Origin of the sequence: Sphingomonas sp. CFBP 13706, from assembly GCF_014842355.1 — a bacterium.
GTDB lineage: Bacteria > Pseudomonadota > Alphaproteobacteria > Sphingomonadales > Sphingomonadaceae > Sphingomonas > Sphingomonas aerolata.
In genome coordinates, this window is sequence record NZ_JACYVM010000006.1 from 1 (window position 1) to 57064 (window position 57064).

General features: G+C 67.1%; 49 protein-coding genes (1 of these 49 cut by a window edge). 24 read left to right on the plus strand and 25 right to left on the minus strand.

Features of this window, described 5'->3' with window-relative positions; genetic code table 11:
• Positions 1-64 precede the first annotated feature (64 nt).
• The 3 genes from IFS44_RS12500 to IFS44_RS12510 form a co-directional block, all read right to left on the minus strand.
• Positions 65-1363, minus strand: coding sequence for an RluA family pseudouridine synthase (locus tag IFS44_RS12500; protein WP_166747127.1), 1299 nt, complete (start codon positions 1361-1363; stop codon positions 65-67).
• Positions 1360-1734 carry a fluoride efflux transporter CrcB gene (crcB, locus tag IFS44_RS12505; protein WP_031441014.1) on the minus strand — a complete coding sequence of 125 codons (375 nt, stop codon included), beginning with the start codon at positions 1732-1734 and terminating at the stop codon, positions 1360-1362. The genes IFS44_RS12500 and crcB overlap by 4 nt, the downstream gene beginning before the upstream one ends.
• A gap of 87 nt (positions 1735-1821) precedes the next feature.
• Positions 1822-2571 carry a hypothetical protein gene (locus IFS44_RS12510; RefSeq protein WP_192098683.1) on the minus strand — a complete coding sequence of 250 codons (750 nt, stop codon included), beginning with the start codon at positions 2569-2571 and terminating at the stop codon, positions 1822-1824.
• Positions 2572-2679: 108 nt separating this feature from the next.
• On the opposite strand from IFS44_RS12510, the gene IFS44_RS12515 reads away from it, so the two are divergent.
• Positions 2680-2901 carry a hypothetical protein gene (locus tag IFS44_RS12515; RefSeq protein WP_031395999.1) on the plus strand — a complete coding sequence of 74 codons (222 nt, stop codon included), beginning with the start codon at positions 2680-2682 and terminating at the stop codon, positions 2899-2901.
• Positions 2902-2918: 17 nt separating this feature from the next.
• On the opposite strand, the gene IFS44_RS12520 is transcribed toward IFS44_RS12515, so the two are convergent.
• From IFS44_RS12520 to IFS44_RS12530, 3 genes are all read right to left on the minus strand, one after another.
• A complete protein-coding gene (locus IFS44_RS12520) occupies positions 2919-3365 on the minus strand; it encodes a hypothetical protein (RefSeq protein ID WP_192098684.1) in 447 nt (148 codons plus the stop codon).
• A 13-nt stretch (positions 3366-3378) separates the two neighbouring features.
• On the minus strand, positions 3379-3804 hold the full coding sequence (locus tag IFS44_RS12525; protein WP_031395930.1) for an OsmC family protein: 426 nt from the start codon (positions 3802-3804) through the stop codon (positions 3379-3381).
• 88 nt (positions 3805-3892) lie between these two features.
• A complete protein-coding gene (locus IFS44_RS12530) occupies positions 3893-4201 on the minus strand; it encodes a glycine zipper 2TM domain-containing protein (protein WP_037532560.1) in 309 nt (102 codons plus the stop codon).
• Between the two features lie 352 nt (positions 4202-4553).
• Between IFS44_RS12530 and IFS44_RS12535 the strand changes: the two genes are divergently transcribed.
• Complete coding sequence (locus tag IFS44_RS12535) at positions 4554-5195, plus strand: trimeric intracellular cation channel family protein (protein ID WP_056408854.1); 642 nt, start codon at positions 4554-4556, stop codon at positions 5193-5195.
• 7 nt (positions 5196-5202) lie between these two features.
• Here IFS44_RS12535 and IFS44_RS12540 read toward each other — a convergent pair whose 3' ends face one another.
• Together IFS44_RS12540 and sppA are read right to left on the minus strand one after the other, a co-directional pair.
• The gene (locus tag IFS44_RS12540) at positions 5203-5796 is read right to left on the minus strand and encodes a GNAT family N-acetyltransferase (protein WP_042466732.1); all 594 of its coding nucleotides are present in this window, start codon (positions 5794-5796) and stop codon (positions 5203-5205) included.
• Positions 5796-7670 carry a signal peptide peptidase SppA gene (gene sppA / locus IFS44_RS12545; RefSeq protein ID WP_192098685.1) on the minus strand — a complete coding sequence of 625 codons (1875 nt, stop codon included), beginning with the start codon at positions 7668-7670 and terminating at the stop codon, positions 5796-5798. Before sppA ends, IFS44_RS12540 begins: the two co-directional genes overlap by 1 nt.
• A gap of 587 nt (positions 7671-8257) precedes the next feature.
• Between sppA and IFS44_RS12550 the strand changes: the two genes are divergently transcribed.
• The 3 genes from IFS44_RS12550 (at position 8258) to groL (ending at position 11828) form a co-directional block, all read left to right on the plus strand.
• Positions 8258-9664 (plus strand): MATE family efflux transporter, encoded by a 1407-nt coding sequence (locus IFS44_RS12550; RefSeq protein ID WP_320466410.1) that lies wholly within the window; start codon positions 8258-8260, stop codon positions 9662-9664.
• Between the two features lie 126 nt (positions 9665-9790).
• Positions 9791-10078 carry a co-chaperone GroES gene (groES, locus tag IFS44_RS12555; protein WP_031394281.1) on the plus strand — a complete coding sequence of 96 codons (288 nt, stop codon included), beginning with the start codon at positions 9791-9793 and terminating at the stop codon, positions 10076-10078.
• 103 nt (positions 10079-10181) lie between these two features.
• Positions 10182-11828, plus strand: a complete 1647-nt coding sequence (groL, locus tag IFS44_RS12560) for a chaperonin GroEL (protein ID WP_031394280.1) — start codon at positions 10182-10184, stop codon at positions 11826-11828.
• Between the two features lie 198 nt (positions 11829-12026).
• Here groL and IFS44_RS12565 read toward each other — a convergent pair whose 3' ends face one another.
• On the minus strand, positions 12027-13103 hold the full coding sequence (locus tag IFS44_RS12565) for a mannose-1-phosphate guanylyltransferase/mannose-6-phosphate isomerase (RefSeq protein WP_192098686.1): 1077 nt from the start codon (positions 13101-13103) through the stop codon (positions 12027-12029).
• A gap of 161 nt (positions 13104-13264) precedes the next feature.
• Between IFS44_RS12565 and IFS44_RS12570 the strand changes: the two genes are divergently transcribed.
• The 5 genes from IFS44_RS12570 to IFS44_RS12590 are packed head-to-tail and all read left to right on the plus strand — an operon-like array spanning position 13265 to position 20953.
• Positions 13265-14653, plus strand: a complete 1389-nt coding sequence (locus IFS44_RS12570) for a TIGR03013 family XrtA/PEP-CTERM system glycosyltransferase (RefSeq protein ID WP_192098687.1) — start codon at positions 13265-13267, stop codon at positions 14651-14653.
• 7 nt (positions 14654-14660) lie between these two features.
• On the plus strand, positions 14661-16721 hold the full coding sequence (gene prsK, locus IFS44_RS12575) for an XrtA/PEP-CTERM system histidine kinase PrsK (protein WP_192098688.1): 2061 nt from the start codon (positions 14661-14663) through the stop codon (positions 16719-16721).
• Complete coding sequence (gene prsR / locus IFS44_RS12580) at positions 16718-18097, plus strand: PEP-CTERM-box response regulator transcription factor (protein WP_192098689.1); 1380 nt, start codon at positions 16718-16720, stop codon at positions 18095-18097. Before prsK ends, prsR begins: the two co-directional genes overlap by 4 nt.
• Positions 18090-20105, plus strand: coding sequence for a tetratricopeptide repeat protein (locus IFS44_RS12585; RefSeq protein ID WP_192098690.1), 2016 nt, complete (start codon positions 18090-18092; stop codon positions 20103-20105). Before prsR ends, IFS44_RS12585 begins: the two co-directional genes overlap by 8 nt.
• A gap of 38 nt (positions 20106-20143) precedes the next feature.
• On the plus strand, positions 20144-20953 hold the full coding sequence (locus tag IFS44_RS12590; RefSeq protein ID WP_192098691.1) for an ATP-binding protein: 810 nt from the start codon (positions 20144-20146) through the stop codon (positions 20951-20953).
• Between the two features lie 42 nt (positions 20954-20995).
• On the opposite strand, the gene IFS44_RS12595 is transcribed toward IFS44_RS12590, so the two are convergent.
• Together IFS44_RS12595 and IFS44_RS12600 are read right to left on the minus strand one after the other, a co-directional pair.
• The gene (locus IFS44_RS12595) at positions 20996-21250 is read right to left on the minus strand and encodes a hypothetical protein (RefSeq protein ID WP_031393487.1); all 255 of its coding nucleotides are present in this window, start codon (positions 21248-21250) and stop codon (positions 20996-20998) included.
• Between the two features lie 87 nt (positions 21251-21337).
• On the minus strand, positions 21338-23113 hold the full coding sequence (locus tag IFS44_RS12600; RefSeq protein ID WP_192098692.1) for an ABC-F family ATP-binding cassette domain-containing protein: 1776 nt from the start codon (positions 23111-23113) through the stop codon (positions 21338-21340).
• Between the two features lie 110 nt (positions 23114-23223).
• Here IFS44_RS12600 and IFS44_RS12605 point away from each other — a divergent pair, with 110 nt between their 5' ends.
• From IFS44_RS12605 to IFS44_RS12615, 3 genes are all read left to right on the plus strand, one after another.
• Positions 23224-23547: a hypothetical protein gene (locus IFS44_RS12605; protein WP_031440087.1), complete on the plus strand. Its 324-nt coding sequence runs from the start codon at positions 23224-23226 to the stop codon at positions 23545-23547.
• Between the two features lie 34 nt (positions 23548-23581).
• Positions 23582-24247 carry a response regulator transcription factor gene (locus tag IFS44_RS12610; RefSeq protein WP_031393490.1) on the plus strand — a complete coding sequence of 222 codons (666 nt, stop codon included), beginning with the start codon at positions 23582-23584 and terminating at the stop codon, positions 24245-24247.
• 100 nt (positions 24248-24347) lie between these two features.
• Positions 24348-25658 carry a sensor histidine kinase gene (locus IFS44_RS12615; protein WP_031440086.1) on the plus strand — a complete coding sequence of 437 codons (1311 nt, stop codon included), beginning with the start codon at positions 24348-24350 and terminating at the stop codon, positions 25656-25658.
• On the opposite strand, the gene IFS44_RS12620 is transcribed toward IFS44_RS12615, so the two are convergent.
• Positions 25659-26657: an LLM class flavin-dependent oxidoreductase gene (locus tag IFS44_RS12620; protein WP_192098693.1), complete on the minus strand. Its 999-nt coding sequence runs from the start codon at positions 26655-26657 to the stop codon at positions 25659-25661.
• 124 nt (positions 26658-26781) lie between these two features.
• Here IFS44_RS12620 and IFS44_RS12625 point away from each other — a divergent pair, with 124 nt between their 5' ends.
• The 3 genes from IFS44_RS12625 to IFS44_RS12635 are packed head-to-tail and all read left to right on the plus strand — an operon-like array spanning position 26782 to position 28986.
• Positions 26782-27447: a pyrimidine 5'-nucleotidase gene (locus IFS44_RS12625; RefSeq protein ID WP_192098694.1), complete on the plus strand. Its 666-nt coding sequence runs from the start codon at positions 26782-26784 to the stop codon at positions 27445-27447.
• The gene (gene dapD, locus IFS44_RS12630; protein ID WP_037529708.1) at positions 27444-28265 is read left to right on the plus strand and encodes a 2,3,4,5-tetrahydropyridine-2,6-dicarboxylate N-succinyltransferase; all 822 of its coding nucleotides are present in this window, start codon (positions 27444-27446) and stop codon (positions 28263-28265) included. The genes IFS44_RS12625 and dapD overlap by 4 nt, the downstream gene beginning before the upstream one ends.
• Positions 28266-28278: 13 nt before the next feature.
• Positions 28279-28986: a CPBP family intramembrane glutamic endopeptidase gene (locus IFS44_RS12635; protein ID WP_192098695.1), complete on the plus strand. Its 708-nt coding sequence runs from the start codon at positions 28279-28281 to the stop codon at positions 28984-28986.
• On the opposite strand, the gene IFS44_RS12640 is transcribed toward IFS44_RS12635, so the two are convergent.
• The 5 genes from IFS44_RS12640 to IFS44_RS12660 form a co-directional block, all read right to left on the minus strand.
• Complete coding sequence (locus IFS44_RS12640) at positions 28983-29759, minus strand: ABC transporter permease (protein WP_192098696.1); 777 nt, start codon at positions 29757-29759, stop codon at positions 28983-28985. The two genes, IFS44_RS12635 and IFS44_RS12640, sit on opposite strands and share 4 nt — an antisense overlap.
• The gene (locus IFS44_RS12645) at positions 29756-30685 is read right to left on the minus strand and encodes an ABC transporter ATP-binding protein (protein ID WP_031394471.1); all 930 of its coding nucleotides are present in this window, start codon (positions 30683-30685) and stop codon (positions 29756-29758) included. The genes IFS44_RS12640 and IFS44_RS12645 overlap by 4 nt, the downstream gene beginning before the upstream one ends.
• A 169-nt stretch (positions 30686-30854) precedes the next feature.
• Positions 30855-31565 carry a DsbA family protein gene (locus IFS44_RS12650; RefSeq protein WP_192098697.1) on the minus strand — a complete coding sequence of 237 codons (711 nt, stop codon included), beginning with the start codon at positions 31563-31565 and terminating at the stop codon, positions 30855-30857.
• Complete coding sequence (locus IFS44_RS12655) at positions 31562-32917, minus strand: M48 family metalloprotease (RefSeq protein ID WP_192098698.1); 1356 nt, start codon at positions 32915-32917, stop codon at positions 31562-31564. Before IFS44_RS12655 ends, IFS44_RS12650 begins: the two co-directional genes overlap by 4 nt.
• 198 nt (positions 32918-33115) lie before the next feature.
• Positions 33116-36085: an Rne/Rng family ribonuclease gene (locus tag IFS44_RS12660; protein WP_244650273.1), complete on the minus strand. Its 2970-nt coding sequence runs from the start codon at positions 36083-36085 to the stop codon at positions 33116-33118.
• 554 nt (positions 36086-36639) lie between these two features.
• Between IFS44_RS12660 and IFS44_RS12665 the strand changes: the two genes are divergently transcribed.
• Complete coding sequence (locus tag IFS44_RS12665; protein WP_244650275.1) at positions 36640-37881, plus strand: N-acetylmuramoyl-L-alanine amidase family protein; 1242 nt, start codon at positions 36640-36642, stop codon at positions 37879-37881.
• A 137-nt stretch (positions 37882-38018) separates the two neighbouring features.
• Complete coding sequence (locus tag IFS44_RS12670) at positions 38019-39992, plus strand: OPT family oligopeptide transporter (protein ID WP_244650277.1); 1974 nt, start codon at positions 38019-38021, stop codon at positions 39990-39992.
• A gap of 130 nt (positions 39993-40122) precedes the next feature.
• Here the strand turns inward: IFS44_RS12670 and IFS44_RS12675 are convergent, their stop codons facing one another.
• The 3 genes from IFS44_RS12675 to queF all read right to left on the minus strand — a co-directional run bounded on the left by IFS44_RS12675 (position 40123) and on the right by queF (position 44340).
• Positions 40123-41406, minus strand: a complete 1284-nt coding sequence (locus IFS44_RS12675; protein WP_192098699.1) for a glycoside hydrolase family 130 protein — start codon at positions 41404-41406, stop codon at positions 40123-40125.
• Positions 41407-41458: 52 nt separating this feature from the next.
• The gene (locus tag IFS44_RS12680; RefSeq protein WP_192098700.1) at positions 41459-43729 is read right to left on the minus strand and encodes a glycosyltransferase family 4 protein; all 2271 of its coding nucleotides are present in this window, start codon (positions 43727-43729) and stop codon (positions 41459-41461) included.
• 152 nt (positions 43730-43881) lie between these two features.
• Positions 43882-44340, minus strand: a complete 459-nt coding sequence (gene queF, locus IFS44_RS12685) for a preQ(1) synthase (protein WP_037527914.1) — start codon at positions 44338-44340, stop codon at positions 43882-43884.
• Between the two features lie 20 nt (positions 44341-44360).
• Between queF and IFS44_RS12690 the strand changes: the two genes are divergently transcribed.
• A complete protein-coding gene (locus tag IFS44_RS12690) occupies positions 44361-45899 on the plus strand; it encodes a cryptochrome/photolyase family protein (RefSeq protein ID WP_166747107.1) in 1539 nt (512 codons plus the stop codon).
• A gap of 52 nt (positions 45900-45951) precedes the next feature.
• The gene (locus tag IFS44_RS12695) at positions 45952-47112 is read left to right on the plus strand and encodes an alpha-hydroxy-acid oxidizing protein (RefSeq protein WP_192098701.1); all 1161 of its coding nucleotides are present in this window, start codon (positions 45952-45954) and stop codon (positions 47110-47112) included.
• Here IFS44_RS12695 and IFS44_RS12700 read toward each other — a convergent pair.
• Entirely contained in the window at positions 47109-47609 is a 501-nt protein-coding gene (locus IFS44_RS12700; RefSeq protein ID WP_192098702.1) for a DNA-deoxyinosine glycosylase, read from the minus strand. The genes IFS44_RS12695 and IFS44_RS12700 overlap by 4 nt on opposite strands.
• Before the next feature lie 57 nt (positions 47610-47666).
• Between IFS44_RS12700 and IFS44_RS12705 the strand changes: the two genes are divergently transcribed.
• A complete protein-coding gene (locus IFS44_RS12705; RefSeq protein ID WP_192098703.1) occupies positions 47667-49733 on the plus strand; it encodes a S9 family peptidase in 2067 nt (688 codons plus the stop codon).
• Positions 49734-49885: 152 nt separating this feature from the next.
• Here the strand turns inward: IFS44_RS12705 and IFS44_RS12710 are convergent, their stop codons facing one another.
• On the minus strand, positions 49886-50821 hold the full coding sequence (locus tag IFS44_RS12710) for a DUF808 domain-containing protein (protein WP_192098704.1): 936 nt from the start codon (positions 50819-50821) through the stop codon (positions 49886-49888).
• Positions 50822-50970: 149 nt separating this feature from the next.
• Here IFS44_RS12710 and IFS44_RS12715 point away from each other — a divergent pair, with 149 nt between their 5' ends.
• The 3 genes from IFS44_RS12715 (at position 50971) to IFS44_RS12725 (ending at position 55171) form a co-directional block, all read left to right on the plus strand.
• Positions 50971-51981 (plus strand): adenosine deaminase, encoded by a 1011-nt coding sequence (locus IFS44_RS12715; protein ID WP_192098705.1) that lies wholly within the window; start codon positions 50971-50973, stop codon positions 51979-51981.
• Positions 51981-52973, plus strand: coding sequence for a bile acid:sodium symporter family protein (locus IFS44_RS12720; RefSeq protein ID WP_446740858.1), 993 nt, complete (start codon positions 51981-51983; stop codon positions 52971-52973). Before IFS44_RS12715 ends, IFS44_RS12720 begins: the two co-directional genes overlap by 1 nt.
• 71 nt (positions 52974-53044) lie before the next feature.
• Positions 53045-55171 (plus strand): histidine kinase dimerization/phosphoacceptor domain -containing protein, encoded by a 2127-nt coding sequence (locus tag IFS44_RS12725; protein WP_192098706.1) that lies wholly within the window; start codon positions 53045-53047, stop codon positions 55169-55171.
• A 3-nt stretch (positions 55172-55174) separates the two neighbouring features.
• On the opposite strand, the gene IFS44_RS12730 is transcribed toward IFS44_RS12725, so the two are convergent.
• The 3 genes in view from IFS44_RS12730 to IFS44_RS12740 are tightly spaced (each overlapping or abutting the next) and all read right to left on the minus strand, a layout consistent with a single transcriptional unit that may run on beyond the window.
• Entirely contained in the window at positions 55175-55717 is a 543-nt protein-coding gene (locus IFS44_RS12730; protein ID WP_192098707.1) for a biliverdin-producing heme oxygenase, read from the minus strand.
• Complete coding sequence (locus IFS44_RS12735) at positions 55708-55905, minus strand: YbdD/YjiX family protein (RefSeq protein ID WP_107931579.1); 198 nt, start codon at positions 55903-55905, stop codon at positions 55708-55710. Before IFS44_RS12735 ends, IFS44_RS12730 begins: the two co-directional genes overlap by 10 nt.
• Positions 55902-57064, minus strand: the 3' portion of a protein-coding gene (locus tag IFS44_RS12740) for a carbon starvation CstA family protein (RefSeq protein WP_042466965.1). Its footprint extends 892 nt past the window's final position; only the last 1163 of its 2055 coding nucleotides appear in the window; its start codon lies beyond the right edge, outside the window; it ends in the stop codon at positions 55902-55904. The genes IFS44_RS12735 and IFS44_RS12740 overlap by 4 nt, the downstream gene beginning before the upstream one ends.

Sequence of the window (57064 nt, forward strand, 5' to 3'; positions counted from 1 at the left end):
TCTCCAACGGGGCCCCGGCCTTCGCCGGGGTGGTAGAGGATATGGGCGAGACCACCCCGCTAGATCACCGCGACCCCGGCCCACTCCTAGGCCCACTCGGCTTGCCCCCCGGGCGCCCCCGGCCACCAGGCTTGGCACCCTCGACCCGCGGCCCACTCCTGGGCGCGCCGAACTTCGACCCCGCGCCCGTCCGCGAGCCACCCGTCTTCGGCCCCGCAGGCTTGCCCCCCGCGGTCTTCTCCTCGACCACACCGCGCCCGCGACGTTCGCCGCGGCGCTCCTTGCGCACCGACTTCGCATGCGCCCGCGCGCGCGACTTGATCTCCTCGCGCGACGGCGCGGTCTTCTCGTCGAGCACCAGCGCATCGCCGAGCGACTCCTCGAAGCCCAGCTGCTTCAGACTTTCCGCGAAATGCGTCGGCAGGTCGGCGGTCACGTCGATCGACCCGCCATCCGGATGGTCCACCTTGATGCGGCGCGCATGCAGATGCATCTTGCGCGAGATGCCGCCGGTCAGGAACGCCGCCGCGCCGCCATATTTGCCGTCGCCGACGATCGGGTGGCCGATCGCCGCCATGTGGACGCGCAACTGATGCGTGCGGCCGGTGAACGGCTGCAGCTCGACCCAGGCGGCGCGGTTGCCTGCGCGCTCGATCACGCGGTACCGGGTCCGTGCGGGCGCGCCCTCGGCCTCGTCGACATGCATCTTCTCGCCGCCGGTACCCGGCTGCTTGCCGATCGGCAGCTCGATCATGCCGTCCTCGATCGACGGCACGTCGACCACCAGCGCCCAATAGACTTTCCGCGCAGTCCGCCCCGAAAACGCCTTGGCGAAGAACGCCGCCGCGCGGCTCGTCCGCGCCACCAGCAGCGCGCCCGACGTATCCTTGTCGAGCCGGTGGACCAGCTTCGGCCGGCCCTCATTGTCATATTGGAGCGCATCGAGCAGCCCGTCGACATGCTGCGTCGTCTTGGTGCCGCCCTGCGTCGCCAGACCCGGCGGCTTGTTCAGCACGAACGCCTGGAAATCCTTGTGGATGACCATCGCCTGCGCGGCTTCGGTCTCCTCGTCCGACAGGATCACCCGCTCGCGCACGCGCCGCGGCGCGTCCACGTCGGCGGTGGCCTTGTCCGCCTCGGGCGGTGGCACGCGCAGCATCTGGCCGGCCGCGATCCGGTCGCCCGGCGTCGCGCGCGCGCCGTCGACGCGCAGCTGGCCGGTCCGCGCCCACATCGCTACCGTCGTGAAGCTCGTCTCGGGCAGATGCCGCTTGAACCACCGGTCCAGCCGGATGCCGTCATCGTCGAACCCGACGTTGAACTCGCGGAAATTCGTATCGCTATCGTGTTTGCCCGCAGTCATGCGACGGCCCTTACTGCGGAGAGACCCGCGAACAACGCGGCGATCGAACCGATCACCGACACCAGAACATAGCCGAGCGCGAGGCCCGGCGCGCCACGCTCGATCATCGTGACGACGTCGAGCGAGAAGGAGGAAAAGGTCGTGAACCCGCCGAGCACGCCGACGCCGAGCAGCAGCCGCCAGCCCTCGGGCGCCGAATGGCGCGCAAGCACGCCGACGAGCACGCCCATCAGCAGCCCGCCGACGAGATTCACCGCCAGCGTGCCGAACGGATAGCCGGCACCGAGCAGCGCGGTCATCGCGCGCCCGGTCAGATAGCGCGCGCCGGATCCGACCGCGCCACCGACCATGACATAGAGAAGGGGAGACATGCCCGCGCCCTAGCGCGAATCGCGGAAAACGGAAAGCCGCGCTTGACGGGCATGCGCGGCGCTTGCCCGCAGACCTGGTCGCGGTGTTCAGCGCCCGGCGTTGGAGACCAGATCGACGTCGCTGGCCCCGTCCATGCGCGGCGTGACATACACCCTATAGGCATCGCCGCCGCGCAGACCGCCGAGGACGTGCCGGCGGCCGTCGCTGCGGTGGTCGGCCGAATAGCCCGTGTCGGCGGTGCGGGTATAATAGAAGTCCAGCAGCCGCTGCGGCGTCGCCCGACTCGAAAAATGCACGACGCGCAGCCGGCAGCCGGCCTGGTCGGAACCTGCCGCCTCCGACAGTTGCGCATCGGGATAGAGGGGCAGGTCGGCGGGCAGGCGATTCGCCCACAGCGCGGAATAGCCGATCGTCCGCGTGCACGTCGCCGCGTTGGGAAACATCTGCCGCTCGGCCAGCGCGCCCAGCGTCAGCGCCGTATCGGCCGTGCGGCAGGCGGAACAGTCACCGGCAGCGGCGGGCGCGCGCTTCAGCGTGCGCGGATCGACCGTATCGGCGCGGCGGCCCGCTTCCTCGGGTGGCATCGCCCCGCCCATCGGTTCGGGCGGCGGGCGGATCGCGTCGTCGTTCGACGACTGGGTCAGCGTCGGGTCGACCATGATCTGACCCGCGAGTGCGGCGTTCAGCGCCGGGTCGCCCGCATTGCCGATGACAAGTTCCGCCTCCAGGTTCGTCGCGTCCTGCTGATCGACCGCGGGCTCGCCGCACGCGATCAGCGCGAGCGGCAGGGCAAGCGCGAGCGCGGGCAGGCGGATCATGCGGGCGGAACGGGTCATCACCCGCCATCAATGCCGGAGCGCGGATGAAGAAAGCGTTGTCGCGGTACGCTTGGTCGGCCGGCCCGCGATCTTGCCTGCGACCCGTCGAGACGCCATGTCTGGGTCATGCTCAACCTCGTCTCGATCCTCATCGGCCTCGTCACCCTCGCGCTGGGTCTCGTTGCCTTCTTCCCGCTGCTCGGCTGGATGAACTGGCTGGTCATCCCGATCGGCATCGTCGGAGCTGCGGTCGGGGCACTGTCGTCGAGCAATGCCGGGCGCAATCTCAACATCGTGCTGATCATCATCTTCACGCTGCGGCTGATGCTCGGCGGCGGCATCATCTGATCGCAGGAGTCTTGGGGTCAGCGGCAGCGGATCCGGCCGCGATCGACCGACCGGCCGGGCAGCGCGCCGCCGCGCGTATCGACCAGCGTGCCGATCAGCCGTGACTCACCGCGTGCGATGACGTTGCCAAGGACGCCGCCGGCCAGCCCGCCGGTGATCAGCCCGGTCGTCCCGTCGTCGCGGCGGCAATAATAGCGACCGTCGGCGCCGCGATACAGGCGATCCGCCCGGCTCAGCCGGCGCACCGCATAATAGCGGCCATCGCGAAAATACCGGTCCGCGAAATAGCCGCGCTGCCCCGGTTCGGGGCGATCATGATCATAGGCGCGGTATCGCTGCCAGTCGCCGGCGTCGCGTCGTGCGCCGCCGGCGATCGTCTGTGCACCGGCCGCGGCGGCACCAGCGACCCCCTCCTCTAGTCCCGCACCGAGCAGGGCAAGGGCGACGGTCGTGGCGATCCGCATGCCGGCGCGTCGATCAGGCAAGCGTGTGGTCGAGCGTGATGTCGGCGTTCAGCACCTTCGACACCGGGCAGTTCGCTTTGGCATCCGCCGCGATCGTCGCGAACTCGTCGGCCGAGATGCCCTCGACCTTCGCGTTCAGCGTCAGCGCCGACTTGGTGATCTTGAACCCGTCGCCATCCTTGTCGAGCGTCACCTTCGCGCTCGTCTCGAGCGTACCCGCCTCATAACCCTTGGCCGCGAGCGCAAAGCTCAGCGCCATGGTGAAGCAGCTCGCATGCGCGGCGGCGATCAGTTCTTCGGGGTTGGTGCCGGGCTCGTTCTCGAACCGCGTGTTGAAGCCGTAAGGCGAGTCGGACAGGACGCCCGACTGCGTCGAGACATGGCCCTTGCCGCTCTTGCCGAGGCCTTCATAGCTGGCCGAACCGCTGCGTGTCGTCATTTTCGGATCCTTCGAAACATGAAAAAGGGCGCCGCGGTTTCCCGCGACGCCCTCCTTCAACGCATCAGTCCGCAATGCGGTGCGTGGTTTAGCGGCAACGACGATTATTGTTGCTCGTGCCCTTGTCGATCGCGCGACCGGCCAGGCCACCCAGGACCGCGCCGCCGAGCGTGCCGACCGTGCGGTCGCCGCGCGTGTCGACCGTGCGGCCGAGGAGCGCGCCGCCGACGCCGCCGATGATCGTGCCGGTCGTGCCGTTGCTCTTCTTGCAATAGGTCCGGCCGTCGCGACCGCGCCATTCGCGCTTGCCGCGCTGCGCATCCGCAGCCGAGATCGGCACCGCGAGCGTCGGCAGGACGAGGGCGGTCGCGCTGAGTGCCATGATCAACTTACGCATAAAATCTACTCCCGTTTGTAATGATCTGTGTCCGTAACGGCCGGCGTTTACCCCCGGTTGCATGAACCCAAAACAACGTCGCGTTCATCTTCGCTCCGGCCATCCTGGGTCGTGCAGGCACAGCAATCTGTCCCCGTTATCCACAGCAAGTTATCCACAGGCTGTGCACAAAAGGATAAGAACCGGCAAAATTGCGCCCCGCACACGGGCTGTCCGGGCACTTTTCCCCGTTATCCACAAAATATTATCCCCGCCTGTGGATAAGTCTGTCCTCAGCCGGGAAATCGCGCAAAAGGCCGGTCGCGGCTGCACCCTCGCTTGTGCCGCGCGCCACAGCGGCTAGGCCGGGGGGATGCTACCCGCCACGATCCTGTCGCCCGACGTCCTCCCCGCCGCCGCACGCTGGCTCGATCTCGCCGGGCTCGCGGTGTTCGCCGCCTCGGGCGCGCTCGCTGCGGCCAAGCGCGGGCAGACCGTCGTCACCGCGATCTTCTTCGGGCTGATCACCGGGGTCGGCGGGGGCACGGTGCGCGACCTGTTGATCGACGCACCGGTCTTCTGGGTGCACGACGCGCGCGCCGCCAGCATGTGCCTGATCGTCGCGCTGGTGATCTGGATCACGCCCGAACGCTGGTGGCGCGACGAGGCGCTAGGCTGGTTCGATGCGATCGGGCTGGCCGCCTATGCGGTGTTCGGCGCGGCGAAGGCGCTGGGTTACGGCGTGCCGCCCGTGCCCGCGGTGCTGATGGGGGTGATGAGCGCCTGCTTCGGCGGGATCATCCGCGACGTGCTCGCGGGCGAACCCTCGATCCTGATGCGTCCCGAACTCTATGTCACCGCAGCGGCGCTCGCCGCGGCGAGCTATGTCGGGTTGGTGCTGCTGGGCGTGCCGATCGGCTGGTCCGCGGTCGTCGCGGCGAGCGCGGGGTTCAGCCTGCGCGCCGCCGCGATCCGCTTCCACCTCGCGCTGCCCGCCTACCGCGCACGCCGCTAGTCCGCAGTCAGCCGCGCACGACGCCGACCTCGGCAAAGCGGCGCGGCTCGACCGGCGGCACCGCGGCGTCGTTCAGCGCGCATTGCCAATGGCCGACATCGATCCACTGGCCGTTCTTGTACCCGACCGCGCGATAGACGCCCGCGCGGCGGAACCCGACCGATTCGTGCAGCCGGATCGATCCGTCATTGGGCAGCGCGATCACCCCGATCGCCTGGGTGAAGCCTTGCGCGCGCAGCGTGTCGATCAGCGCCTCGTACAGCAGCCGCCCCGCACCCTGGCGCTGCGCCGCATCCGCGACATAGACCGTGGTCTCGACGACGAAGCGATAGGCGGCGCGTTCGCGGAACCGTCCGGCATAGCCGAACGCGATCACCCCGCCCGCATCCCCCACCGTCGCGACCAGCCAGGGATAGAGCCCGTCCGACGCCGCCATCCGCGTCCGCATCTGCCGCGCGTCGGGCGCGTCCGTCTCGAACGAGACCGTCCCCACCAGCACGTGCGGCGCATAGATCGCGGCGATCGCGGCGGCGTCTTCGGGTCGCGCCGCCCGGATCGTGATGGCCCCGGCCGTCCCGATCGCGGGCGACGCGCCCGGCATTACAGGCCGATCCGCGCGAGCAGCAGGTCGAGCAGCCGCGCGTCGCCGCCGTCGCCGGCACTCGGGCCGATGCCGCCGCATTCGAGGCAGCGTGCCTGGATCGAGCCCGAGGTCGCCAGCCGCTTCATGTCGCCGACCGCACGCGCGACCATCTGGCGGCGGTCGAGCGCGATCCGGCCGAACGCGTCGCTGCCGGTCGTGGTGTCGTCGTCGCCCGTGTCGAAACCGGCGGCAAGCTGGGCGAGGACACCCGGCGGCTTTTCGAGATATTCGGCATGGATCTTGGCCGGATCGAGCTTGGCGCGGCGTGCGGCCTCGGCGATCGCGTCCTTCAGCGTGCCGAACCGGTCGACCAGCCCGATCTGGCGTGCGGTGCCGCCGTCCCAGACCCGGCCCTGGCCGATCGCGTCGACCCGCGCCGGGCTCAGCTTGCGCGACGCGGCGACGCGCGCGATGAACTGGCGATAGCCATTTTCGATCCCCGCCTGGATCAGCGTGTCGAACATCGGCGTCGTGCCGGCGGTGATGTCGGGCTGCCCCGACAGCGGCGTCGTCTTCACGCCGTCGGTGGTGACGCCGATCTTGGCGAGCGCGGTCTCGAACGTCGGGATGATCCCGAAGATGCCGATCGACCCGGTGATCGTGCCGGGTTCGGCGAAGATCACGTCGGCAGGCGTCGACACCCAGTATCCGCCCGACGCGGCGAGCCCGCCCATCGACACGACCACCGGCAGGCCCTTCTTCTTGGCTTCGAGGATCGCGAGCCGGATCCGTTCGGACGCGAGCACCGATCCGCCCGGCGAATCGACGCGCACGACCAGCGCCTTGAGGTTCTTCTTGGCGAGGCCGTCGAGCATCGCCTTCTCGATCGTCTTGCCCGCCGCGGTGCCGGGACCGCCTTCGCCGTCGACGATGTCGCCCGCCACGGTCAGCACGCCGATCGCGTCGCCGCCGGTCGGCAGGGGATTGGCCTTGACCCAGGAATCATAGGTGATGGTGTTGAAACTGCCCGCAGGCTTGCTCGTATCGGCGCCCGCGATCGCGGCGACGCGCTTGCCGAACGCGGTACGGTCGCCGAGCTTGTCGACGATCCCCGCGCGCAGGTTCGTGGTCGCGATGTCGCCATTGGCGGCGAGCACCAGGGCGTCGGGACGCGCGAGGAACTGCGCGATCTGCGCCTTGGGGCGGGCCTTGGCGACCGCTTCGCGCCACTGGTCGTACAGCGTGCCGTACAGCGCCTGGCTCGCCGCGCGCGCATCGTCGCTCTGGTCGGTGCGCGTATAGGGCTCGACGAACGACTTGTAGCGGCCGACGCGGTAGACATGCGTCGTGATCCCCAGCTTGTCGATCAGCCCCTTATAGTAAAGCTGGTTACCGCCCGGCCCCATGAACAGCGTGCCGCCCAGCGGATTGACCCAGACCTCGCTCGCATTGGCCGCGAGCCGGTAGCTGCCGTCAGTATAGGCGGTCGCATAGGCGAGCACGGGCTTCTTGGCGGCGCGGACGCGCGCGATCGCATCGCCGATCTCGCCCAGCGCGGCGGGATAGGCCCCGGTAAAGCCGTCGAGGTCTAGCACCAGCGCCTTCACCCGGCCATCGGTCCGTGCGGTATCGATCGCGCGCACCACGTCGCGCAGGCGGAACTGCTTCGGCGTATTCTGTCCCGACAGCGCGGCGAAGGCGGCGGGTTCGGCGGGCTGCTCGACGATCGAGCCGTTCAGGTCGAGCACCAGCGCGCCGTCCTTGATCGCCTTGGTCCCCGGCCGCGCGTTGAGCGCCGCGAAGACCAGACCGAAGAACAGCAGCATCGCGATCAGGACGAGTGCGTCCTTGATCCCGACCAACAGCTTCCATGCGCCGCGTACCAGCTTCACCTGCGTCTCCTCATACCGGCACGGCCGGTTGGTGCGATGCCGGCAACGCCGGTTCACCGTCGACGATAGCCGCGTGTGTCATGCGGGAGCAATACGCTTCTCCGTTTCGAACGGCGGTCACCCCGCCGGTTGCGCCGCTGCCACCGCCCCGCGCGCCCTGGCCCGGCGCGCACGGCCACCCCAATCCCGTCATCCTGACGAAAGTCAGGACCCAGGGCCTAGCAGGACAGCGCCCCGCAACCCTGGATCCTGACCTGCGTCAGGATGACGGACGGGGAAGGGCAAGGCCGCCAACCTCGCCCGCCGCAACCGCCCTCCACACAACCCGCCGCCCCGATCACACCGCACCCCCACCCCAATTCCGTCATTCTGACGAAAGTCAGGATCCAGAGCCAAACAGGACAGCGCCCCGCAACCCTGGGTCCTGACTTCCGTCAGGATGACGGAGGCGGGGCGGATGACGGGGGTGGAGACGCTCAACCCCGATCGTCCCCAAGACGACCACGGCATTGGGCAGCCACCCCCCCGCACACCCCCCGCACAGATCCCAGGTGTCCCGCGCCGTAAATCCCGCTAGGGGCGGCCGGGTGATCGAACCCGTTCCCATCGCCACCGGCCCGGCGCCCGCCGATGCCCGCGCCGAGTTTCGCGCGCTGCTGCGGCTCGCCACGCCGCTGGTCGGGGCGAACCTGATCCAGATGGCGGTGTCCGCGGTCGACGTGATCTTCGTCGCGCGGCTCGGCACGGTCGATCTTGCCGCCGCGACGCTCGGCGTGTTCGTCTTCAACCTGCTGATGTTCGCGCTGATCGGGCTGACCAGCGCGGCGGCGCCGCTGATCGCCGCCGAACTCGGCCGCCGCGCGCATGCGGTGCGCGAGGTCCGGCGCAGCGTGCGGATGGCGCTGTGGCTCGGCATCCTCGGCTCGCTCCCCGTCATCCTGATCCTCACGCAGGGCGAAACGCTGATGCGGCTCGCCGGGCAGGACCCGGAGGTCGCGCGCCGCGCCGGCCGGTTCATGACGATCATCGCCTTTGCGCTGCTGCCCGGCGTGCTCGCGGGCGTCATGCGCACCGCGGCGGCGGCGCTCGGCCGGCCGGGCTGGGCGTTTCTCGTCACCGGGCTGTCGCTGCTCGTCGGGATCGCGGGCAACTGGCTGCTGGTGTTCGGCAATCTCGGCTTCCCCGCGCTCGGGCTGGAGGGCTCGGCGCTCGCCAGCGTCGCCAGCCTCGGCGTGATGATGATTGCCTATGGCGTGATCCTGACGACCGACCGGCGGCTGCGGCGCTTCCACCTGTTCGGCCGCTGGTGGCGGACCGAATGGTCACGCTTTCACGAGATCGTCCGGCTCGGCACGCCGATCATGCTGACCTGGATCTTCGAGGGCGCGCTGTTCGGCGGCGCGGCGCTGCTGATGGGGCTGATCGGCGTCGCGGAGGTCGCGGCGCATGCGATCGCGCTCAACATCGCCGCGGTCGCGTTTCAGGTGCCGTTCGGCGTCGCGCAGGCGGCGACGATCCGCGTCGGCATGGCGTACGGCGCGCAGGACCGGGTCTGGATCACCCGCGCGGGCAATGTCGCGCTGGTCGTCGGGATTGGCTTCATGGCGGCCAGCGCGCTGCTGATCTGGGCGGTGCCGCGGCTGATGATCGGCGTCTATGTCGATCCCGACCTGCCGCAGAACGCGGTCGTCGTCGCGCTCGCGCTGCGGTTCCTCGGCGTGGCCGCGGTGTTCCAGCTCGTCGACGGCGCACAGGCGGTCGCGGCGGGCGTGCTGCGCGGGTTGCAGGATACCCGGACGCCGATGCTGATCGCGCTGTTCGGCTATTGGGTGATCGGTTTCGGCACCGCGATCCTGCTCGGCTTCCGCACGCCGCTTGCGGGCGAGGGGGTGTGGTGGGGGCTGTTCGCAGGGCTCGCGGTGGTGTCGGTGCTGCTGCTGTGGCGCTGGTCGCGGCGTGATCGGCTGGGGCTCGTCCTGACCCGCGGAATGTAACGATTGACGCGATTTTCGTTTGGACGCCCGTTGACGATGCCGGGGACGCGGCACATATGACGGCTGTTGGCACTCGATATCGTCGAGTGCCAGAAATCTGTCACAAACCTAAAGGACATGGATCCCATGAACTTTCGTCCGTTGCACGACCGCGTGCTGGTGAAGCGCCTCGAAGCCGAAGAGAAGACGGCTGGCGGCATCATCATCCCCGACACCGCCAAGGAAAAGCCGCAGGAAGGCGAAGTCGTCGCCATCGGCACCGGGACCCGCGCCGAGAACGGCACGATCACCCCGCTCGACGTCAAGGCTGGCGACAAGATCCTGTTCGGCAAGTGGTCGGGCACCGAGGTCAAGGTCGACGGCGAAGATCTGCTGATCATGAAGGAATCGGACATTCTGGGCATCGTCGGCTGACGCCGACGTGGCCTGGATCGCCCTTTAGGGCTGGTCCGGACCGCGCTCAAAAATACCGTTTTCGTCTCAACATTCACAACATTCGTTTGAAAGGGTAGCTGACATGGCTTCCAAGGACGTAAAATTCGGTCGTGACGCGCGCGAGCGCATCCTCCGCGGCGTCGACATCCTCGCCGACGCGGTCAAGGTGACCCTGGGGCCCAAGGGCCGCAACGTCGTCATCGACAAGAGCTTCGGCGCACCGCGCATCACCAAGGACGGCGTCACCGTCGCCAAGGAGATCGAGCTCAAGGACAAGTTCGAGAACATGGGCGCGCAGATGCTGCGCGAAGTGGCCTCGAAGACCAACGACATCGCCGGTGACGGCACGACCACCGCGACGGTCCTGGCACAGGCCATCGTCCGCGAGGGCATGAAGTCGGTCGCAGCGGGCATGAACCCGATGGATCTGAAGCGCGGCATCGATCTCGCCGTCGTCAAGGTCGTCGAGGACGTCAAGGCGCGTTCGAAGCCGGTCTCGGGTTCGAAGGAAGTGGCGCAGGTCGGGATCATCTCGGCCAATGGCGACCGTGAAGTCGGCGAGAAGATCGCCGAAGCCATGGAGAAGGTCGGCAAGGAAGGCGTGATCACCGTCGAGGAGGCCAAGGGTCTCGAATTCGAGCTCGACGTCGTCGAAGGCATGCAGTTCGACCGCGGCTATCTCTCGCCCTACTTCATCACCAACCCCGAGAAGATGACCGTCGAGCTTCAGGATCCCTACATCCTGATCCACGAGAAGAAGCTGTCGAACCTGCAGGCGATGCTCCCGATCCTGGAAGCCGTCGTTCAGTCGGGTCGTCCGCTCCTGATCATCGCTGAGGACATCGAGGGTGAGGCACTCGCCACGCTCGTCGTCAACAAGCTGCGCGGCGGCCTGAAGGTCGCAGCGGTCAAGGCACCCGGCTTCGGCGATCGTCGCAAGGCGATGCTCGAGGACATCGCGATCCTGACCAAGGGCGAGATGATCTCGGAAGACCTCGGCATCAAGCTCGAGACCGTCACGCTCGGCATGCTCGGCACCGCCAAGCGCGTCACGATCGACAAGGACAACACCGTCATCGTCGACGGTGCCGGCGATCACGAGACGATCAAGGGCCGTACCGAAGCGATCCGTCGCCAGATCGAGAACACCACCAGCGACTATGACAAGGAGAAGCTCCAGGAGCGTCTTGCCAAGCTCGCCGGCGGCGTTGCCGTGATCAAGGTCGGCGGTTCGTCGGAAGTCGAAGTCAAGGAGCGCAAGGACCGCGTCGACGACGCACTGCACGCAACCCGCGCAGCCGTCGAAGAGGGCATCGTCCCCGGTGGTGGTACGGCGCTGCTGTACGCGACCAAGGTCCTCGACGGCCTGACCGGCGCGAACGAGGACCAGACGCGCGGTATCGACATCGTCCGCAAGTCGCTGACCGCTCTGGTTCGCCAGATCGCGCAGAATGCGGGTCATGACGGTGCGGTGGTTTCGGGCAAGCTGCTCGACGGCAACGACTCGAACATCGGCTTCAACGCCGCGACCGACACCTACGAGAACCTGGTTGAAGCCGGCGTGATCGATCCGACCAAGGTCGTCCGCACCGCGCTGCAGAACGCGGCATCGGTCGCAGGCCTGCTGATCACGACCGAAGCGGCCGTGAGCGAAATGGCCGAAGACAAGCCCGCCATGCCCATGGGCGGCGGCGGCGGCATGGGCGGCATGGGCGGCATGGACTTCTGATCTTGGACCGGGGCAGGGCAACCTGCCCCGGACACAGGATCAGAACGGCCGGCGGGCTGGACGGCGAAAGCCCCCAGTCCCGTCCGACGAAAAGGGCCGGCTTTGCTGGCCCTCCGTTCCGACCAAGACGACCCAAAGCAAAAGGGCCGGGGAGCGATCCCCGGCCCTTTGTCCGTCCTCACTATTGGCGAGAAAGCCTCAGCGGTTCTTCATCGCCGCGATCAGCTTCTTCACTTCCTGGCTGCGACCCCGCGGCATGATCAGCACGTCGTTGCCGCTCGCCACGACGATCAGGTCCTCGACCCCAACCAGCGCCACCTTGACGCCGTCGCTGCGCACCAGGCAGTTCTTCGTGTCGATCGCCAGCACGCTGCCGTCGCCATCGCCGCGATGCGCGTTGCCGTCCTCGTCGCGCGCGCTGATCGCATGCAACGCGTCCCAGCTGCCGACGTCGTTCCAGCCCATCGCCACCGGCACCACCGCGACGCGGTCGGCCTTTTCCATCACCGCATAGTCGATCGAATCATCGGGCGACGCGGCAAAGGCCTCGGCGTCGGGATAGACCCGCGTGCCTTCGCGACGGGCGAGCTTCATCGCATCGGTCGTCGCGACCAGGATGCCGGGATCATGCTGCGCAAGGGCAGCGAGATAGGCATCGGCGCGGAACAGGAAGATGCCGCCATTCCAGGCATGATCGCCCGAAGCCAGCATCGCCTCCGCCTTGTCGAGCGGCGGCTTCTCGACGAAGCGCGCGACGCGGTGGACACCCGCGGCCAGCTCCTCGCCGACCTGGATCCAGCCATAGCCGGTTTCAGGCGCGTCGGGGGCGATGCCGAACGTTACCAGCCAGCCCTGCGCGACCATCGGCAGCGCCGCGGCGATCGCGGCGTGGAAGGCGGGCAGGTCGGCGATGACGTGATCGGACGGCATGACGAGCAGCGCGTCGCCGCTGCCGGCACCGGTCTCGCCCGCGGCGATCGCCGCGAGTGCGATCGCGGGCGCGGTGTTGCGGCCCATCGGCTCGAGGATGAGCGCCTGTGCCTCGGCGCCTGCATCCTTCAGCTGCGCTTCGACCAGATCGGCATGCGCGGCGTTGGCGACGACGATCGGCGCCGCGAAGCGTTCGCCCTGTGCGCGGCCTGCGGTCAGCTGCAACATGGTCTGGTCCGCGGTCAGCGCGAGCATCTGCTTGGGCATCTCGGGACGCGACATCGGCCACAGCCGGGTGCCGGAACCGCCGGACAGAATCACGGGTATAATCGTTCGAACTGTCATGCGACCTCCACTCGGGAGACCGTATAACGACCAATCCGGGACTTCCAATCGCAAACCACCCCGCCAGCACGCGGTCTTCAGCCTTTGTTTGCGAATTGGTGCAAAGAGACAGCTAGGTGTCGGGTGCGTTTACAGTCACCCTGTCGGGATCCCGCCGAACGATGATCAGGCTCTTCAAACACTATGTCCCCTATGCGGTGCTGCTGCTCGGCATCGTCGACGCCGTGTTGCTGGTCGTGGCGGGGGAGATCGGCTGGGTCGTCCGTGCGCATCAGATCGGCATGGCGGTCGAGCCGATCCACACGCGCGTGCTCCAGCTCGCGACCTTTGCCGCGGCGTTGCAGATCGCTCTGGTCGCGGTCGGCGCCTATGGCGTCGCCTCCTTCCTGTCGCTGCGGTTCGCCGCCGCGCGGCTCGCGGTCGCCTTCTCGCTCGGCGTGATCTTCCAGTCGCTGATTTTCTTCTTGGTCCCCGCGCTCACCTTTTGGCGGTCGAACCTGCTCTATGCGACGCTGATCGCCGCAGTCCTGCTGGTGACGGTCCGCGCGGTGCTCGGCCGCGCTCTGGGCGGCGACACGTTCAAGCGACGGGTCGTCGTGCTCGGCGCGGGCCATCGTGCCGCACGCATCCTCGCGCTCTCGCAGCAGCCCGGGATCAACTTCGTCGCAGCGGGCTTCGTCGCGATGGGCGAGGCGGAGGCCGTGGTCGACGGTGCGATTCCGCGCGCCGACATCCCGAATCTGGCGGCGCATATCGTCGATCTGAACGCGGGCGAAGTCGTCCTCGCGCTCGAGGAGCGGCGCAATGCCCTCCCGCTCAAGGATCTGCTCCGCGTCCGCACGACCGGCGTTCAGGTCATCGAGATTTCGACCTTTCTCGAACGCGAAACCGGGCGGATCGATCTCAACAGCGTCAATCCGTCCTGGCTGATCTTCTCCGACGGTTTCGCCAGCGGCCGGATGCTGTCGAGCGTGTTCAAGCGCGCGTTCGACATCGTCGCCAGCCTGATCCTGCTCGCGGCCACGCTGCCGGTAATCCTGGTCACCGCGCTTGCGATCAAGCTCGAGTCGCGTGGCCCCGCCTTCTATCGCCAGCGGCGCGTCGGGCTCTACAATCAGGGGTTCGACATCCTGAAGCTCCGCTCGATGCGACAGGATGCCGAGATTGCCGGCAAGGCGGTCTGGGCGGCGGAGGACGATCCCCGCATCACGCGGATCGGTCGTTTCATCCGCAAGGTCCGCATCGACGAACTGCCGCAGACCTGGACCGTGCTCCGCGGCGAGATGAGCTTTGTCGGCCCGCGCCCCGAACGGCCGCAATTCGTCGACGAACTCGAGACCCAGCTGCCTTATTATGCCGAGCGTCACATGGTGAAGCCGGGCATCACGGGCTGGGCGCAGATCAATTATCCTTACGGCGCATCGATCGAGGATGCGCGGCACAAGCTGGAATATGATCTGTATTACGCCAAGAATTATTCGCCCTTTCTCGACATGCTGATCCTTTTGCAGACGCTCCGGGTCGTTCTGTGGCCGACCGGCGCGCGCTGAACGTGGCATGATCGCGCTGCTGATCCTGTGGACGCATGCGCTGGCCGCGCTGCTGTTCGGCGCGCTCGTGTTCAGGCAGGCGCAGCGGCCGGCCGGCGGCTGGTCGAACGCGGCCTTTGTCGGCCCGCTCGTCCTGACGACGCTCTGGGCGCTGGCCGTGTCGGGCATAGACTTTCGCGATGTCAGCACCCGGATCGCCGAGAGCGCGCGCTCCATCGCCTGGCTCGGCTTCATGTTCGCGCTCGTACGCCGGGAACGCACCGGCAATCGTGCGCTGGGTGCGGTCTATGGCACCGTCGTAGCGATCGCGGTGATCGCCGCGCTGCTCGCGGTCGTCGAATTGGTGCCGATGGATGCCGATGCGCAGGCACAGACCGAATCGGCACGGCTCGTGTTCGGGATGATGGTGGCGATCAGCGCGCTGGTGCTGGTCCATCATCTGCATCAGGCAGTACGGGCCTCGCCCGACGCGGCGTGGCACGGCGGGCGTCTGGTCGTGGTCGCGGTCACGATCATGTGGAGCGTCGATCTGCTGCTGGCTGTCAGCGCCTATGTCGCGCCGCGCTGGACGCCTGTGATCGTTGCCGTACGCGGTGTCGCGATGATCGGCATGGCGCTGCTCCTGCTCGTTGCGGTCACCCGTCGCGGCGACTGGACGTTCGCGGTGTCGCGTCGCGTCGCCACCCGGTCGCTCGCCGCGATCGCGGTGATCAGCTATGTCGGGATCACCGCCGTCGCGACCAGCGTTGCCGACGCCTATGGCGGCGATCACGCGCGGCTGATCCAGACCGCGATCATCTGCGGTGCGACCGCTGCGCTGTTCGGGCTGCTGGCCACGTCGTGGCTGCGCGCATGGGCGAAGGTGAAGATCGCCAAGCACCTGTTTCGCCATCGCTATGACTATCGCGCAGAGTGGCAGCGTTTCACCGAGACGCTGGGCGCACCGGGCGACGGCGCCGCGCCGCTCGACGGACGGATCGTGAAGGCGGTGGCGGACCTGACCGACAGCCCGGGCGGTCTCTTGCTCGTCCCCGACGGCCTCGGCATGAGCAGCGCCGCCGCCTGGAACTGGGAGATGGCAACGGCGCCGGCACCAATGTCGGATCGGGCGCTGGCCGAGCGTCTTCGTCTCAGCCCGCGGATCATCGAACTTGACCCCGTACGGCGCGGCACGGCGCCGGCGGAGGAGAGCGCTAGCGTGCCGCACTGGCTCAGCGCATGCCCCGCCGCCTGGGCGATCGTGCCTCTGGTGCATGGCGGTGCACTGGTTGGCGCGATCATTCTCGCCCGTCCGCCGGTCGATCGCGCGCTGGACTGGGAGGATTTCGACCTGTTGCGGGTCGCGGGCCGGCAGGCGGCGAGCTACCTCGCCGAAGACCGTGCGCATGCCGCGCTCGCGGATGCGCAGCGGTTCGACGAATTCAACCGCCGCTTCGCGTTCATCCTGCACGATATCAAGAACCTCGTCAGCCAGTTGACGCTGGTCGCGCGCAACGCCGAGCGTCACGCCGACAATCCGGCGTTCCGCGTCGACATGGTTGCCACTCTTCAGGACTCAGCCGATCGCATGAACGCGCTGCTCGCCCGGCTTTCACAAACGCACGCGGCCCCCAGCGAGCCGTTCCAGCCTGTGGATGTCGCAGCGCTGGTCAACCGCGTCGTCGGCGCGCGTCGCGCACAGCATCCGATCGCGGCACAGGCGACCGGACAGGTGGTCGCCCGTGCGCAGGCGGCACGGCTCGAACAGGTGCTGGGCCACCTGATCCAGAATGCGATCGAAGCGAGCGACCGCGACGCTCCGATCGTCGTCGCGGTTGCGGCGAACGGCGCGACCATCGCGATCGACGTGATCGACCAGGGGTGCGGGATGAGCCCGGGCTTCGTCCGCCATCAGCTGTTCCGGCCGTTCGCCTCGTCCAAGCCGCTGGGGTTCGGGATCGGCGCGTTCGAAGCACTGCAATTGGTCGAGGCGATGGGCGGGTCGCTCGATGTCTTCAGCCGGGAAGGTGAGGGGACGCGGTTCCGCATATCGTTGCCGGCGGCCGATGCGATGGAGGCGGCGGCATGAGCGCATCGGCATCCCCTGTGGAGGCGCGCCCGGTGCTTCTGATCGTCGAGGACGATCTCGGGCTGCAGCGACAGCTGCGCTGGGCGTATGAGGGCTATGAGATCGTCGTCGCCAGCGACCGCGCCACCGCGATCGAAGCGGTTCGTGCGCACGAACCCGCCGTCGTCACGCTCGATCTCGGCCTGCCGCCCGATCCCGACGGCGTCACCGAAGGCTTTGCGACGCTGCGCGAAATCCTCGCGCTGAAACCCGATACCAAGGTGATCATCGCGTCCGGGCACGGCGCCCGCGAAAGCGCGCTGACCGCGATCGCGGAGGGGGCGTGGGATTTCTATGCCAAACCGATCGATATCGACGTGCTCGGGATGATCGTCGCCCGTGCGTTCCACGTCCATGGCCTCGAGGCGGAGAACCGGCGGCTTGCGGCGCGGGTGGCAGCGAGCGGGGCGGGATTTGGCGGCGTGATCGCCGCCTCGCCCGAAATGGCGCTTGTCACGCGGACGCTCGAACGGGTCGCGCCCGCCAATGTGGCGGTGATGCTGCTGGGCGCGAGCGGCACGGGCAAGGAAGTGCTCGCGCGCGGCATCCATAATGCGTCGCCGCGCGCGCGAGGCAGGTTTGTCGCGATCAACTGCGCGGCGATTCCCGAGACGTTGCTCGAAAGCGAGCTGTTCGGCCATGAAAAGGGGGCGTTCACCGGCGCGATCAAGACCACCGAGGGCAAGATCGAGCAGGCGGCGGGTGGCACGCTGTTCCTCGACGAGATCGGCGACGTGCCGCTGACGCTGCAGGTCAAACTGTTGCGGTTCCTGCAGGAACGGGTGATCGAGCGGGTCGGCGGCCGCAAGGCGATCCCGGTCGACACGCGGATCGTCTGCGCGACGCATCAGGATGTCGACGCGATGGTCGCGACGGGACGTTTTCGTGAGGATCTCTATTATCGGCTGGCGGAAATCGTCGTGCGGATCCCTTCGCTGGCCGAGCGCAGCGGCGACGCGGGGCTGCTCGCGCGGCATTTTCTGGCGAAGTACGCCAGGACGATGAATGCCGGCGTGACCGGGCTCGCCCCCGATGCGCGCGCGGCGATCGATGGCTGGAGCTGGCCGGGCAATGTCCGCGAGCTCGAAAACCGGATCAAGCGCGCGGTGATCATGGCCGACGGCAAGCTGATCACCGCTGCGGATCTCGACCTTGGCGGTACCGCCGACACGGCCGATGGGCTGAACCTGCGGGCGGCGCGGGAGGTGGCAGATCGCAAGGCGATCCGTCGCGCGCTGAGCCGTGCCGGGGGCAACATCTCGAGCGCGTCCCGGCTGCTCGGGATCAGCCGGCCGACGCTGTACGATCTGCTGAAAAGCTATGATCTTCATGCGTGACCCGCGATATCCGCTGCTGCGCCGCGGACGCGCACCTCGGCGCCGGCGTGTCTTCACGCGGAGTCATGCCCGTCTGCTGGCGATCGCGCTGCTCGTGCTGGCGGTTGCGGGGACGGCGACGCTGCTGACGCTCCGGCGCGATCCCCCCGATGCGCGAGGCTTGCTCCGCGACGCGCGGATCACGTTGCAGTCGGGCAATTACAGCGCGGCCCGGTCCAATGCACAGGCGGCGATCGCGGCGGCACCGTCGAACGGGCCTGCGCATGTCGTCCTTGCGCGCGCGCTGCTCGAACTAGGCGACGGACTCGCGGCCGAGGCCGAACTGACCCGCGCGCGCGATACCGGCATTGCGATCGCCACGCTCTACCCGTTCCAGGCGCAGGCGCGGCTGCTCCAGAATGATCCGGTCGGCGCGATCGAGGCGGCCGACCGCGCTACACCGCGCCGGGCCGGCTATGCCCGCCGCATCCGCGCCGCGGCGCAGGCACTGCTGGGCAACGGGGCTGCAGCCCGCGCCGATCTCGGTCGCCTGGTGGCGGAGCAGCCTCGCGACGGGCGCAACTGGACCGCGCTGGGTCGCGTGGCGCTGGCTATGGGCGATGTCGGTACCGCCGCGGATGCTGCGACGCGTGCGGTCGTGCTGTTGCCGGATGAGCCCGCGACGCTGACGTTGCAGGGCGAGATTGTCCGCCGGCGGTACGGCCTGGTCGCAGCACTCCCCTGGTTCGAGCGCGCGCTTGCACGCGATGCCTATTATCATCCGGCGCTGATCGAATATGCCGCCACGCTCGGCGATGCCGGGCGGTATCGCGCCACGCTGGCGGCGACGCGACGCGCGCAGCGGGCTCGACCCGGCAGCCCGCAGGCGCTGTATCTCCAGGCGGTGCTCGCGGCGCGCGCGGGCCGGACCGAACTTGCGCGCGGGCTGCTCCAGAAGACCGGTGGGGCGATCGACAGTCTGCCCGGTGCGATCCTGCTCAGCGGTGCGCTCGACTATGCCGAGGGGCGGTTCGAACAGGCCGGCGCGATGTGGCGTGGCCTCGCGCGGCAACAGCCGCTCAACGTCAGCATGCGCCGGCTGTTGGGGGCCGCACTGCTGCGCTCGGGTGATCCGCGCGGCGCGCAGGAGGTGCTGAGGCCGATCGTCACCCGTGCGGACGCCGACAGCTACGCGCTCGTGCTTTTCGCGCGTGCGGCGGCCGCGACCGCAACGACGGACCGGGAGCGCGATGCTGTGGCGCAGGATCTCGATCGCGCCAACCGGGGTGCCACCGGGATGGCGACGGCCTTCGCGATCGACGATCAGGTCGGCACGCTCGACGCCGCGATCCTGCAGGCCCCGGGGGATCCGGGCGCGCTGCTGGCGGCGATCCGTGGCCGGATCCAGGCACATGCGCCGGGTGATGCGCTTGCCCGCGCGCGCAGCCTTGCGCGGGCAAGCCCCGGCGCGCCCGCCGCCCAGTCGACGCTGGGCGACACCTTCGCGGTGGCGGGACGTTACGCGGACGCTGCACCGCTCTATGCGCGCGCCGCGGATCTCAGCTTCGACGAACCGACGATGCTGCGCCTGGTCGATGCTCTGAGCCGGGTCTCGCGACAGCGCCAGGCATCGACCGCGCTGGCCCTGTATTTTTCGCAAAATCCGCAGAGCCTGACCGGCCATCGAATCCTTGGCCATTGGCACGTGATGGCGGGCAACTGGACTGCGGCGATCGAGACGCTCGAGGCGGTGCGCCGGCGGATCGGCAATCGTGACGCGGGGTTGCTTACCGATCTCGCGCGCGCCTATGCCGGGGCGGCGCCGCGTGACGGCGCAGATGCGGCTGCGCTTCGCTATGCGCGCGCCGCCCATGCACTTGCGCCGATGAATGCAGCGGCGACCGACGCCTATGGTATCGCGCTGGCGGGCGTCGGCAAGCTGGACGGTGCGCGGCAGGTGCTGACCAAGGCGGTGGCGCTGGCCCCCGGGGATCGCGCCATCGCCAGCCATCTCGCCCAGCTCCGTTAGACCTTGTCGCACGGCAGCGGTGCCGTCATGACCGCGCGATGACCGACCCGCTCGACAGGATCGCCGCCGCCCTCGAACGCCTCTCGCCGCCGCCGCCGCCAGTAGCGGACTGTCTGGCGTTTCCTGCCTATGTGTGGCGCAACCGGGCGCTTGTCCCGATCCGCGGTTTCGCCCCGCTGCCGCTCGATCTGCTGATCGGCATCGATCGGCAGAAGCACCTGCTGCTGGAGATGGTCCGGCGTGTCGCCCGCGGCCATGCGGCGCATGACGTCCTGCTATGGGGGGCGCGAGGTACCGGTAAATCGGCGCTGGTGAAAAGCGTCGTCGCCGCGGTCCAGGCCGAACAGGGCGATGTCGCGTTGATCGAGATCGCCGACATGACCGCGCTGCCGGACCTGTTTGCGATGCTGGCACCTGTCGATCGCGCGTTCATCGTCTTCGTCGACGATCTCGGCATCGATACTCCGTCCGAGGCGCGTGTGCTGCGATCCGTGCTCGAAGGCGGTGCGGAGCCGCGTCCCGCCAATGTGCGTCTGGCCGTGACGGCGAACCGCCGGCATCTGGCGCCACGCGATATCGCCGGACAGGAAAGTGCCATCAATCCACGCGATTCGATCGACGACCAGCTGGCGCTGGCGGATCGGTTCGGACTCAGTCTGGGATTTCATGCCGTCGATCAGGACGGTTATCTCGCGATCGTCGCGGGCTATGCGGCTCTACACGATCTGCCATTTCAACCCGACGAGGCCCTGACATGGGCAACGCAGCGGGGAAGTCGTTCCGGGCGTGTTGCCTGGCAGTATATCGTTGATCTAGCGGGGCGGTCCCGGCGCGCGATCAGTAAATAACGTAAAAAGGGCCGGCGCCGAAGCGCCGACCCTCAGAACAGCTTAGTTGCTGTCCGAATCGTTGTCGTTGTCGTCCTTGACGATGGCGACAACGCCAATCGCAACGACGCCAGCTGCGATCAGGCCGGCGATCACGCCAGCGCCTGCAGCCTTGTTCTTGCCGGTCGTTGCCGAACCGACGCGTGCCTTCGAAACCGACAGGCTCGACGCAGGGTTGGCAGGTGCAGCAACGGCTGCAACCGACGTGGACATCATAGCGATAGCGAGCGCGCTACCGGTCAGGTTCTTCAGCTTCATAAGACTCTCCAAAACGTACAATGGCGGGATGCTGCAACGCAGTAACATGTGTCAAGTTCCAAATGGTTCGGAACGGTTTAGCTGCCGCTATTCGCCAACCTGCTCAGCCAGTTCCAGCCAGCGGAGTTCCGCAGCCTCCTTTTCCGCGCGCGCCGCCTCGATCGCGGCGGTCAGCCTGGCGAAGGTTGCATTGTCGCGCATGTACAGGTTCGGCGCAGCAAGCTTTGCGGCGTCACTCGCGATCTGGGCGTCGAGCGCCTCGATCCGCTTGGGGAGCAATTCATAATCGCGCTGATCCTTGTAGGTGAGTTTCGCGCGCGGCGCGGGGGCCGGCGGCGCGGTCGCGGCAACCTTCTTCGAGGCCCGCTTGCCGCTGGTCTGGCTCGCACGGCGCCTTTCCCAGTCCTCGTAGCCGCCGGCAACGACATCCACGGTTCCGGACCCGTCGAGCCCGAGCGTGATCGTCACGGTCCGGTCGAGGAAGTCGCGATCATGGCTGACGATCAGGACGGTGCCGTCATAATCGCCAATCACCTCCTGCAACAGGTCGAGCGTTTCGAGGTCGAGATCGTTGGTCGGCTCGTCGAGCACGAGCAGGTTCGACGGCTTGGCGAATTCGCGCGCGAGCAGCAGCCGGGATCGCTCCCCACCCGATAGCGACCCGATCTTGGCGTCGACCATATTTGGGTCGAACAGGAACTCCTTCAGATACCCGTGGATATGCTTCCGGACGCCGAGCACGTCGATCCAGTCTCCTCCATCGGCAACGACTTCGCGCACGGTCTTCTCGGGCGCCATCAGGCTCCGCTGCTGGTCGATCACGACCGCATCGAGCGTCTTGGCGAGCTTGATCGTCCCGCCATCGGGTTCGATCTCGCCGGTCAGCAGCTTCAGCAGCGTCGACTTGCCCGCGCCGTTGCGGCCGACGATGCCGATCCGGTCGCCACGCGTGACGCGCAACGTCAGGTCGCCGATGATCGTCCGGTCGCCATACGCCTTGGTGACGTGCTTCGCGTCGATCACGACCTTCGACTTGGTGTCATCGCTGCTGGTGACGAGGTTGGCCGAACCCTGCGGCCCGATCATCGAGGCGCGTTCGGCGCGCATCTCGTGCAGCTTGGTCAAGCGTCCCTGGTTGCGCTTGCGCCGCCCGGTGACGCCGCGAAGCAGCCAATGCTCTTCCAGCTTCAGGCGTGCGTCGAGCCTCTCGGCCTGGCGCTGTTCCTCGGCATAGACCTGTTCGGTCCACGCCTCGAATCCGCCGAAACCGATCTCCGCACGCCGGATCGCGCCGCGGTCGAGCCACAGGGTCTGCTTGGTGAGACGCGTCAGGAAGGTACGGTCATGGCTGATAACGACAAACGCGCCGCGGAATCGCTTGAGCCAGTCCTCGATCCATTCGATCGCGCCGATGTCGAGATGGTTGGTCGGCTCGTCGAGCAGCAGCACGTCGGGGTCCTGCGCCAGCGCACGGACGATCGCCGCGCGGCGGCGCTCGCCACCCGACGCGGATGCGGCTTGACGCGACAGATCGATGCCGAGCTGGTCGGCGATCGAGTCGGCTTCGTAGCTGACCGGCGCATCGTCGCCGCCCATCACGTAATCGCGCAGGGTCGCAAAGCCGCGCAGGTCGGGCTCCTGCTCGAGGATGACGACCCGCGTGCCCGGGACGATCGTCCGGCGGCCCTCATCGCCCTCGATGCTGCCGCCGAGCAGCTTGAGCAGGGTCGTTTTGCCCGCGCCGTTGCGGCCGATCAGCGCGAGGCGATCGCGTGGACCGATATGGATATCGAGGTTGCGAAAAAGCCATCCAGAACCCTGGACAAGGCCGAGGCCTTCGAATGCGAGAATAGGTGCTGCCATGTCCGGGTCACCTAGGGTCGCCGGGTGATGCAGGCAAGTTACACTATGCTGTCGTCCTGCTGTCGCCCTCATTCACAGGCTGTTCAATGCGCCGGGCCTATGCCACCTCCATGAAGATGCTGCTGTTCCTGACAACTCTTGCTGCTTTCCCGATGCTGACGCCGTTGGCGGCGGGCGTTGCGGTGGCGCAGGCGCCCGATCAGCGACATGGCGACCAGCGTTCCGCCTTCGAAGCGCGCAGGACCGGCCGGTCGCTGTCGCTGCGCGAGATCGAGGCGCGGGTGATGCCGATGATGCAGGGCGCGCAGTATCTCGGCTTCGACTATGATGCGGGCAGCGGCATTTACACGCTGAAGTTCCTGCGCAATGGCAATGTGATCTGGGTCGACGTCGATGGCCGGACTGGCCAGATCATCGGCCGCACCGGCCAGTAGCCCGGCCGCGAGCAATTCAAGCGAGAGGATTATCATGCGCGTTCTGATCGTCGAGGACGAGCCGAATCTCGGGGCTCAGCTCAAGAATACCCTCGAGGGCGCCGGCTATGCGATCGACCTCGCGGTCGATGGCGAGGAGGGGCATTTCCTGGGTTCGACCGAGAATTACGATGCCGTCGTGCTCGACCTCGGCCTCCCCGAGATCGACGGCCTCACCGTGCTCGACCGCTGGCGCAAGGAGGGCAAGGTCATGCCCGTCCTCGTGCTGACCGCGCGCGACAGCTGGTCCGACAAGGTCGCCGGGCTCGATGCGGGCGCCGATGACTATGTGGCAAAGCCGTTCCAGAGCGAGGAACTCATCGCGCGCCTGCGGGCCTTGATCCGGCGTGCGAGCGGTAACGCCTCCTCCGAGCTGACTGCCGGCGACATCCGCCTCGATACGCGCAGCGGCAAGGTGACGCGTGCGGGCGAGCCGGTGAAGCTGACCGCGCAGGAGTATAAGCTGCTGAGCTATCTGTTGCATCACAAGGGCAAGGTCGTCAGCCGCACCGAATTGATCGAGCATATCTACGACCAGGATTTCGATCGCGATTCGAACACGATCGAGGTGTTCGTGACGCGTATCCGCAAGAAGCTGGGTCAGGACGTGATCACGACGATCCGCGGGCTTGGCTACAGCCTCGAAGATCCCGACGCCTGACCGACATGATTGCGCCGAATAGCTGATGAACACGCCCCCGCTGGCTGCCGACCTGCCGCTTCACGTGCAGGCCCGGGCGAAGGGATCGCTGTCGGGACGCATGATCCTGATCGCCGCGGTGTGGATCACGGTGTTGTTGGGGGCGGGCGGGTTCGCGCTCGACCGTGTCCTGTCGAGCGCGGTGACGCGCAATTTCGACGACCAGCTGGAGTATGTCCTCCGCTCGCTGCTGAGCTCGTCCGAGATCGGGCCCGAGGGCGAAGTGATCTTCACCCGCGAAGCCGCTGCCGACCAGCGGTTTCTGGAGCCCGGTTCCGGCCTGTACTGGCAGGTATCGGGCCGGGGGCGCGAGGATTTCCCATCACGGTCGCTCTGGGACCGACGGCTGGCGTTCGGGTCGTCGCATGACGATCTGAACGTGCATTTCTACGACAGCAAACAGTTTCGCGACGAATCGCTGCGGGTCGTCGAACGCGACGTCGTCCTGCCCGGATCGAAGATCCACTGGCGCTTCCAGGTCGCGCAGGCTCGCGAAGGGCTCGATGCGCAGATCACAACGCTTCGGCGCACGCTGGTTCGCAGCTTCGCGCTGCTTGGTCTCGGCCTGATCATCATGGCCGCGATGCAGACGTTCTACGGACTCTGGCCGCTGCGCCGTGTCCGCGAGGAGATTGCGCGGATGCGCGCCGGCCAATCCAACCGGGTGGGCAGCGCGATGCCGATCGAGGTCGCGCCGATGGTCGAGGAACTGAACGCGCTGATCGAGCATAACGAACGCCAGGCCGAGGAAGCGCGACGGCATGCGGGCAATCTCGCGCATGCGCTGAAGACCCCGCTGACCGTGATCATGAACGCCGCGACTGCGCAATCGGACGATCTGGCCGATACGGTCATTCGTGAAGCGCGGACGATGCGGCGCCAGGTCGATCATCACCTCGCGCGTGCGCGTGCGGTCGGCCGGCGCGGTTCGGCGCATAGTCGCGCCGATGTCTGGCCTAGCCTTGAATCGGTCGAACGTGCGGTCGCCCGTCTGTATCGGCATGTCCGGATCGACATTACCGGCGACAAGACGCTCAAGGTTCATGTCGAACGCCAGGACCTCGACGAGATGCTCGGAAATCTGATCGAGAACGCCGCCAAATATGGCGGTGGCAGCGTCTTCGTGACGGTCGGCGCGCAGGCCGGGTTTGTCGAGTTCCTAGTCGAAGACGACGGCGTCGGGATTCCCGAGGAACAGCGCGTCCGCATCTTCGACCGCGGTGTGCGGCTCGATACGGGCAAGCCGGGTACGGGTCTCGGGCTCGCGATCGTCCGCGACGTCGCCGAAATCTACGAGGGCACAGTCGGGCTCGAGGAGAGCGAGGACCTCGGCGGACTCATGGTCCGCCTGAGGCTCCCCGCCGCGAGCTGATCAGGCCGCGATCTTCAACTCCTGCATCACGTCGGCGGTGATCGACAGGCTCCGCTTGCGCGCTTCGTGATCGTAGATCGCACTCGTCACCATCACCTCGTCGACGCCGGTACGCTCGACGAACGCGGCGATCCCGCGCGCGACCTTGGCCGGGCTGCCGACGGCCGAGCATTGCAGGACATGGTCGAGAGTCTGGTTGCCTTGCGCGCCGAGCGACTTGCGATAGCCCGCGACCGGCGGCGGCAACTGACGCGGATTACCGGTGCGGAGCGCGACGAACGACTGCTGCTGCGAACTGGCGAGCAGTTCGGCCTCGGCATCGGTATCGGCCGCGAAGATGTTGAAGCCCGCCATGACGTGCGGTTTTGCCAGTCGTGCCGAAGGGCGGAAATCGCGACGATAGATGGCGAGTGCCGCATCAAGCGCATCGGGCGCGAAATGCGACGCAAAGGCATAGGGCAGGCCGAGCGCGGCGGCGAGCTGCGCACCGAAGGTGCTGGAGCCGAGAATCCACATCTCGACATCCGCGCCCGCGCCCGGCGTCGCGACGATGCCGGTCTGGCCGTCATTGGCGAAATAGCTCTGCAGTTCCATCACGTCCTGCGGGAAGGCGTTGGCGTCGGTCTCGAGCGTGCGGCGCATCGCGCGTGCCACTCTCTGGTCCGAACCGGGCGCGCGGCCGAGGCCAAGGTCGATCCGGCCGGGGAACAGCGCGTCGAGCGTCCCGAACTGCTCGGCGATCACCAGCGGTGCGTGGTTCGGGAGCATGATCCCGCCCGATCCGACGCGGATCGTATTGGTCGCGGCGGCGATATGCGCGATCACGACCGCAGTGGCGGCGGAGGCGATACCGGTCATGCCGTGATGTTCGGCAACCCAGTAACGCTGGAATCCGACGCTCTCGGCATGGCGTGCGAGATCGGCCGCATTGGCGAGCGACTGTGAAACGGTGCCGCCTTGGACGACGGGGACGAGATCGAGCAGGGAATAGCGTGTCATGCATCGGATATAGGTACCGAGCGGTAGCTTATCCAGTGTCCGCCAAATTTGCTGCCGGGCGCCCCGCGCGATCCGACCGCGCCGGCTTGTCCCTGCGCGCGGCGATGCCTAGAGGTTCGCTCCGATGCTTGCCCGACTTGACCATGTCCGCAACTGGATCTTCGATCTGGACAACACGCTCTATCCGGCGAGCGCCGATCTGTTTTCGCAGGTCGACGCACGGATGACCGGCTTTATCCAGGACCTGCTCGGGCTCGAGCATGACGAGGCGCGGCGCGTGCAGAAGGGCTATTTCCACAATCACGGCACGACGCTGTCGGGGTTGATGACCGAGCATCAGGTCGATCCACACGCGTTCCTCGCGCATGTCCATGACATCGAGATGGACGTGCTGAAGCATGACGCGCCGCTGGTCGCGGCGATCGCCAAGCTGCCCGGGCGCAAGCTGATCTTCACCAACGGTGACACGCCCTATGCGCTGAAGATCCTCGACCGTCTCGGGCTTGGCGCGAGTTTCGAGGCGATCCACGACATCCATGCGATGGACCTGATGCCCAAGCCGCATGCATCGGCCTATGCAGGCTTTTGTACCGCGTTCGACATCGACCCCACGCAATCGCTGTTCGTCGACGACATGGTCCGCAATCTGCTGCCCGCCAAGGCCATCGGCATGACGACGGTGTGGGTCGACAACGGGTCCGAACAGTCGCCGGGCGCGGAACGCGACCATATCGATTTCACCATCCCGGTGCTCGCGCCGTGGCTGGAAACCATCCTGGAGACATCATGAGCAACCTGCAGACGATCATCGACGCCGCCTGGGACGACCGGGCCAATCTCGGTCTGGAGACGAAGGGCGAGATCCGCGATGCGGTCGACAGCGCGCTGGCGATGCTCGATGCGGGCACCGCGCGGGTTGCGGAGCCCGCCGGTGACGGGTGGCAGGTCAATCAGTGGCTGAAAAAGGCCGTGCTGCTGTCGTTCCGCCTCAACGACAATGTCGTGATCGACGGCGGATCGGGTGGCGCACCCGCGTTCGACAAGGTGCCGTCGAAGTTCGCGGGCTGGGGCGAGGCGGAGTTCCGCGCGGCGGGCATCCGAGTCGTTCCCGGTGCGGTTGCGCGCCGCGGCAGCTTCATCGCCAAGGGCGCGATCCTGATGCCGAGCTTCGTCAATATCGGCGCCTATGTCGGTGAGGGCACGATGGTCGACGCCTGGGCGACCGTCGGATCCTGCGCGCAGATCGGCAAGAACGTCCATCTGTCGGGCGGTGCCGGCATCGGCGGCGTGCTCGAGCCACTTCAGGCCGACCCCGTGATCATCGGCGACGGCGCATTCATCGGCGCGCGTGCCGAGGTCGCCGAGGGCGTTCGCGTCGGTGAGGGCGCGGTGCTGTCGATGGGCGTGTATCTGGGCGCGTCGACCAAGATCATCGACCGCGCGACCGGCGAGGTCTTCAAGGGCGAAGTGCCGCCCTATGCGGTCGTCGTGCCGGGTTCGATCGGCGGCGGGGACGGCAAGCCCGCGCTCTATTGTGCCGTGATCGTCAAGCGCGTGGACGCGCAGACGCGGTCGAAGACGAGCATCAACGACCTGTTGCGCGACTAATCCGGCCGCGGTGATGGTCGCGCAGACACTGCTCGCGATCGTCGCCGTCTACGTATTGGCGATCCTGTGGCGGGGGCGGACGTTCCGCGCTCGCCTGCCAACACGATCAGGGAGCGGCCCTGCAAAGCGTATGACGGCCTGGGCGGTCGGGTTGGCGGTGTCGTTCGGTCTGCCCGCTCTGATTGGCCTCGTACTGCTCGGCCAAAATCCGCTCGCGGCGGCGCAGCCGGCGGCAATCGCGCTGGTGCCGGACGACTGGCCGCGCCTGCCGATCGCGCCACTGATCCTCGGCATGGCGCTCGGCACGCTCGCGAACGCGGCGATCACGCATGCCTTGTGGCGCCGCGGCCGCCGCGCGTTCCAGATCGGCACCTTCCCCGATGTCCTGCCGAAGACGCGCAAGGACATTCTCCCGGCCATCGCCCTCGCGATCAGTGCCGGGGTCAGCGAAGAGCTGTTCTTCCGCCTGTTCCTCCCGCTGCTGATCGCGCTGGTGTCCGGCAGCGCGCTGGCCGGGACGATCATCGCCGCCCTCTGCTTCGGCGGGGTGCACCGCTATCAGGGGTGGCGCGGCGTCGTTGCGACGACGCTGTCGGGCGTGGCGCTGTCCATGCTCTACGGCCTGACGAACAGCGTGTGGATGGCAATCGCGTTTCACATCGCAATCGACATCAACGCGCTGGTCGTGCGGCCGATGGCGCGCGGGGCGTGGCGCGCCTAGTTCTTCATCCGCCAGCCGGTCTTGAAGATCAACGCGATCACGATGAGGCAGGCGACGAGGAACGCCGCGGTCACCGCGAGGCTGATGCCGACCGCGACATCACCTTGCCCGAAGAAGCTCCAGCGAAACCCGCTGATCAGATAGACGACCGGGTTGGCCAGGCTGAGCGTGCGCCAGGGCTGGGGCAGCATGTCGATCGAGTAGAAGGCGCCACCCAGAAACGTCAGCGGCGTGATCAGCAGCGCTGGGACGAAGTTCAGCTGTTCGAAGCCGTTCGCCCAGACGCCGATGATGAAGCCGAACAGGCTGAACGCGACCGCCGTCAGGATCAGGAAGGCGAACATCGCGAATGGATGCGCGATATGCAGCGGCACGAAACAGGCGGCGGTCGCCAGGATGATCAGGCCGATGATCACCGACTTGGTGGTCGCCGCCCCGACATAGCCGATCACCATCTCCACCGCGGACACGGGCGCGGAGAGCAGTTCGTAGATCGTGCCGGTGAATTTGGGGAAGTAGATCCCGATCGATGCATTCGCGATGCTCTGCGTCAGCAGCGACAGCATGATAAGGCCGGGGACGATGAAGCTGCCATAGCCGACGCCGCCGACCTCCTGCATCCGGCTGCCGATCGCACCGCCGAAGACGATGAAATAGAGCGACGTCGTGAGGACGGGGGTGACGAGGCTCTGCCACAGCGTGCGCAGGGCCCGAGCCATTTCGAAACGATAGATCGCCCAGACGCCGTGCCAGTTGAGGAAGGGGGTGTTCATGCGCGCTCTCCGACGAGATCGACGAAGATGTCCTCGAGGCTCGACTTGCTGGTTTCGAGATCCTTGAAGCCGATGCCGAGTTCGGCAAGCTTGCGCAGGAGCGAGGGGATGCCGGTATGGTCCGCCTGTGCGTCGAACACATAGCGCAGGCGCTTGCCGTCGTCCTGCAGCGACACGTCCCATTCGGCAAGCTCGGGCGGGATCGCGGTCATCGGTTCTTGCAACGCCAGATCGAGCTCGCGCTTGCCCAGCTGTTTCATCAGCGATGCCTTGTCGTCGACGAGCAGCAGTTTGCCCTTGTTGATCACACCGACGCGGTCGGCCATCTCCTCGGCCTCCTCGATATAATGCGTGGTCAGGATGATCGTCGTGCCGCCCTCGCGCAGGCGGTGGACGAGCTTCCACATGTCGCGGCGCAGCGCGACGTCGACGCCCGCGGTGGGTTCGTCAAGGAACAGGATCTCGGGCTCGTGGCTCAGCGCCTTGGCGATCAGGACGCGGCGCTTCATCCCGCCCGACAATTCCATGATCTTGGCATGGCGCTTGTCCCAGAGCGACAGGTCGCGCAGCACCTGTTCGATATAGGCGCTGTGGCCCGAGCGACCGAACAGGCGGCGGCTGAAGGTGACGGTGGCGAGCACCGTCTCGAACATGTCGACGTTCAGCTCCTGCGGAACCAGACCGATGCGGCTGCGCGCCTGCTTATAGTCGTGGATCGCATCGAAGCCCGCGACCGTGATCGTTCCTGCGCTGGGCGTAACGATCCCGCAGATGATGCTGATCAGCGTCGTCTTGCCGGCACCATTGGGTCCGAGCAGCGCGAAAATCTCGCCCTTGCGGATGTCCAGGTCGACGGGGTGGAGTGCGGTGGTACCGCTTTTGTAGGTCTTCGTGACGCCCGCAACGGACAGGATCGGTTCGGTCATTGGGGCCCCTTTTAAGTGAGGGGAAGATGGGGGCGGTGGGGTGTGAAAGTAAGGCCTGACGCGACCCCATCGTCATACCCGCGGAGGCGGGGATCCATATACTCGGACGTTCGCAAATATGGGTCCCCGCCTCCGCGGGGATGACGAAATGGGGGTTTGCGAGGTCGGCTTATCCGGCGCGGGCGGCGGCGACCGCCTTTTGCAGGTCCTCGAGCGGCAGTGCGCCGGACAGGATGCGGTCGCCGACCACCCAGCTCGGCGTGCCCGTCATGCCGAGCTTGGCCGCGGTTTCCATGTTCTTGCCGATCTCGGCATCGGCGGTCTTGGTGAAGCCTGCCGGATTGATGTCGACCCCGGCCTTCGCCGCTGCCGCCGCGATCGTCGCGTCACTGACCTGACCGCCGGCGTAGAGCGCGTCGTGGAACGCCGCAAACTTGCCCTGTTGGGCGGCGGCGAGGCTCGCGCGGGCAGCGATGCGGCTTTCCGCGCTGAGGATCGGCAATTCGCGAAAGACGACTCGGACCTTGGGGTCTGCGGCGATCAGCTTTGCGATCATCGGCAGGCTCGCGCGGCAATACCCGCAATTATAATCGAAATATTCGACGAGCGTGACGTCGCCCTTGGGGTTCCCCGCCCAGGCGCTGCCGAACGGCGTGACGATCGCGTCGCGGTTGGCAGCGACCGTCTTGCCCGACTCGCGGTCGCGCAGTTTCTCCATCGCTTCGGGCAGGATCTCGGGATGCGCGAGCATGTAATCGTGGACGATCGCCTCGACCTGTGCGCGCTCGACGCCACCGCCCTGGCGATCATAGCCCCACACCGCAAATCCTCCCAGGACCGCCCCGACCGCCGCGATGGCGGGCAACATCATCTTGTTCATCGGCGCCGCTTATACTGCTTGGGATTGTCGTCCATCTCGTTCTGCGCGGCCATCGCAATATCCTGCGCGCGGATCCAGTCGGGGGTGTTGGCGGGGATGTTGGCGAGCGCATATTGCGCGCTGGCCGACGCGGTCCGCATGTCGCCGCCCATGCTCGCGCGCTCGGCGGTGGCGAGCGCCGCGCGCGCGGTATCGCCGGTCAGTTCGTAGACGGTGCCGAGCTGCATCCAGGCGAACGGATTCTGATCGTCGCGGCCGACCGCGGTGCGCAGGACCTTGGTCGCCTCGGGATAATTCGCCTTGTTCTCGGTCGCGATCAGCGCGTGGCCGAAGGTCGTGGCGATCAGCGGGTTGTTGCGCGATCCCTCGGTCGCCTCGCGCAACGGGACGAGCGACTCGACCGGCCTGCCCGCCTCGAGAAGGATCTGGCCCTTGATTTCGAGGAAATAGGGATCGTCGGGCCTGGCCTTTACCAGCGCGTCCGCCTCGGCATCGGCTTTGTCGGGATATCCCGATTTATGATAGGCATAGGCCCGCGCGTAATGCGCGTAGATCGACTGGTCGCTCGGCGGATAGCTTTGCAGCGTGCGCGGCGCGGGCAGGACATACCCGGCAAGCTTGGCCTTCACGCGGCGGAAGCGTTCCTCGAGCGCGGCATCGGGCTTGTTCGCCCAGGCGGGCGACGCCTGGAGATCCGCGGTCAGCGCCGAGACGCGCTCGCCCGACAGCGGATGTGACTGCATGAACGGGTCGATATTGGCGGTGCCGAAGCGATATTCCTGCTGCTGAAGCTTCTTGAAAAAGCTCAGCATGCCGCGGCCCGTGACGTTGGCCTCCTGCAGATATTTGGCGCCGCTGGCATCCGCGGTGGATTCCTGCGTGCGGCTGAACGCCAGGTAGTTGCCCATTGCCGCCTGCTGCCCGGCGGCCATGATCCCCGCGCCCGCCTCGCCGCTGCCCGCCGCCATCGCTGCCAGGCCGAGCACCATCGAGAGCAGGTACATGCCCATGGCGGGTTTGGTGCCGCGATCGGAGAGCACGACATGCCCGTCGGCGATGTGGCCGAGTTCGTGCGCGATCACGCCCTGGACTTCGTTCGCATTGTCCGCCGCCTGGAGCAGGCCCGAATGGACATAGACGGTCTGGCCGCCCGCGACGAACGCATTGATCGAATCGTCGTTGATCAGCACGACCTTGACGTCGCGCGGCGACAGGCCTGCCGCCGTGATCAGCGGGCCGGACATTTCGGCGAACATCGTTTCGGTTTCCGCATCGCGGAGGATCGACTGCGCCTGCGCGGGTTGCGCCCAGAGCAGGAGGGTGGCGGTCAGGGCCGCGACGAAGCGCTTCATATCGCGCAGTATCGTCGATCGGCGGCGGGGGAGCAATGGCGGGGGCGACGACGTGGGCGGGTCCGACGCCCGATGGTGAGCCGCAGGACGTAGCACGACCCAAGCGGCCGATCGCGGGAGGCAATTGGTCCGAACGCGCCGACATGAAAACGGGCGCGACCTTTCGATCGCGCCCGTCTCACCGGCTATGCTCTGGTGTCAGCCGAAGGTGCGCTGCCACCAGCCACGGCGCGGCGCGCCGTCGGGGTCGTCGTTCGTGCCCGGCGCGTCGGCGTCCTGCGGCTGGACCTCGACCTGCGGTGGCGTGGTCTCGACCGGCGCGGCGAGCACCTCGCTGGTCGGGGCGGCGTCGCCGGCCTCGATCACCGCGGCCTTGCGCGGCCGACCACGCGGCTTGGCGACCTTGGCAGGGGCCTCCTCGACGGCTGCGGGCTCGACCGCCGTATCGCTCGCCTTGCGACGCGCGCGCTTGGGCTTCGGCGCGGACGCCTCCAGCGTCTCGGCAGGCGTAGCGCCGACCTCGTCCATCGTCGCATCGGCAACCGCCTCGCGACGACGCCGTGCAGGCTTGCGCGCCGGCTCTGCCGCGACCGGATCGGCAGCGGCCTGTTCCTGCGGCTCGGCCGCGGCCGGCACTTCGGACACAACCGGCTCGGGGGCCAGGGTCGTCTCATCGGCCGTCTCGGCCGTCTCGGCCGGACGCGGCTTGCGACCCCGACGCGACTTGGGCGCCGTCTCGGCGACCGGGTCAGCGTTGATCGTCGCGGCGGCCGCACGCGCGCGCGGGCGACGACGCATCTTGGGAGCCTCGGCGATCGGCGCGGACGGCGCCTCCTCGAACACCGACTCGGCCTCGGACGTCTCGACCGGCGCAAATGCCTCCGGCTCGGGCGCCTCGGCGATCAGTGCCGCGGTGTCGATGCTGCTGACGGCAATCGACTCGCCCGTCTCGGCGCCGGTCTGCTCGCCGCCCTGCTCGTTGCGCCGACCACCGCGACGTCCGCGACGTCCGCGACGACGACGGCCTTCGCCTTCGACGCCGTTGGCCTGTTCGGCCGGAGTCGTACCTTCGATCTCCTCGCCACCGCCAACTTCGACGATCTCGCCGACGCCCTCGTCGATTTCCTCGACATTGGTGTCCGCGTCCTCGAACGCACCATCCTCGTTAGTACCACCGACGGCGCCGTCCTCACCCGGGCGCGCACGGCCCCGACGACCGCGGCGGCGACGCCGCTTCTTGCCGCCCTCGCCATCGGCATCGCGGCCTTCACGCGGCGCGGTCTGCTCACGACCGCCTTCGCGGCCCCCCTCACGACGACGCGGCTGTTCGGCCTCGGCCTCCTCGACCTCGTCCTCCTCGATCTCGTCCTCGATCTCCTCGGGAAGGTCGTCCTCGTCCTCTTCGATGATCTGGACAAACTTCGGCGGATGCGCGGGCGGCGGGCCACTGGCCTCGACCGTCATGTGCGCGCCTTCCTCGTCCTGGCCGGGAATGATCTCGACGATCACACCGTAGCGATCCTCGATCTCGGCGATGTCGGCACGCTTGCGGTTGAGGATGTAGACCGCAGCCTCCTGGCTCGCGCGCAGCGTCAGCAGCGAGCCGCGACCGCGGGCGGCCTCGTCCTCGATGAGGCGGAGCGCGGAGATGCCCGACGACGATGCGGTGCGGACCAGGCCGGTGCCCTCGCAATGCGGACAGGCGCGGGTCGATGCTTCCAGCACGCCGGTGCGCAGCCGCTGGCGGCTCATTTCCATGAGGCCGAACGACGAGATGCGGCCGATCTGGATGCGCGCACGATCGTTCTTCAGCGCCTCCTTCATCGCCTTCTCGACCTTACGGACGTTGGAATTGTTATCCATGTCGATGAAGTCGATGACGACGAGCCCGGCCATGTCGCGCAGGCGCAGCTGGCGGCCGATTTCCTGTGCGGCCTCGAGGTTGGTCGCGGTCGCGGTCTGCTCGATGCTGTGTTCGCGCGTCGAGCGGCCCGAGTTGATGTCGATCGAGACGAGCGCCTCGGTCGGGTTGATGACCAGATAGCCGCCCGACTTCAGCTGGACGACCGGATGGTACATCGCCGACAGCTGGTCCTCGACGCCCGCGCGCTGGAACAGCGGCACAGGGTCGGCGTAATGCTTGATGCGCCGGGCGTGCGTCGGCATCAGCAGGCGCATGAACTCGCGCGCCTGGCGATAGCCGTCCTCGCCCTCGACGATGACCTCTTCGATTTCCTTGTTGTAGATGTCGCGGATCGCGCGCTTGATCAGGTCGCTGTCGCCGTAGACGAGCGCGGGCGCCGACGCCTTCAGCGTCGCTTCGCGGATCCCGTCCCACAGACGGGCGAGGTAATCGAAGTCGCGCTTGATCTCGACCTTGCTGCGCTGCAGCCCCGCGGTGCGGACAATGCAGCCCATCGACGGCGGCAGCTGCATGTCGGCCATGATCGACTTCAGGCGCTTGCGATCGCCCGCGTTGCTGATCTTGCGCGAGATGCCGCCGCCGTGGCTGGTATTGGGCATCAGCACGCAGTAGCGGCCCGCCAGCGACAGGTACGTCGTCAGCGCTGCGCCCTTGTTGCCGCGCTCTTCCTTGACGACCTGGACGAGCAGCACCTGACGGCGATGGATCACGTCCTGGATCTTGTAGCGGCGGCGCAGGTTCATGCGACGCTCGCGCAGATCCTCGACCGCGGCCTCGTCGCCGTTCGGCTTGCGCTTGCGACGCGGGGCCTCGCCGGTCTCTTCGCCGCCTTCGAGCTCCTCGGCGACGTCGGGATCTACCCCGCCATCGTCCTCGAAGCGCTCGATATCGTCCTCGTCGTCACCCTCTTCGTCGTCCGCGTCATAGTCGGCGCGCAGGGCTGCCTCCTCGGCGGCATGCTCGGCCTCTTCGCGGAGCAGCGCGTCGCGGTCTTCCTTGGGGATCTGGTAGTAATCGGGGTGGATTTCGCTGAACGCGAGGAAGCCGTGGCGATTGCCGCCGTAATCGATGAACGCCGCCTGGAGCGACGGCTCGACCCGCGTGACCTTGGCGAGGTAGATATTGCCCTTGAGCTGCTTGCGCTCGGCGCTCTCGAAATCGAATTCCTCGATCCGGTTACCCTTGACGACGGCGATCCGGGTTTCTTCCCGGTGGCGTGCGTCGATCAGCATACGCGTTGTCATAATAGATTCTCCGCGCGCGCGCCGGGCCTGATGGCAGCCGTCGCGCGCTTGATGGTGGTGCGGTCGGACACGGACGCCCGGACTCGCGGAAGGTATGCGAAACTGCCTCTGCTCGACGCGCATGCCGCGGGAACTCACCCTGCGGCGCCCGCACGACCGCGATCCCGTCGGCGAAGGCCGATCGGTGAGCGGGGCGGGGGGAATGCGTCATTCGAGCGTCAACCTGAAATTGCCGCGCCGTCGAGGATCCGAAGGCGGGCGTTGAGACCGGCGCGTCGCTGGCAAACTCTAGCGACGCACGGGTGCACGGCAGGACTAGCACCGCATTGCAGATCCCGCAACTGGCCCGGCGCGGGGCCGTCCGAAGCCTTGAAACCCGGCATTTTCACAGGCTGTATTTCCGCGCGGTGATCTGTCCGGCAGCCGCGCCGGCAGCCACGGATATGGGAAAACCAAGGCAAACAGGCTATTAACCCTGCTCCGCAAGATCCTCTTGCGGGGGCGTGGCGTAGGCGTCTCGTTTCGGTCGGCTCGACCGATCCAGGGAGTGTAGAATGGCTTTTCGCTGGACCGGCAGCGCGGTCGCACGGCATGGACGCAGGATGGTTGCGATCATCGCCCTGCTGCTCGGCTGGCTGTCCGGCGTTCCGGCGCTGGCGGCGACTGTACAGAGCATCGCGATCGGCCGGACGCAGATCGTGATCCGCTTCGATGCACCGGTCAGCAGCGGCGCGAGCCAGATCCTGACCGGACAACGGCAGATCGCGGTCGATATTGCGAACGCGACGCCCGGCGGACCCGTGAGGCCGGGCGGCGTCGTGACCCGCATCACGCAGCGCCGGCACGGCGGCTCCGGGCTGCGGATGTTGTTCGACCTGTCCGAGCCGGCCATCGTCGCCGATGGCGGGTTTGATTCGCAGGGACGCGAATTGACGCTGGCCTTGCGCCGCGTCGACGATGCGGCCTTTACGCAGGCCAGTATCGCCGGCCCGCTGAATTTCTTCCCGTTCACTTTCGCCGCACGACCGGCGCCGCGGTACAAGGTGTCGATCCCGGTGCCGCCCCGCGCGCGCGGGATTGCGCTGCCGCGGGTCGAGGGCGACGACATGCGTCCGCTGGTGGTGATCGACGCCGGACATGGCGGTGTCGATCCCGGCGCGATCGGGCCTGACGGGCTGCGCGAGAAGGACGTGACCCTCAAGGTCGCCAAGGCGATCCGTGACGCGCTGTTCGCGTCGGGCCGGGTGCGCGTCGCGCTGACGCGGAGCGACGACCGGTTCCTCGTGCTGCGCGAGCGGTACGGCGTCGCACGGCGGTTGAAGGGGGACCTGTTCATCTCGGTCCACTGCGACAGTACCGGATCCGAAGGCGCGAGCGGCGCGACTGCCTATACGCTGTCAGAGGTTGCGTCCGACAAGGAGGCGGCGCGGCTAGCCGCGCGCGAGAACAAGGCGGATGTGATCTCCGGGGTGAATCTGGGCGAGGCGCCTGCCGACGTGTCGTCGATCCTGATCGACCTGACGCAGCGCGAGACGATGAACGCGTCCGCCACGTTCGCGCGGTTGCTGGGACGCGAGGCCAAGCCGTTGATGCCGCTCAAGCCGAATTTCCACCGCATGGCGTCGCTGATGGTGCTCAAGGCGCCCGACATGCCCTCGATCCTGTTCGAGACGGGCTATATTTCGAACCCGCAGGACGCGGCGTTTCTCGACAGCGACGAGGGGCGGCAGCGGATTGCGGAGAGCGTGACGCGCGCGGTCACTGTGCATTTCGCGCGGCGGATGGTGGCGCGCTGATCCGGCCGGTTGCGCTCACGGCAAGAGCGCGGCATCCTGACGGCTAGTACCCCGGCGGAGGCCGAGGCCCGGTTGGAGGACGTTCCGACTGGGCTTCGGCCTCCGCCGGGGCACGTGTTTCTGGTTAGGACGATCTGATGACCGACGCGACGCGGGGCGTATCCGAGACCGGGCCCGAGACGAGCATGCGCGAGCTTACCTTTCGCGGGGTCGTGCTCGGCGCGATCATCACGCTGCTGTTCACCGCGGCGAACGTCTATCTGGGTTTGAAGATCGGGCTGACCTTCGCGACGTCGATCCCCGCCGCGGTGATCTCGATGGCGGTGCTGCGGCTGTTCAAGGATTCAACGATTCTGGAGAACAACATCGTCCAGACGATCGCGTCCGCCGCGGGCACGCTCGCGGCGATCATCTTCGTGCTGCCCGGCCTCGTCATGATCGGCTGGTGGCAGGGGTTCCCGTTCTTCACCACCGCGGCGATCACGATGTTCGGCGGCGTGCTCGGCGTGCTGTTCTCGGTCCCGCTGCGCCGTGCACTCGTCGTCGACACGGTGCTGCCCTATCCGGAGGGCCGCGCGGCCGCAGAAGTGCTCAAGGTCGGCGCGGGCAGCCGTGAGGGCGGCGAGGAGAGCGCACGCGGGCTCGGCATCATCGTCGTCAACGCGCTGGTGTCGGCCGGGTTCGCGATCCTGACGCAGACCAAATTGGTCGCTGCCGAGGCCGCGACGTGGTTCCGCGTCGGCGCAGGCGCGACCGGGATTTCGGGTGGACTGTCGTTCGCGCTGCTGGGCGCGGGGCATCTGGTCGGAATCTCGGTCGGGATGGCAATGTTTACGGGCGTGGTGATCGGCTGGTGGATCCTGCTGCCGATCCTGACCTCGGCGGGAAGCGTAACCGGCACCGCGGAGGTGATCGCGACGACCGTGTTCCGGTCGGACGTGCGGTTCTTCGGTGCGGGCGTGATCGGCGTCGCGGCGATCTGGACCTTGCTCAAGATCGCAGGACCCGTGGTCGGCGGCGTGCGATCGGCGCTGGCGGCGTCGGCAGCCAAGCGCGGCGGCGAAGTGCTGGCACTCGAGGAGCGCGACATCCCGATCGGGATCGTCGGGATTGCATCGCTGGCGATGCTCGTCCCGATCGGGATCCTGCTGTGGACGGTCCTCCAGGGCGGGCCGCTCGAGGCGTCGGCGATCGGGCTGATCGCGGGGAGTCTCGCGTTCATCCTCGTCATCGGCCTCGTGATCGCGGCGGTGTGCGGGTACATGGCGGGGCTGATCGGCGCGTCGAACTCTCCTGTGTCGGGCATCGGCATCCTCGCCATCCTCGCCGCATCGATCCTGCTGGTGTCGTGGTTCGGTCGCGCAGTCGAGCCGGGGACGACGCAGGCGCTGGTCGCCTACGGCCTGATCGTGACGGGCGTGGTGTTCGGCATCGCGACGATCTCGAACGACAATCTTCAGGATCTGAAGACCGGGCAGCTGGTCGGTGCGACACCATGGAAGCAGCAGGTCGCGCTGCTGATCGGCGTGGTGTTCGGGTCGATCGTCGTGCCGCCGGTACTCAACCTCCTCGGCAGCACGCTCGGCTTTGCGGGTGCGCCGGGGGCTGGGCCCAATGCGCTGGCCGCACCGCAGGCCGCGCTGATCTCGGCGCTCGCCAAGGGCGTGCTGGGGGGCAATCTCAACTGGGCGATGATCGGCTATGGCGCGATGACCGGGGTCGCGGTGATCGCGCTCGACGAACTGCTGGGCAAGGCGGGCAAGCTGCGGTTGCCGCCGCTGGGCGTCGGGCTGGGCGTGTATCTGCCGATGGCGGTGACGTTGCCGGTCACGATCGGCGCGGTGGTCGGCTATGCCTATGACCGCTGGGCAGACCGCGCGCGCGATCCCGAGCTCGCCAGGCGGATGGGCGTGCTGACCGCGACGGGAATGATCGTCGGTGAATCGCTGTGGGGCGTGGGGTTTGCCGGGATCGTCTATCTCACCAACCAGGAGACGCCGCTGGCGCTGGTCGGGGAGGGGTTCATACCCATCGCGCTGGTCGGAGGGACCCTGCTGTTCGCGCTGCTGACCTGGGTGATGTACCGGCGGACGATGGTGGCGTCGCGGTAGGAGGCTGGTTCCCCGCGAAGGCCGTTCCCCTCACTGGGCTCCCGCCTNCACGGTCCGCCATTATCTCCGTCGCCCAACTTGGGCCCCGGCCTTCGCCGGGGTGGAGTCCTAAGGAGGGAGCGACCGTCCTTCACTTCATCGCGGCGAGCATGTCCGTGATCTTCACGAAGGCGAAGCCGATCGAGCTGTCCGCGATGCCGTAAGGCAGGAACAGCGCATCGCCGTGGCGCAGCGCGCCGCAGCTGTAGACGACGTTGGGGACATAGCCCTCGCGATCCTGATCCTTGGCGGCGAGGATCGGCTGCTGCGTGCGGCCGATCACCTTTGACGGGTCGTCCTTGTCGAGCAGCACTGCACCGATCGAATATTTGCGCATCGCGCCGACGCCGTGCGTGAGCAGCAACCAGCCCTCGTCGAGCTCGATCGGCGGGCCGCAATTGCCGATCTGGACGAGCTCCCATGGATAGAGCGGCGTCAGGATCTTCTCGCCGTCGTCCCAGTCGGTCAGCGTGTCCGACTTCAGCAGGAACAGGTTCTCGCCGTCCTGCCGGCCTATCATCATATACTGACCGTTCACCTTGCGCGGGAACAGCGCCATGCCCTTGTTGCGCGCGGCGGGGCCAGTCATCGGGACGAGATCGAACGCGCGGAAATCGCGCGTCCGCATCAGTTCGGACTGGATGACCGAACCGTTATAGGCGGTGTAGGTGCCGATCCATTCATAATCGCCATTGTCGTGCTGGAACCGGACGATGCGCAGATCCTCCAGCCCCTTCGACTGCGCCTGGGTGATCGGGAAGATCACAGTGCCGCTGAGCGTGCTGTCGCGGTGGCGATAAACGGTGACGGGGCCCTGCGGCATCTCGTCTTCGCCGCTGCCGACCGCGTCGGTCGCGGTGGCGAAGGGCGGCTCGGGCGCGAGCTTCATCAGATTCTGGTCGGTGATGATGCCTTCGCGGAACGCGACCGACGAGATGTGACCTTCGCCCACCGCGCGCATCGACATCAGGATCCGCAGGCTGCCCGGGGGCATGCCCGACTGGTCGAAATGCGGCACCGCGCTGGGGTTCATCAGCGCGGCGGCGGCATAGCTGTATTCATGACAGAAATAGGCGCCGATCAGCTGGCGCTTCTCATCACCGATATCCGCGCCGTTGAGCCCGAGCATGTCCTCGATCTGGTCGTAGCGCGTCATGAACACGCGCCGCGTCTGCCAGTGCCGCGCCTCGAAATCCTTCAGCACCACCTCGAGCTGGATCCGCGCCTCGGCGTTCGTCATCTCGAGGACTTCGCCGACCAGTCGCTCGGTACGACTGGGTGCACCGGCATTGCCGGCCCAGGCGATATGAAAGGGCCGGACGACGACCCGTGACGGGTCGGCGTGCAACCGCAGCTGGTGGGTAAACAGGTCCATCGTGCTTATGCCTCGCGTGCCGTTCCACCTTGGGACGCCGACGCTAGCGAGGCTATGCGACGACGCGCGAGGCTCCTGCCACGCTTTGGGCTGCGTTTGATACCCCCGAAATCGCACAATTGGCCAATTGCAGCGCCAAAATCGACTCTGCACCCTGGTTACGGTTCAATCCCGTCGGCATCAATCCATCGAAACAGCCACCATCGGCAATGCTCGCGAGCGGCAGGTTGAGGTCATTCCCGCCCAGGAACCAGCGATAGGCGCGCTCGGCCTCGTCACGCCAGCGCAGGTCGCCGGTGGCCTCGAACGCCGCCATGCAGGCATCGACGGTGGCCTGTGCCTCCAGCGGCTGCTGGTCGAACTGCAGCGGATCCTCATAGGAGCGTCCGAAGCTTTCCGTACCCACTGCGCGGAAGCGACCCTCGGGCGAGGTCTGCTTGGCGACGATCCATTCGAGTGTCGCCAGACCGCAATCGATCAGGTCCTGGCGGCCGAGCGCCTGGCCCGCACGGATGAGCGCCTGTGGCAGGCGAGCATTGTCATAGGCAAGGACGATCTCGAACCACTGCCACTCGGGACGTCGCGTCTTCTCGAGCAGTGCCAGATGGACATCCGGGAACTTTGCCAGGATCGACAGCGAGAGCTGATGCCCGGGGCTGGCCTCGAGCATCGCCGCCGCGCCGAGCATCGCAAAGGCCTGAGCGCGCAGGCTGCCGAGCTCGAGTGCACAGGATGCGGTCGAGTCATACATCGCCGTCGCCCAGTCGCGATGCTTGGCCAGCTGTGCATCGCGTGCGGTGATGCCGAGCGCCCAGACGGTGCGACCGTTCGAATCCTCGGACCCGACATCCTCGCACCAGGTCCGGTCGAAGCTCATGAAGTTGCGAAAGCGACGCTCGTCGGGGTTCCAGGCATATTGTACGAACGACGCATAGATCGTCGTCCACTTGTCACGCTGGACCTCATCCATGTCCGGCATCGCACTCATCAGCATGAGCGCACGGCAATTGTCGTCGATGCAATAGCCATGCCGGCGATCGGGGATCGAGTAGATCGAATGCTGGAGCATGCCCGTCGAATCACTCATCCGTTCGACGGCCGCGAAGTCAGGCGCAAGCGGCTTCAACGGGGGCGAAGGTTTTGCCAGACGAAAAGGGCGTGCCGCGACCACCGCGCGGATCTCTGCCATCGATGTTTCGGCAAGCTGTGGCCAGATCATCGTACGACCGCGCGCATAGGCGCGTTCGGCCAGGCGATGGCGGTCGCGATCACTCGACAGCAGCATGTCGATTTCGCGCGCAAAGGCAGCGACATCGCCGAACGGGACAAGGACGCCATGCCCATCGGCGAGGATTTCCGTCGCATGGACGTACGGGGTCGAGATGACGGGCTTGCCGACGCCGATGGCGTAGCTGAGCGTGCCCGAGGTGATCTGCGCCGGGTTGGTGTAGGGCGTCACATAGATATCTGCCGCCTGCAGATAGCTCAGCAACTCGTCATGTTCGACAAACGCGTCGATGAAGGCGACATTGCCCGCCACGCCACGGGCTTCGGTCAGCGCCTTGAGACGATCACGATAGGCCTCGCCCTGATGCGAGACGAGATTGGGGTGCGTCGCGCCGAGCACGACGTAGAGAAGATTGGGATGGCGTTCGATGACCGCGGGCAGCGCCTCGATCACCGTTTCGATGCCCTTGTTCGGCGCGAGCAGCCCGAAGGTCAGCACGACCTTGCGACCTTCCCAGCCGAATTGCGCCTTCAGCGTGTCGGGTTCGACGAGGTCACGATCGGGCACGCCGTGCGGGATCATCACGATCTGCCGCGGGCTGGCGCCATAAACGCGCTGGAGGATGTCGCGGCCACGCTCCGCCATCACGATGACGCGCGCGGCACGGCGCAACAGGCCCTCCATCACGCGGCGTTCGTCGGGATTGGGACGTTCGAGGATCGTGTGCAACGCAACGACGACCGGCAGCGTCGTGCGGTCGAGCAGCGCGAGCAGATAGTCCCCGGCCGGGCCACCATAGATGCCGTATTCGTGCTGAACCCAGATTGCCTGGGCGCCGCTCGCATCAATCTTGCGCGCGGCATCCAGATAGGCGGTCAGGTCAGTTTCGGGGATCGTTCCAACGACTTCCGGCGGATACTCGTACAGGCCAGGATGATCATCCATCGCATAGACGTCGACCGCGACCTCGGGAAAGCGCGCCCGCATCGCGGTGAACACATCCGTCGTATATGTCGCGATACCGCACCGCCTCGGCAAAAAATTGCCAATGAGTGCCAGCCGCGTGATCTTGGTCCCGTCCGCCGGTAACGCCATACCCTGTCCTTTGTCTGAGCGCGCATAACAGGCTAACCCGGCATCGCGCTCACCCCCAACGGCTGACAAGGTATGAAAGTTGCATTAATATTGCACTGCAACACACGCTTTGATGTTAAACTTTATCAACATCACTGCATGCGACGACAGCGTCAGCCACGCCCGCGATACGGGGCGACGCCCTGATCGGGCAGCCAGAGATCGGCAGGGGGCGCCGACGACTGCCAGAAGACGTCGATCGGGATCCCGCCGCGCGGATACCAATAGCCCCCGATCCGCAGCCAGACCGGCTTCATTTCGTCGAACAGCCGCTCGCCGATGCCGACCGTGCAGTCCTCGTGGAAGCCGGCATGGTTGCGAAAGCTGCCCAGGAACAGCTTGAGCGACTTGGATTCGACGATCGTCTCGCCGGGGACATAATCGATGACGAGATGCGCAAAGTCGGGCTGGCCGGTAACCGGGCAGAGCGAGGTGAATTCGGGCACCGCGAACCGCACCAGATAGGTCCGGCCGACGCGCGGGTTGGGCACGTAATCGAGCACGGCCTCTTCGGGCGAGGCGGGGAGGGCGCTGTTCTGGCCCAGATATAACGGGTTTGTAGGAGCGGTCATGGTCCGCCATGTAGGATGCGATGCGCTCCAAGAAAACCACGCTCGTGCCGATCCTCGGCGACCAGCTCTCGCTGCAGATCGCCTCGCTGAACGGGGCCGACCCGGCGGCGACGATCGTGCTGATGATGGAGGTCGCCGACGAGACGACCTATGTCCGCCATCATCGCCGGAAGATCGCCTATATCCTGTCGGCGATGCGGCATCACGCCGAGGCACTGCGCGAGGCGGGCTGGACCGTCGACTACGTCACGCTCGACGATCCGGAGTCGACCGGCAGCTTCACCGGCGAGGTCGCGCGCGCGATCGGGCGGCATGATCCGGCGCGGATCATCGTCACCGAGGCCGGCGAGTGGCGCGTTGCGGGGATGCTGGACGCGTGGGAAACGCTGTTCGGCCTGCCGGTCGAAATCCGCGCCGACGACCGCTTCCTCGCCAGCCATGCCGAGTTCGAGGCCTGGGCGGAGGGGCGCAAGCAGTTGCGGATGGAGTATTTCTACCGCGAGATGCGCCGCCGCACCGGGTTGCTGATGGATGGCGAGAAGCCCGAGGGGGGCGAGTGGAATTACGATGCGGAGAACCGCAAGCCGGCCAAGGCCGACCTGCTGATGCCGCGCCCGCTCTCCTTTGCCCCCGATGCGATCACGACCGAGGTGCTCGCGATGGTCGCGGCGCGGTTCGGCGAGCATCCCGGCAGCCTCGATGCGTTCGACTTCGCGACGACGCGCGAGGACGCGCTCAAGCAGCAGCGGCATTTCCTCAAGCATGCGCTGCCGCGGTTCGGGGATTATCAGGATGCGATGCTGACCGACCAGCCGTTCCTGTGGCACGCGGTGCTGTCGCCCTATATCAATTCGGGGCTGCTCGATCCGGTCGAACTGTGCCGTGCGGTCGAGGCGGAATATGCCGCCGGGCGCGTTCCGCTCAACTGTGCCGAGGGGTTCATCCGCCAGATCATCGGCTGGCGCGAATATATGCGCGGCATCTACTGGCGCGAGGGGCCGGAGTATGTCGAGCGCAACTTCCTGGATGCGAGGCGTGACCTGCCGGGCTTCTACTGGTCCGGCGAGACCGACATGCACTGCCTGTCGCAGGCGATCGGACAGACGCTCGACCATGCCTATGCGCATCATATCCAGCGGTTGATGGTGACGGGCAATTTCGCGCTGCTGATCGGCGCGGACCCGAAGCAGGTCCATGAATGGTATCTGGAGGTCTATGCCGATGCGTATGAATGGGTCGAGCTGCCCAATACGCTGGGCATGAGCCAGTTCGCGGATGGCGGGTTGCTGGGGTCGAAGCCCTATGCGGCGTCGGGCGCGTATATCAACCGGATGTCGGATTATTGCGGGCATTGCCGCTATGACGTGAAGCAGCGCGTCGGGGAGAATGCGTGTCCTTTCAATGCACTGTACTGGGATTTCCTGGTACGCAACGCGGACAAGCTCGATCGCAACCCGCGACTGGCGATGCCGTATCGCAACTGGGCTAAGATGAAGCCGGCGGACCGGGACGCGACGCTGGCGCAGGCAAAGGAATTTCTGGCGCGGCTCGACGGCTGAGCGCTACATTTGCCGTCAGGACGGGTGTAACGCCGTCGATAGGAGTAGGCGGATGCCGCATTTCGGCGATTACCAGAACGCGATTTACAACGCCGGTCTGAGCGGCGTGATCCCCAAGCTGCCGGTCGATTACGCGACGCTCGAACAGCGCGCGAGCGCGGCGATGCCGCCATCGGTGCTGGGCTATGTCCAGGGCGGCTGCGGCGACGAATTCACGCAGGACAACAATGCACATGCGTTCCGCCACTGGGGCATGACGCCGCGGATGATGGTCGATTGCAGCAGGCGCGACCTTTCGGTCGAGCTGTTCGGGATGCGGCTGCCGAGCCCGGTCTTCATGGCGCCGGTCGGGGTGATCGGAATCTGCACGCAGGACGGTCACGGCGATCTCGCCGCCGCGCGCGCCTCGGCCGAGACGGGGGTGCCGCTGATGGCGTCGACGCTGTCGAACGATCCGCTCGAAAGCGTGGCGGGGGCGCTGGGCGAGACGCCGGGGTTCTTCCAGCTCTACACGCCCAAGGACAAGGCGCTGGCCGAGAGCCTGGTGCGCCGGGCCGAGGCGGCGGGGTATAAGGGGATCGTCGTCACGCTCGACACCTGGGTGACGGGATGGCGGCCGCGCGACCTGAACGTCGCGAACTTCCCGCAGCTGCGCGGCGCGGTGCTGATGAACTATTTCTCAGACCCCGTCTTTCGCGCGATGCTCGCCAAGCCGCCCGAGGAGGATGGCGCGGCTGCGGTGCGGCAATGGGCAGGCGTGTTCGGCAAGGTGCTGACCTGGGACGACATGGCGTGGCTGCGCTCGCTGACGACATTGCCGCTGATCCTGAAGGGGATCTGCCATCCCGACGATGCGCGGCGCGCGATCGATGCGGGAGCGGATGCGATCTATTGTTCGAACCATGGCGGGCGGCAGGCCAATGGCGGGATCGCGGCGATCGACATGCTGCCGGGTGTGGTCGCCGCAGCGGGCGACGTGCCCGTGCTGTTCGATTCAGGGATCCGGTCGGGGAGCGACGTGGTGAAGGCGATCGCGCTCGGCGCGCGCGCGGTCGGGGTCGGACGGCCCTATGCGTATGGCCTCGCGCTCGATGGGGCGGCGGGGGCGGCGCATGTGCTGCGGTGCCTGCTGGCGGAGGCGGATCTGCTGATGGCGGTCAATGGCTGGCCGACGATCGCCGATGTGTGCGCGGCAGGCGCGGTGCGGATCTAGCGCGTCACGGCGAGGAAGGGGGCGAGCGCGTCCCAGGCAGGCTGCTTGGCGGCGCGGCCGATCGTGTGGAGCGGGCTGCTCGACGGCAGCGCGACGATCTGCGGGCCGAGCGTTCCGAGCCCCTGTCTGAGCCCCAGCTTCAACGCGGTGGCGCCGTTGAACGCGATCGCGCGGAGGTCGGGCAGGCGCGCGACAAGGTCGGCGACCGCATTGTCCTGCGCATCGAGGATCGCGGCGTCGGTGCTGCCGACGCGGTGCGCCGACCCGATCACGTCCCACAGCGCCACGCCCGCATCGCGCAACGCGACCAGCCGCTCGTCATAGGCCAGCGCGACCAGATCGCGCGCCACGACGCCCGACATCAGCGCCCAGAACTGGTTCTGCGGATGCGCATAATAGCGCGCTTCGGCAAGCGAACGGTCGCCGGGCAGGCTGCCGAGGACGAGCAGCCGCGCATCGTCGGCGGCCACGGGCGGGAAGGAGGATTTACGCGTCATCGTGCCCGACGACGTGGCGATTGCGCGCGATCGTGCAAGCATTCTATGCAGACGCGCATGAAGATCCTGCTGTCCGCAAGCCTCGCCGTGCTCGCTCTTGCAAGCGCCCCCGCCACCGCCCGCCAGCTGACCATCGACGATGTCGTCAAGCTGTCGCGCGTGTCCTCGCCCGCCGTGTCGAAGGACGGCCGCTGGCTGGTGTGGGAGCAACGCGAGACCGATCTCGCCGCCGATCGCGGCCGGTTCGACCTGTGGCGGCTCGACCTTAGCCGCAAGGGTGCGAAGCCCGAACCGCTGATCGCCGAAGCCGATGTGAACGAGACCGGCGCGCAATTCTCCGCCGATGGCGCAACCGTCTTTTATCAGTCGGACAAGGGCGGCAGCGACGCGGTCTGGTCGATCGGCATCGCCGGCGGCACGCCGCGCAAGCTGACGAGCTTCGAGGGCGGTTTCGGCGGGTTCAAGGTCGCACCGACCGGGGACAAGCTGGTGATCTGGGCCGACCGCAAGCCCGGCGCGCCGAGCCTAGCGCCCGCGATGGTCAAGAAGGACCCGAATGCCGGGGCGGGGCGGACCTATGATCAGCTGTTCGTGCGGCACTGGGACACATGGTCGAATGGCGACCGGTCGCAGCTGTTCGTGCTGCCGCTGACGGCCGCGGGCGCGCAGGGAGACGGCGTCGCGGTCACTGGCGGTCTGATTGGTGACGCGCCGTCGAAGCCGTTTGGCGGTGGCGAGGAAGTGTCGTGGAGCGCGGACGGCCGGACGCTGTATTTCGCACTGCGCGAGGCGGGGCGCATCGAAGCGACCTCGACCAATCTCGACATCTTCTCGGTCCCTGCGGACGGCTCCGCGGCACCGGTCAACCTGACGGCGGCGAACACCGGCATGGACAATCTGCCGACGGTGTCGCCCGATGGCCGCACGCTCGCCTGGTTCGCAATGGCGCGCGCCGGGTTCGAAGCGGATCGCCAGGTACTGATGACGCGCGACCTGGCGAGCGGTCAGGTCCGCGCGATGACGCAAGCCTGGGATCGCTCGGTCGCGTCGATCGCGTGGAGCCCCGACAGCAAGCGGATCTACGTCACCGCCGACGACACGCAGGAGACTCCGGTGTTCGCGGTCGACCCTGCCACGGGCGCAGTGACGCGACTGACGCAGGAGGGCCATGTCGGCGCGGTCGTGCCGACGCCCAAGGGCGTCGTCGTCGCGATCAGCAGCCTGACCGCGCCCGATGATTTCTATGCGCTGGCGGTGAAGGGCAAGCGGATGCCGAAGCCGGAGCGGCTGACCTCGGTCAACGCGGCAAAGCTCGCGGGCATCGACATGCCGACTGTCACGCGGTTCAACTTCAAGGGCGCGAACGACGACATCGTCTGGGGCTATGCGGTGAAGCCGTATGGCAGCCCGGCCTCGACCCAGAATGGGAAGGTCCCGGTCGCCTATATGGTGCATGGCGGGCCGCAGGGGTCGAGCAACAACAGCTGGTCCTATCGCTGGAATCCGGCGGTGTTCGCGGGTGCGGGCTACGGGCTGGTCGCGGTCGATTTCCACGGGTCGACGGGGTACGGCCAGGCCTTCACCGACGCGATCAGCAACAATTGGGGCGGCTGGCCGCTCGAGGATCTGCAAAAGGGGCTGGCGGCGGCGACTGCCAAATTCGGCTGGCTCGACGGCGACCGCGCCTGCGCGCTCGGCGCGTCCTATGGCGGCTATATGATGAACTGGATCGAGGGGAAGTGGCCCGACCGGTTCAAGTGCATCGTCCAGCATGACGGCGTCTTCGATGCGCGCGCGATGGCGTACGAGACCGAGGAGCTGTGGTTCGACGAGTGGGAGCATGGCGGCAAGACCTATTACGAGGATCCGGCCACGTTCGAGAAATGGAACCCGGTCAACTTCGTCGCCAACTGGAAGACGCCGATGCTGGTGATCACCGGCGAGAAGGATTTCCGCATTCCCTACACGCAGGGGCTCGCGAGCTTCACCGCGTTGCAGCGGCGCGGGATCCCGTCGCGGTTGCTGGTCAACCCGAACGAGAATCACTGGGTGCTGAAGCCGAAAAACAGCCTGCAATGGTATGGCGAGGTGATCGGCTGGATGGACAAGTGGACGGCGAAATAGGGGGCGCATTTCCCACGCCCTACCGGGCAGGCTGCTTCCCCTACGCCGTCATCCTGACGAAAGTCAGGATCCAGGGTAATGGGCGCTGACGTTCTTGGCTCTGGATTCTGACTTTCGTCAGGAGGACGGGAATGGAAGGAGCCGCTAGCCGCTCAGTGCGCCTTGGGCTTCTTCACCGCGTGGAGGCCAAGTGCGATCGCGCCGCCGAGGATCAGGCCGACCACGCCCGACAATGCGGCGTTGACCACCCAGTTCACCACGCCCTTGGCGACCGGCACCGCGGCGGCGGCGCCCGCGGCGGCATCGTGAATGAAGTGCGGGATCGTCGTCAGTCCGAAATCCTCGATCCCGTGGACGATGATCTGTCCACCGACCCAGACCATCGCCGCAGTGCCGACGACCGACAGCACCGACATGACGACCGGCATGCCCTTGACCAGGCCGCGTCCGAACGCCTGGACCGCGGGGCTTTTCCGCTCGGTCAGGTGCAGGCCGATATCGTCCATCTTCACGATCAGCGCGACGACGCCGTAGACGAGGATCGTGATCGCGACGCCGACCAGTGCAAGCACGATGGCCTGTTCCCAGATCGGTTCGGCGGCAACGTCCGACAGCGCGATCACCATGATCTCCGCCGACAGGATGAAATCGGTGCGGATCGCGCCAGAGACCTTCTGGTCCTCGAGCGTCTTCGGATCGATCGAGTCGGTGGCTTCGGCTTCGGCATGGCCGCCGCCGAGCGCTTCGAGGATCTTTTCCGCACCCTCGAAGCAGAGATAGGTCCCGCCGATCATCAGCAACGGGGTCAGCGCCCAAGGCGCGAACGCGCTGAGCGCAAGTGCTGCGGGGAGGATGAAGAGCAGCTTGTTGCGGAACGAACCGAGTGCGATCTTGCCGATCATCGGCAATTCGCGCTTGGGCGAGAACCCGACCATGTAGCGCGGCGTGACCGCGGCATCGTCGACCACCACGCCGATCGCCTTGCTGCCCGCCTTGCCGGTCGCGGCACCGATATCGTCGAGGCTGGCCGCGGCGAGCTTGGTGATCCCGGCAATGTCGTCGAGCAGTGCGACCAGTCCTGTGGGCATCGATGGGTCCTTCGCGTGATCGGTAAGAGGCGGCAATAGCCGGTCCGCGGTAACGTGACAGCGATGTCATGCAACGGGTTTCGACCTTGCGCAAAGTGCGTGACGCGCGGAATGGTTGCGCGGTGACGCACATCACGACGGGATCGAGCATGACAGACGACTTCATCACCAACCTCCCCAAGGCCGAACTGCATCTGCATATCGAGGGCAGCCTCGAGCCCGAGCTGATGTTCGCGCTCGCCGAGCGCAACAAGGTCACGATCCCGTTCAAGAGCGTCGAGGACGTGCGCGCGGCCTACAGCTTCACCAACCTCCAGACCTTTCTCGACATCTATTATGCGGGCGCGGCCGTGCTGCAGACCGAGGAGGATTTCCACGATCTGGCGCTCGCCTATTTCGATCGGGTCGCGCAGGACGGCGTGGTCCATGCCGAGATCTTCTTCGATCCGCAGACGCACACGCACCGTGGTATCCCGTTCGACGTCGTCGCCAACGGCCTGTTCGCCGGGATCGATGCGGCGCGGGCGAAGCACGGGATGAGCATCGGCCTGATCATGAGCTATCTGCGGCATCTCGACGAGGAGGATGCGTTCAGGACGTTCGAACAGGCCGAGCCCTGGCTCGACCAGATGATCGGCGTCGGGCTCGATTCGTCCGAGATGGGGCATCCGCCGTCGAAGTTCGCGCGCGTGTTCGAAGCATCGGCGGAAGCCGGGCTGCTGCTGTGCGCGCATGCCGGCGAGGAGGGCCCGCCCGCCTATATCCACGAGGCGCTCGACATCCTGCGCGTCGACCGGATCGATCACGGCAACCGTGCGCTCGAGGATTCGGTGCTGGTCGCGCGGCTCGCGCGCGAGGCAATGACGCTGACCGTGTGCCCATTGTCGAACGTCGCGCTGCGCAACGTCGACCGGATCGAGGATCACCCGATCGACCGGATGCTCGATCTCGGCCTGCGTGCGACGATCCATTCGGATGATCCGGCCTATTTCGGCGGCTATATCGGCGAGAACTACCGTCAGACTGCGCGTGCGCGCAACCTGTCGCGCGGGCAGATCGTCACGCTGGCGCGCAACAGCTTCCTCGGCAGCTTCCTCGATGACGAAGCGATCGCCGGGCATCTGGCGACCCTCGAGGCCTATGTGACCGCGCATCCGTGATCCGGCGCTTCCTATCGATCTTCGAGCCGTTCATCCTGATGCTGCTCGGCACCGTCGTACTGGCGAGCCTGGTGCCCGCGCGGGGACAGGCGGCGACGATCGTCGGCTATGTCGCCGACGTCGCGATCTTTCTGCTGTTCTTCCTTCACGGCGCGAAATTGTCGCGCGCGGCGATCTGGGACGGGCTGCGCAACTGGCCGCTTCACCTCGCCGTACTGGGGGTGACGTTCGTCGCCTTTCCCGCGCTTGGGCTCGGGCTGACCGCGTTGCCCTTCGTCGACGCGCGGATGGCGACGGGCGTGCTGTTCCTGACGCTGCTGCCCTCGACGGTCCAGTCGTCGATCGCCTTTACCGCGATCGCGCGCGGCAATGTCGCGGCCGCGGTCTGCAGCGCATCCTTTTCCAACCTGCTCGGCATACTAATCACCCCCGCGCTGGTCGCGTTGCTGATGCGGAGCGCAGGCAATGCCGGCGGGATGTCGATCGAGAGCGTCGAGACGATCATTGTCCAGCTGCTCGTGCCGTTCGTGGCGGGGCATGTGCTGCGGCCCTGGATCGGTGCATGGGTGACGCGGCGCAAGGCGATGCTGACGATCGTCGATCGCGGATCAATCCTGCTCGTCGTCTATGGCGCGTTCGGCGCGGCGGTGGTCGAGGGGCTGTGGAGCCGGGTGTCGCTCGGCGACCTGCTCCTGATCGGGCTGCTCTCCTGTGCCCTGCTGGCCATCGTGCTGGCGCTGACGCTGACCATCGCGCGGCTGATGCGGTTGCCGCGCGAGGATGCGATCGTGTTGCTGTTCTGCGGATCGAAGAAGAGCCTGGCGTCGGGGGTGCCGATGGCCGGCGTGCTGTTCCCCGCGGCGCAGGTCGGCGTGATCCTGTTGCCGCTGATGCTGTTCCACCAGATCCAGCTGATCGCCTGTGCGGTGATCGCGCGCCGCTATGCAGACCGGGCTGATGCGCGCGTGGAGGCGATGGCACCGGTGGCGTAACTGCCTTGGCTTATTTGCTTTTCCACGCGCGAAACGACATGGTCGCGGCTTGACGGAAAGGCCCAGCATCTGTGACTGATACCGCGTTGGACCTTACGGCCTGCGATCGGGAGCCCATACACATTCCCGGCGCGATCCAGCCGCACGGGCTGTTGCTCGTCGCCGATGCGGCGAGCCTGCGCGTCGTTGCGGGCGCGGGCGATATCGAGACGCGGCTGACCCCCGACTGGCTGGGCGCAGACCTCGCGACGCTGATCGGCCAGGACGTTGCCGCGCTGCTGGCGGAGCGATCGGGGCGCGGCAGCATGATCGGCGCTGCCGTCGGCACGCTGGTCGCGGGTACCAGCGAGCAGTTCCACATGGTCCTGCATGCGAGCGAGGAACACGTCCTCGTCGAGCTCGAGCCCGCCACGACGGCGCCGTCGAGCGCCGCGACCGTGCTCGGCTGGCTCGATTCGATGGCGACCGCGTTCGAGCGGTCGGGCAGTCTCCAGGCGCTGTGCGAACAGGCGGCGGTCGCGTTCCGGACGTTGACCGGGTTCGACCGGGTCATGGTTTATCGCTTTCTCGACGATGAATCCGGACGCGTGATGGCGGAGGATCGCGATCCCGCGCTGCACAGCTTCCTTAACCATCATTTTCCTGCGACCGACATCCCGAAACAGGCGCGCGCGCTGTATGTCCGCAACCGGACGCGCGCGATCCCGCATGCGGTCTATACGCCTGCGATCCTGCGCCCCGCAGGGTTCGAGACGCTCGACCTGAGCGACGTCGCGCTGCGCAGCGTGTCGCCGATCCATCTGCGCTACATGACCAATATGGGCGTCGTGGCGTCCGCGTCGATCTCGATCGTCAAGGACGGGCTGTTGTGGGGGATGATCGCCTGCCACAGCATGACGCCGCGGACGCTGGCGCCCGATATCCGCGCGACCGCGAGCACGCTGGCGAGCAGCCTCGCCCGACAGATCCGCGCGAAGGAGGAGGCCGAGGGATACCGCGAACGCCTGCGGCTGCGGTCGGTGGAAGACGTCGTCGTGCTCAAGATGGCCACCGAGGGCAGCGCACAGCGGACCGCGGCGGCGGTCGGCGACGACCTGCGCCGGATGCTGGCGAGTGACGGCTTCGCGCTCGTCCAGCACGGCGCGGTGCAGCGCGACGGCCAGTGTCCGGACGACAGAGACGTACTGGACCTGGTCGAGTGGATCCGCAGCCGCGGGACAGGCGACATCGTTTCGACGCATGCGCTGTCGACGCTCTACCCACCGGCGGAACGCTATCGGTCGAAGGCAAGCGGGCTGCTTGCGATGCCGCTGATCGACGAGGGCGCGGTGCTGTTGTGGTTCCGCGCCGAGCGGATCACCGAGATCGAATGGGCAGGCAATCCGCATAAGGCGACGTCGGGCGATCCCGCTGAACAGCTGACGCCGCGCACGTCGTTCGCGTCATGGACCGAAGAGGTGCGCGGCGAATCGCGGCGCTGGTCGCTCGAGGAGATCGAGGCCGGCTATCGCCTGCGTCGGATGTTCCACGACAGCTATGCGAGCAACCGGATGCGCGCGCTCAACCGCGAATTGCAGCGGACGCTGGCCGAAAAGGACGTGCTGATCGAGCAGAAGGACGTCCTGATGAAGGAGGTCAATCACCGTGTGCAGAACAGCCTGCAGATGGTCTCCGCCTTCCTCGCGCTGCAGGCCAAGGCGGCAGGCGACGCCAACGTCACAGCGCATCTTGCCGAGGCGCAGGCACGGCTGTCCGCGGTCGCGCTGGTGCACCGGCGGCTGTACCGCGACGACCAGGTCCAGTCGGTCGACCTCGCGCGCTATCTCGAGGAACTGGCGGGCGACATGAAGGGGACGCTGGGGCAGGACTGGGCAGCGCAGATGCGGCTCGACCTCGCGCCCGTGCTGATGCCGACCGACCGCGCGGTCAATGTCGGGCTGATCCTGACCGAGCTCGTCATCAACGCCAGCAAATACGCCTATGGCGGACAGCCCGGGCCGATCCTGATCGCGCTCGAGCAATATCGCAACCAGATCCGACTGATCGTCGCGGACAAGGGAGTGGGCCAGACCGGCACGCGCGTCGGGTTCGGCAGCCGGATGATGAACGCGGTGGTCGGGCGGCTGTCGGGATCGATCGCGCAGCATGACAACATGCCCGGGCTGCGCGTGATCATGACCGCCCCGATCGAGGACTGAGGCTCAGCGCGCGGCGGCGGCGCGGCGGTACAGATCGAAGGTCGCGCGCGCGCCGGTGATCGCCTCGTCGATCCAGACGTCCGATCCCGCAAGCGTCGCAGCGTTGTCGAGCGCGCCGAGCAGCTCGCGCCATTCGCCCGACAGATGGCGTGCGCCGAGATAGGCGGTCGGCAGCCCGTCGGGCACGGTACGCGCGAGCATGATGCCGCCGAGCCGCGATCCCTCCACGACATAGAGCGCGCCCCAGGCCGCCGCGTCGCCTGCGGGCAGCGTGAAGGGCAGGGGTGGAGGCATCGTCTCGCCCAGCGCCGCGAGGTCGGCGGCGAGGAGGGGCGTGCGGGGGGGGAAGCGCGGCAGGCCCGGGGCGGCTGCCAGTGCATCCTCCGCTGCGGGAAGCGCGCGCGCGTGCGCGTGGAGGAACGCGCGGTAGCTGTCGGGCGCAGCGAGGTCGAAGTCGCCATAGGCGGTGTCGACGCGGTCGTGATCGCCGCCGGTCGCGCTGCGCAGCGCGGCGACGATCGAGCGTGGCGGGTCGTTCAGCAGCATCGGCCACCGCCCTTGCCGCCGTAGCGCGCCTGCTCGCGGTCACGGAAGAACGCCGCGGGATCCATCGCCGCATGGCCGGGGTGATGCTCGGCCATGTGCTGCAGATAGGCGGCGTAGGAGGGCTGGCCGACCATCATCAGCGCGGTTTCGCGCGCGCGCGCCAGCAAGTGGCGGATGCGCGGCGTCATTCGGCCGGGACCAGCATGGGCGGAACCTCGGTCACGGTCGGGCGATCGACCTTCAGCGCCGCGCGGCAGCTGCGGATGCCGAAGGCGAGGATCGACACGACGACACCGAGGAACAGCGCGATCAGCGCCGCGTCGATGCGGTCGTTGAAGATGATCCGCTGCATCTCCGCCATCGTCTTGGCGGGCGCGAGGATCTCGCCGCGCGCCGCAGCGTCCGCGAACTTGGACGCATGCGCGAGGAAGCCGACCTTCGGATCGCTCGAGAACAGCTTCAGCAGCCCCGCGGTGATCGTGCACAGGCACAGCCACGCGGCGGGCAGGATCGTCACCCAGGCATAACGCTGGCGCTTCATCCGGAACAGCACGACCGTGGCCAGGATCAGCGCGACCGCGGCGAGCATCTGATTCGAGATGCCGAACAGCGGCCACAGCGTGTTCACGCCGCCGAGTGGATCGGTGACGCCCTGATAGAGGAAGAAACCCCAGGCCGTGACGCACAGCGCAGTCGCGACGATGCCCGGGCCGATCGCCGAGGCATTGCGGAACGACGGCACCACGAGCCCGATCAGGTCCTGCAGCATGAAGCGCCCGGCGCGCGTGCCGGCATCAACCGCGGTCAGAATGAACAGCGCCTCGAACAGGATCGCAAAGTGATACCAGAACGCCTTCATCGCCTGACCACCGATCAGGTTGCTGAAGATCTCCGCCATCGCGACCGCGAGCGTCGGCGCGCCGCCGGTGCGGCTGATGATGGTGGTCTCGCCGACGTCGCGCGCGGCCTGCGCGAGCGCCTCGGGCGTGATCGCGAAGCCCATGTTGGTGACCGCGGCGGCCGCCGACGCCGCGTCGGTGCCGAGCACCGCGGCGGGGCTGTTCATCGCGAAATAGATGCCGGGATCGAGGATCGTCGCACCGACCAGCGCCATAATCGCGACGAAGCTTTCCATCAGCATCGCGCCATAGCCGATAAAGGGTGCGTCGCCCTCGCTGGCGATCAGCTTGGGGGTGGTGCCGCTGGCGATCAGCGCGTGGAAGCCCGACACTGCACCACAGGCGATCGTGATGAAGAGGAAGGGGAACAGCCCGCCCGACCAGACCGGACCGCTGCCGTCGATGAACTTGGTGAGCGCGGGCATGCGCAGCGGCGGTGCGACGACCG

Excerpts from the sequence above, each read along its gene's own strand:
- IFS44_RS12500 (WP_166747127.1), bottom strand. The coding sequence starts at position 1,363 with ATGACTGCGGGCAAACACGATAGCGATACGAATTTCCGCGAGTTCAAC.
- crcB (WP_031441014.1), bottom strand. The coding sequence starts at position 1,734 with ATGTCTCCCCTTCTCTATGTCATGGTCGGTGGCGCGGTCGGATCCGGC.
- IFS44_RS12510 (WP_192098683.1), bottom strand. The coding sequence starts at position 2,571 with ATGACCCGTTCCGCCCGCATGATCCGCCTGCCCGCGCTCGCGCTTGCC.
- IFS44_RS12515 (WP_031395999.1), top strand. The coding sequence starts at position 2,680 with ATGCTCAACCTCGTCTCGATCCTCATCGGCCTCGTCACCCTCGCGCTG.
- IFS44_RS12520 (WP_192098684.1), bottom strand. The coding sequence starts at position 3,365 with ATGCGGATCGCCACGACCGTCGCCCTTGCCCTGCTCGGTGCGGGACTA.
- IFS44_RS12525 (WP_031395930.1), bottom strand. The coding sequence starts at position 3,804 with ATGACGACACGCAGCGGTTCGGCCAGCTATGAAGGCCTCGGCAAGAGC.
- IFS44_RS12530 (WP_037532560.1), bottom strand. The coding sequence starts at position 4,201 with ATGCGTAAGTTGATCATGGCACTCAGCGCGACCGCCCTCGTCCTGCCG.
- IFS44_RS12535 (WP_056408854.1), top strand. The coding sequence starts at position 4,554 with ATGCTACCCGCCACGATCCTGTCGCCCGACGTCCTCCCCGCCGCCGCA.
- IFS44_RS12540 (WP_042466732.1), bottom strand. The coding sequence starts at position 5,796 with ATGCCGGGCGCGTCGCCCGCGATCGGGACGGCCGGGGCCATCACGATC.
- groES (WP_031394281.1), top strand. The coding sequence starts at position 9,791 with ATGAACTTTCGTCCGTTGCACGACCGCGTGCTGGTGAAGCGCCTCGAA.
- groL (WP_031394280.1), top strand. The coding sequence starts at position 10,182 with ATGGCTTCCAAGGACGTAAAATTCGGTCGTGACGCGCGCGAGCGCATC.
- IFS44_RS12565 (WP_192098686.1), bottom strand. The coding sequence starts at position 13,103 with ATGACAGTTCGAACGATTATACCCGTGATTCTGTCCGGCGGTTCCGGC.
- IFS44_RS12570 (WP_192098687.1), top strand. The coding sequence starts at position 13,265 with ATGATCAGGCTCTTCAAACACTATGTCCCCTATGCGGTGCTGCTGCTC.
- prsK (WP_192098688.1), top strand. The coding sequence starts at position 14,661 with ATGATCGCGCTGCTGATCCTGTGGACGCATGCGCTGGCCGCGCTGCTG.
- prsR (WP_192098689.1), top strand. The coding sequence starts at position 16,718 with ATGAGCGCATCGGCATCCCCTGTGGAGGCGCGCCCGGTGCTTCTGATC.
- IFS44_RS12585 (WP_192098690.1), top strand. The coding sequence starts at position 18,090 with ATGCGTGACCCGCGATATCCGCTGCTGCGCCGCGGACGCGCACCTCGG.
- IFS44_RS12590 (WP_192098691.1), top strand. The coding sequence starts at position 20,144 with ATGACCGACCCGCTCGACAGGATCGCCGCCGCCCTCGAACGCCTCTCG.
- IFS44_RS12595 (WP_031393487.1), bottom strand. The coding sequence starts at position 21,250 with ATGAAGCTGAAGAACCTGACCGGTAGCGCGCTCGCTATCGCTATGATG.
- IFS44_RS12600 (WP_192098692.1), bottom strand. The coding sequence starts at position 23,113 with ATGGCAGCACCTATTCTCGCATTCGAAGGCCTCGGCCTTGTCCAGGGT.
- IFS44_RS12605 (WP_031440087.1), top strand. The coding sequence starts at position 23,224 with ATGAAGATGCTGCTGTTCCTGACAACTCTTGCTGCTTTCCCGATGCTG.
- IFS44_RS12610 (WP_031393490.1), top strand. The coding sequence starts at position 23,582 with ATGCGCGTTCTGATCGTCGAGGACGAGCCGAATCTCGGGGCTCAGCTC.
- IFS44_RS12615 (WP_031440086.1), top strand. The coding sequence starts at position 24,348 with ATGATCCTGATCGCCGCGGTGTGGATCACGGTGTTGTTGGGGGCGGGC.
- IFS44_RS12620 (WP_192098693.1), bottom strand. The coding sequence starts at position 26,657 with ATGACACGCTATTCCCTGCTCGATCTCGTCCCCGTCGTCCAAGGCGGC.
- IFS44_RS12625 (WP_192098694.1), top strand. The coding sequence starts at position 26,782 with ATGCTTGCCCGACTTGACCATGTCCGCAACTGGATCTTCGATCTGGAC.
- dapD (WP_037529708.1), top strand. The coding sequence starts at position 27,444 with ATGAGCAACCTGCAGACGATCATCGACGCCGCCTGGGACGACCGGGCC.
- IFS44_RS12635 (WP_192098695.1), top strand. The coding sequence starts at position 28,279 with ATGGTCGCGCAGACACTGCTCGCGATCGTCGCCGTCTACGTATTGGCG.
- IFS44_RS12640 (WP_192098696.1), bottom strand. The coding sequence starts at position 29,759 with ATGAACACCCCCTTCCTCAACTGGCACGGCGTCTGGGCGATCTATCGT.
- IFS44_RS12645 (WP_031394471.1), bottom strand. The coding sequence starts at position 30,685 with ATGACCGAACCGATCCTGTCCGTTGCGGGCGTCACGAAGACCTACAAA.
- IFS44_RS12650 (WP_192098697.1), bottom strand. The coding sequence starts at position 31,565 with ATGAACAAGATGATGTTGCCCGCCATCGCGGCGGTCGGGGCGGTCCTG.
- IFS44_RS12655 (WP_192098698.1), bottom strand. The coding sequence starts at position 32,917 with ATGAAGCGCTTCGTCGCGGCCCTGACCGCCACCCTCCTGCTCTGGGCG.
- IFS44_RS12660 (WP_244650273.1), bottom strand. The coding sequence starts at position 36,085 with ATGACAACGCGTATGCTGATCGACGCACGCCACCGGGAAGAAACCCGG.
- IFS44_RS12665 (WP_244650275.1), top strand. The coding sequence starts at position 36,640 with ATGGCTTTTCGCTGGACCGGCAGCGCGGTCGCACGGCATGGACGCAGG.
- IFS44_RS12670 (WP_244650277.1), top strand. The coding sequence starts at position 38,019 with ATGACCGACGCGACGCGGGGCGTATCCGAGACCGGGCCCGAGACGAGC.
- IFS44_RS12675 (WP_192098699.1), bottom strand. The coding sequence starts at position 41,406 with ATGGACCTGTTTACCCACCAGCTGCGGTTGCACGCCGACCCGTCACGG.
- IFS44_RS12680 (WP_192098700.1), bottom strand. The coding sequence starts at position 43,729 with ATGGCGTTACCGGCGGACGGGACCAAGATCACGCGGCTGGCACTCATT.
- queF (WP_037527914.1), bottom strand. The coding sequence starts at position 44,340 with ATGACCGCTCCTACAAACCCGTTATATCTGGGCCAGAACAGCGCCCTC.
- IFS44_RS12690 (WP_166747107.1), top strand. The coding sequence starts at position 44,361 with ATGCGCTCCAAGAAAACCACGCTCGTGCCGATCCTCGGCGACCAGCTC.
- IFS44_RS12695 (WP_192098701.1), top strand. The coding sequence starts at position 45,952 with ATGCCGCATTTCGGCGATTACCAGAACGCGATTTACAACGCCGGTCTG.
- IFS44_RS12700 (WP_192098702.1), bottom strand. The coding sequence starts at position 47,609 with ATGACGCGTAAATCCTCCTTCCCGCCCGTGGCCGCCGACGATGCGCGG.
- IFS44_RS12705 (WP_192098703.1), top strand. The coding sequence starts at position 47,667 with ATGAAGATCCTGCTGTCCGCAAGCCTCGCCGTGCTCGCTCTTGCAAGC.
- IFS44_RS12710 (WP_192098704.1), bottom strand. The coding sequence starts at position 50,821 with ATGCCCACAGGACTGGTCGCACTGCTCGACGACATTGCCGGGATCACC.
- IFS44_RS12715 (WP_192098705.1), top strand. The coding sequence starts at position 50,971 with ATGACAGACGACTTCATCACCAACCTCCCCAAGGCCGAACTGCATCTG.
- IFS44_RS12730 (WP_192098707.1), bottom strand. The coding sequence starts at position 55,717 with ATGCTGCTGAACGACCCGCCACGCTCGATCGTCGCCGCGCTGCGCAGC.
- IFS44_RS12735 (WP_107931579.1), bottom strand. The coding sequence starts at position 55,905 with ATGACGCCGCGCATCCGCCACTTGCTGGCGCGCGCGCGCGAAACCGCG.